A 56,465-nucleotide genomic window follows, 5' to 3' on the forward strand; every position below is an offset into this window, starting at 1 on the left:
TGAACTCCATCGAATCTTGCAAATCCGAAGGAATCATAACCTCTTGAAATCACCCACCTCTTTTTGAGGCAGCTTCTCAAGGTGGGAAGATAGACGTGGCGTATCATGTCATGGCAACCTGGCTCCGGCGTGTTGCCATCTTTTCCTGCCCACAATGTCGGCCTGGCGCCCACACGGCTTGCGTCGAAGCGCAAACCGAACGCGGCGCGGGTAAGGGAGCTGTCCGTAGCCGCTGAAATTAGCCGGCCTTGCTGGCCGGTGGACAGTTCCTCGAAATCTCCGATAATCTCGAAGTCCGGCCGCGTACTTTGAAAGCGGACATCGGTTCCCTCGCAGTAGATCTCGCGACGGCCACTAAGAGGAACCGTCAAAAGCCGCAACGCATCGATTGCGTTACTTTTACCGCCGTTATTTTCTCCGACGAAAACCGTAAGGTCCTTTTGAAGCTCAATTTCGGCGTCATGAAACGAGCGAAAATTCGCGAGTTTGATTTTTCTTAAATACATCGAATCCCCCAGTACGAGGACTATACTCGATCAAAAACCGTTGCTCGACGTCAGACGCTCGCAATCCACGAACGAATTTTCATTGACAACGCTTTGCCTTCAGGTTGCGCTTGCTGATGATAGCGGCTTTGGCGGGGTCTCAACTAGTTCATCGATCACGCCGGCAACAAAGTTGACGCTTGGCGCACGATGATCGGGAGCGTACGCTACTGCTATTCTGGCGATAGCTGCGGGTAAACGGGAGGGGGACCAGCGTGAAGGTTGGCGCTCGCGATGATTCGAAAACGACTATATGGGCAAATTCCGTGCTCTCGCGGCGCCACACGGATTATTTGTCGAGTATGAACGCGACCGCGCCGGCAGAGACATCGGCCTGCAACTGACGCGGACGAACCAAGCTGGCGACGGCAAAATCGTCACCCCTGCCTTGATCTGGTTCCAGATGAAAGGAATCATGGCAGCTACACTGGCTTTCGCCGACTACCAGAAGTCGGAAGAGGTCGTCCTTGACCTTGAGGTCGCCCATTTGAGGTTCTGGTTCCTAAATATCCAGCCGACCTATCTTGCCGTCTATGTGGAAAGCGCCGACCAGTTCCTCGCAGTCGATCTGCAGAAATGGGTGCAGCGAAACTATGGAGAGGAGATTCTTCGTCTTGATCAGAAAACGGTGCGCGTGAAAGTCGACAAGAGGAATGTTCTCGACGGCCATTTTTTCCGAATTGTGTTGGACCGCAACCTGATCCCCGTTCTCAGGAGCACATTGCGACAGGAGGACGATACGGGCATCGCCCGATTCCTTCGCGACTCCTCCGTGGTGCAATGGCTGCACAACTGCCGAGAGGGAGGACGGGATGCCCGTCTGATGGTGATCAAATGGATGTCGAAGATGCGGACCGAGGTGTATTTCCAGAGCAAGACTCCTGAGGGAGAATGGGAATCATTCCGCACCCACTGGCAATTCTCTATGGGCGATTTATCTTCGACTTTCCCCTACTTGGACTTCACGCCGGCCCTCGAGGCAATGCCCGTCCGGTGGTCAGAAACGGACGAATACTTCGACGGAACCCCTTTCGAAGTGTGGCACGAGAGTTTCTCCGTCACCGACACCTCCACCGGCGACGAGCTCGATGACGAAGAGTTCGATGGAGAGTGCCTGCTTGATCTTGGCAACGAAAGGTATTCCTACGGTGACATGGGCGGAGGCGAGATGATCGAACATCGGCTCGCCATCGATTTGAACGAGATCGGAGAGCGATGGGCCGCGACCTTGCAGGTGCTCGTGGGAGCGGAGGTGATGTCAGTGGCAGCCGAACCGCATATGATCAGCGTCGCGCCATGGCACGCGCGCGATGTGTAGACGATAGAGCCGTGCGGCGATAATTCGACTAGCGCGGACGGTAGACCCGAAACCCTCTCAGTAGCTCTCGTCTCCGCATCAATGTCGGGTGAGATCGATAGGCTGACCCCCGAGGGTTCCGGTGAATGTATCGGGTGGCTTCAACCATTGTTCGTATGCAGCGGCTCCGGCTTGAACAAGGCCGAAGAACATCAAGGCGATTGTCAGCCAGAAGATGCCGCGCTGGATCTTGTAGTTGTCACCATGGCGACGCTCCTCCTGGACGAATGCGCTCACCGTATTCAGCGCTCTGGGTGTCAGCTTGTAGCCGTGGTGGTCGGCCGCCTCCAGGTCGCCCGACTCTTTCAGAGCATCCAACATGAACGTGTAGTAGTTCATCAGCTCGTCCTTGTCTGGACGATGCACCCAACGCACCGAATAGAGGTGGGTTAGCAGGTTCGTGGGATGGGTCTGAAATTTCCGATCCTTCATGGTTTCGGTCAGAACATATTCCAGCACCTCCATGCGAGCCTGTCTGGCCAGTTCCTTCTTGTTGAACCTCGACTGCAGAAAGCGGTCGAAGCTTACGCGAATCCAGGGCCAGCGCGACCAGCGATACCGAAGGAACTTCCAGACACCTACGCTGTAGAAGGTCCATGTTTGGTAGTAATGCTGAATGTAGACGGTGAATTCGGGCAGTCGCGAAGTGGGCAGCACTTTCTCTTCGGTGAAGCTCTTGCCGTCGTGCGACCACTTCCCCTGAACCTCAGCCCCTTCCAACTTCTCTACGAGAAACCTTGCTTCGCCAGTTTCATCGAGAAGATAGACCACGTAACAATCGTTAGCCTTGGCGCGGTCTCCAGACGTCGGGATTAGCGAGGGAGCCTTTCTTCTCAATGCGAGGGAGATCACGCGCTTCATCGCGCACTGCAGAATCCAAGACCCTATTCCCATGCCACCCCTCGGATTGATACCTTGCGATCAGCACAATCGCCAGCTCCTTTTCCTGCGGCGATGAGCGCTGATCAATTGCTGTCGCGACGAAAGTCCAGTTTGAGCTTATCCTGGTACACGCCAATGCGTTTTTTGGCGCGGTCGATCACGTCACTGAAATGCAGTATCTCAAAATAGGTCTCGCCAAGCGATTGCCGCGTCTCTGGATCCTTCAACTCGCTTGATTGGAACCAGCCCTTGCCCGTTGGGAACGGCGTCCAGTTCCCGCTCAGACGCAGCGTGTTGACGCTGTCGCCGATAAGATAGCCGTAGAATTTCCTCAATTTACCGCCGGATTTCGCGGCAAGCAGCTGGGCATATTCAGAAAGATCACCGATATGCTCGTCGGTGGAAACACCGGGCGCCTTGAATTCGACGATGATCGCCGAGCCCTCCTTGCTGAAAACCGCGACATCGGGGCGCTTGCCACCATTGTCGCTTGTGCGTTTTGCAAGAACCTTTCGAAGTGCATCGTCGATGTCACTTTCGAATACGTTGGTGTCGTCGTTCCATTTGATGTTTGCGAGCGGCAAGTCCGAGGCGATATAGTCATAATACTGGTACTCCTCGCTCAGCAGCCAGATATCGTGATCCGTCGTTTCAGTGCTGTCCTTACGCATCGGGAAAAAGATGCTGTGGATGATTTGCTCATCCTTGCGTCTGACGCCGTCGGTTGCCGCCTGCATCGCAAGCCGTTGTTCACAGGCGAGATTGAGGATATCGACAATGGCGGCGCGGCGCACGATGAGTTGCGACAGGTTGGCCATATCAAAATTCTTGAGCGATGACGTATATTTCCAGGAAAGCTCATGGATTTTTTGGCGGAACTCGTCGGAGTCCGGCTCCGCCGCCATGATCTCCTCCTTGAGGTTGAAGATCGCGGCTGTCTCGTCGATGACGGCCTTCTGGTATTTGCTCAAAACACGTTCGGCGACTGACTGTGCGGATTCGCCGTAGACAATCCTAGTCTTGGTGTCCTGGAGCATCGCTTCGCTGATGCCGAACTGGTGGGTGGCCTCCTTGAGCACCTCCTCCTTCTTCCAGTCAGCCGGAGTGACCATCTCATCAATAACCGGGTCAAGCGCCTCATGAATGTCGGCGTAGGACAGTTTTTCCGACGAAAACATATCGCCGCTCGGAATCTCATCGGGTATATTGTCGAAATCGTCGCGCTGCTCGTTGACGCGGGCATCCAGATAGTCGGCCTCGATCAGCACAAGATGATGGAAACCGCCCACCGGGTTGTTTTGCTCGGTGCGCGTCCGCAGGTAGTGACCAGTGATGTCCTTCACCGGGGTCGACTTGGCGCAGAAGGCAATAGCATTGCGCGGAAGATCATACTGCTCAGCGTCGAGCTGGTAGTGAGAGAGGTTGAATGTTTGCCAAGTGCCGAGCCGGTCCCCCGACGCGGGATCGCGTTCTTCGACATCGACAGCCCGCTCGGCGGTGACTGCCGGCAGGTCGCCGAGCCGCAGCACTTCGATCTTCGCCTGATCGTCCTTCCAGTGCCGTGTCGTGAATTGGATCTTGAAATTGCCGAGCTGTTCACCCAGTCCGACGAGTCGCTGCAGGAAAGCGACGAGCATCTGCTTTTTTAGCGCCGGCGCCGAGAAGAGGGTGCTTAAGGCGTCGCCATGGGATATGCGCGTGCGAACCGCCTCTTTGAATTGCTCAAGCCGGATGACAGTCCCGATGTCGGTCTCGGAGCCCGGCGCAGCGTTGAAATCATCGGCCTCAATCTGCTTTTGCGGCTCGGAATACTGCAACTCGCGTTTCAAGAAAGTCTCACCGACCCGGTAGGTACTGGTGATCCTCATCGCTGCGAAATGGTGAAAGAATTGAATGCGCCCTGCACCCTTGCACCTTCCGATGCCGGAGATGGAGAGATCGTCCTTGTAGGACGTATCCTTGGTAAGAAAGGCTTTGAGTTGATCGTCGCCAAGGCCGCATCCATTGTCGCCGCATGAAACGTTCATCAGTTCGCGATCGTCGAGCAGGTCAGCACGCAAGAAGTCGACTTCGATCGCGATATTCATATCCGGGGCAGATAGATCGCTCGCTCGCCGGATGAGATACGCGTCGATCGCATTGGCGATAAGCTCTTCGAAAACCACGTATTGGTTTAAGCTCAGCTTGGTGTTCTTGATGCTTCCCCTGATGTCGAGCGTCATCTTTTTCGTGATCCAAACTGAAAGCTAAACCCACCTGTTTCTGTCCGTCCGCCGGTTTCAAGTCAAGAGAGGCAGCAAGAAGCGTTCAATGCAATTCAAAGGCGAACACACAATTGATCATGCCACGTGCGCCAGCCCGTCGGGACAAAGCGTACTTAAGCCGGATAGGATCCCTCCGGGGCATGTCCACATTCGATCTCAATACATCTAGGACGAGAAGGCTCAAATTTTTCAATGATATTTTGGACGGAATAACGGGCCATTGGTTCGAACCGGTTCAAGAGCCTTCACTGTGTCTGCCGATCAGATTCCTGAGACGACCACGGGTATCTCTGCGGCCCACCGTGCCGCTGCTCAGGCGTGCCCGTTCATTTCCGTGAGATCTCTTCGAGCATCTTGATCAAGTGCTGAGTTGCTTGGACCCTGACCTCGTTTGGATAGTTGCGGTTCGCCAGCACGACGATTCCAAGTTTTTCTGACGGCAAAAGGGCGACATAGGAGCCAAAGCCGTTAGTTGAGCCGGTCTTGTTGAGGAATACGGCTTCGGATGCAGGCGCCGCAGGCGGGGACAAACGCTTCACAGGCTGCGTCTTCAAGGCCATGTCACTCGAGTTGCCCGCCTGCAAACGATGGGCGTCGACCGGCCAGGGATACTGCTCCCAGATGAGATCCTGGGTGTAATAGCGGGTCTCGAAAAAGCCGACGTGCGTGCCTGCGAGCGCATCAGCGATCTCCTTTGGCGCTTGCACCGCGCCGAGATTTGCGCCCAGGAACCGGGTCATATCCACCACGGTCGATTTCACGCCATAGGCTTCTGCATCGAGTACGCCGGGGTTTAGCCGGACTGGCCGGTCGTCCTTCTTGGAGTAGCCATAGGCATAGCGGCCAGCGGCTGCATCAGGCACCGACACGTAGGTGCTGGAAAGTCCCAGTCGGCGAAACACCTGGGTCTCAAGAACTTGACCATATGGTTTCTTGAATTTCTCAGCAGTGATCTTGCCCAGGAGACCTATGCTGACATTCGAGTAGGAGCGAAACGTGCTCGGATCGCCCTGAGCCTTGAACGCTCTCAAATAGTCGGTAAGTTCGTCTCCGGCATCGGTAACGCTCTCCGGCGCCTGGAGCGGCAAGCCAGCTGTTGTATGGGTCGCAAGGTTGAGAAGGGTGATGCCGTCAAAAGCAGTTCCTCTTAAGGCGGGAATATGGGCCGAGACGCTGTCGCTCATAGACAGGAGGCCTCGCTGCTCCGCAAGCTCCGCCAATGTGACGTTGAAAAGCTTGCTCACGGAGCCAAGCTCGAAAATCGTGTCTTTGGCGACCGGCTGATGCGTGGCGCGTACGGCTTCGCCATGCGTGAAATAGTACTCATGACCGTCTAGCGTCAGACCGACAGCGACACCTGGGATGCGGTACTCCTTCATGACCGGGATGAAGACCTTTGTGGCGATGGCTTGGAACTCAGCATCCGTCAGCGCGTGAGCGGCGGACGAACCGAAAGCGAGAGCAAGGGTGGAAGCGGCAATAAGGCAGGATCTCAATAGATAACTCCGAGATGAATTGCGAAGCCGCATTCTCTGCGGGTTTATGGCATTGATGCGTCCGCTGTCGGAATTACACCGAAAGACCTGAGGTCTTGGCGGCGCACCAAAAACAGAAAATTTCAGAGCAGCTGTCGAAACCGGCCGTCCTCGGCCGTCACTATCCCGCTGGGGCAGTTCCCAACTGATGGGGAATACCGACAATGAGCCTCAATACGACTGAGGGGCACTGGGACGCGCCGCTACGCGTCATTCAAGCCAGCACAGCCTTCGGGGTGTTATGGGAGTGCATATGGCGTAAAAATTGCTTGCTTCTGACCCAGATGGTTCAGGAGATCTCATTGCTTGCCTATCCGCCTATCCTCAGCATCGTCATCGGATTGTGCTGGACCGACTTCGTTGCAATGTTCTCGGCGCAAGCCGGCGCTTCGCGCGGACATTTGATCCGGATGACGATTGCCTCCAGTCTGCTGCTGACCTCACTGGCGTTGGTGTTTTCCGAGGCGGATTCGGTGTTGAGTCTAGCGCTTTTGCTGGCAATTGCGGCCGCGGCCCTCCTGGCGAGCCGCAGTCTGAGTTCGAATTCGGCGTTGAGCGTCGCGGGTGTCGGCTTCGCGCTCTATTTCTGCGGTGTAACGCCTTGAATGAACCGAAAAACACGGCCGACCTCACCATTCTCGTGATCGACGAGAACGCAATCCGCGCGTCGATCATCGAGGAAGGGTTGAACGAGGCGGGCCACCTCCATGTGAAGGTGATCCACGAGATGCGAGGGGTGGCGCGGCTGATCGAGACGCTCGATCCCGACGTCATCATCATCGACATCGAAAACCCGAACCGCGACATGATGGAGCATATGTTCCAGCTCAGCCGGACAGTCTCGCGCCCCATCGCCATGTTCGTAGACCGGTCCGACACGGCCGCGATCGAGGCTGCGGTCGATGCGGGCGTATCCGCCTACGTGGTCGACGGCCTGAAGAAGGAGCGCATCAAGCCGATCCTCGACATGGCCGTCAGCCGTTTCAACGCCTTCAGCCGGCTGCAGCGGGAACTCACCGAAGCGCGCAATGCGCTGGAGGAGCGCAAGGTTATCGAACGCGCCAAAGGCATTCTGATGAAGATGCGCGGACTGAGCGAAGAACAGGCTTTCGCGCTGTTGAGACAGACCGCCATGAACGAAAAGAAAAAACTGGCGGACATCGCCCAGAGCGTCGTCACGGCAGCGGGACTGCTGCTGTGATGGGAGCGCCGGACGACACAGGCTGGGGAGAACCATGATGGCCACGACAGGAAACGGCGACGCCGTGAAATCTCCAGCGCGAATTGGCGGCAGCGACAGGAAGGTCGTCAGGGCGGGCTTCATCCCCTTGATGGACGCTTCAATTCTCATCGTCGCCGCAGAACTCGGTTTCGCCGAGAAAGAAGGTCTCCGCATCGATCTGGCGCGTGACGTCTCCTGGGCCAATGTGCGGGACCGGCTGGCGTTTCGCCAGTTCGACGTCGCCCATATGCTCTCGCCGATGCCCGTCGCCTCCATGTTGGGGCTGGGATCGAACCCCTCGCCGACCATCGCGCCCTTCTCCTTCGGCCAGGGCGGCAATGCGATCACTCTCTCCGCGCGCATCTTTGAACGCATGAAAGCCGTAACGGGCCTGACCGACGACGCCGGCGCGCTGGCCAACGCCCGGGCGCTCGCATCGCTTCTCGCCCACATGCGGTCTCGGGGGGAACCCGCCCCCACGCTGGGCATGACCTATCCGTTCTCGTCCCACAATTACGAATTCCGCTACTGGCTGGCGGCTGGCGGCATTCATCCCGATCGCGACGTCAAGCTGGTCGTGGTTCCTCCGCCTCTGACCTCGGATGCGCTGGCGGCAGGCGAAATCGACGGTTTCTGCGTCGGCGCGCCCTGGAATATGGTCGCATCCGAACGCGGAGCAGGGCGTATCGTCGCCGCCAAGCAGGACATCTGGCCGCTTGCGCCCGAAAAAGTGCTTGGCATGCGCCCCGATTGGGCCAAGGCCAACATCGACACCGTATGCCGGTTGATCGTCGCGCTTGACCGGGCGGCGCGCTGGTGCGACGACACCGCCCATCATGACGAACTGGCGGAAATTCTTGCGGCTCCCGCCTATATCGCTGCGCCGAAAACAATTATCCGCCGCGTTCTCAGCGGCGAATTCAGTCTGGATGCTCAGGGCACGACCCGCGTCATCCCCGATTATTTTCTGTTTCATCGCGGCGAGGCGAACCATCCGCGCCTAGATCAGGCAAGCTGGATCTACAGCCAGATGATCCGCTGGGGGCAGACGGAGTTCAGCGCCGAAGGCCTGATGCGGGCGCAAAGCGCCTTCCGCCCCGATCTCTACACGTTGGCGCTCGGCGCCGACGCCCTCAAGCCGCATGATGTCGATGAAGGCGAGGCCCATGGCTATGACGGCTTCATGGATGGCCAGCGCTTCGACCCGAACGACATCGAGGACTATGTGCAGCGCTTTTCAGTGCGCTCGAACGCGCCGGCCAAGACTGGAACCCATGAGGACTGATGGAGTGCAATGCACAATCCGAGGGCATTTGCATGGAATGCGAGGCCGTTGAACGTGCAATGTCCTGCCTCTCGCAGCGATTGATGCGAAGGGCGCCATCCTCGAAAACACCTATATCTGGAATGGCTTGATGAGCACGCGTCTGATTTGGCACGGCGCTTGCTTGCAAATATTCGTCCGCGGTCAACGGCGACCAAGGACGGATGAGCGCCTGTGTGGCGCAGATAACCATCAGACATCGACGTCGCAGGCTTTTTTGTCGTCCGGCTCCTCCCGCCCGGACCTGGCAGATCAGCACGCGGCGTTTTTTTGTTTTCCGATTTCCGTCGCACTCCAGAGGGACCGAAGAACCATGACGAAGACCACAGGAATGACCATCAGCCGCCGTCAGATCCTCAAGGCCGGCTCTGCGGCGGCGCTCGCAGGCGCAATCCGCCTCGCCTTCCCGTCTGGCGCTTTTGCCGCCACGTCCGGACCTGAGGTCACGGGCGTCAAGCTCGGGTTCATCGCGCTCACCGACGCAGCCCCGCTGATCATCGCCAAGGAGAAGGGCCTGTTCGAAAAGCACGGCCTGCCCGATGTCGAGGTGTTGAAACAGGCGTCCTGGGGCGCCACCCGCGACAATCTCGTGCTCGGCGGCGAAGCCAACGGCATCGACGGCGCGCATATCCTGACGCCGATGCCCTACCTGATCTCGACCGGCAAGGTGACGCAGAACAAGGTGCCGGTGCCGATGTCGATCATCGCCCGCCTCAATCTCGACAGCCAGGGCATCTCCGTCGCAAAACAATATGCTGACACCGGCGTCCAGCTCGACGCGTCCAAATTGAAGGAGGCTTTCGCCGCCAAGAAGGCTGCCGGCGACGAGATCAAGGTCGCCATGACCTTCCCCGGCGGCACGCACGACCTCTGGATCCGTTACTGGCTCGCCGCCGGCGGCATCGATCCGGACAAGGATGTCTCCACCATCGTCGTGCCGCCGCCGCAGATGGTCGCCAATATGAAGGTCGGCAACATGGACGCCTTCTGCGTCGGCGAGCCCTGGAACGAGCAGCTCGTCAATCAGGGCATCGGCTTTACCGCCTGCACCACAGGCGAACTCTGGAAGGGCCATCCGGAAAAGGCGCTGGCGCTCCGCTCCGACTGGATCGAGAAGCACCCGAACGCGACCAAGGCGCTGATGATGGCCGTGATGGAAGCCCAGATCTGGGCCGACAGCATGGACAACAAGGAAGAACTCTCGACCATCCTCGGCAAACGTCAGTGGTTCAATGTGCCGCCAAAGGATGTCGCCGGACGCCTGAAGGGCACGATCAATTACGGCAATGGCCGCAAGATTGAAAACACCGGCCTCGAGATGAAATTCTGGAAGGATCACGCGTCCTATCCTTTCAAGAGCCATGACGCCTGGTTCCTGACCGAAAATGTCCGCTGGGGCAAATTCGCGCCCGACACCGATATCAAGGCTTTGGTCGACAAGGTGAACCGCGAGGACATCTGGCGCGCCGCCGCCAAAGACCTCGGCGTAGCCGCAGCCGACATTCCAGCCTCCACGTCGCGCGGGCCGGAGACATTCTTCGACGGCAAGGTTTTCGATCCTGAAAATCCAGCAGCCTATCTCGACAGCCTGACCATCAAGGCCAGCGCCTGATGCGCTCTTGTCCCTCGCCCTATGCCAGCGGGGGCGCCATCGCGCCGACCGACATTGCTCGAAAGAGGACCATTTCATGACTGCAACCGCCCGAAAAAGCATTTCCGAGCCAATAGCGGCCATCGCCGCCGCGCAAGGCGGAGGAGCCGTCGTCCAGATGACCCGGCGTCCCGCGCCGCGCCTGAAACTACACGGCCCCATCGGAAGCGTGATGCGCTCCGTCCTGCCGCCGATACTGGTGCTGATCGCCCTTCTCGGACTCTGGCAGATCCTCTGTTCCGGCCCCGGCGCGACGCTTCCGCCGCCATCGCAGGTCTGGATCGACAGCTATGATCTGATCGCCTATCCGTTCTTCGATTATGGATCGCAGGATATCGGCTTGGCCTGGCGAGTTCTCGTCTCGCTGCAGAGGGTTGCAGTCGGTTTCGGGCTCGCGGCCATCGCCGGCGTCTTGCTCGGCGCGGTGGTGGGCCAGTCGGTCTGGGCCATGCGCGGCCTCGATCCAATCTTCCAGATCCTGCGCACCGTGCCGCCGCTCGCCTGGCTGCCTCTGTCGCTCGCCGCCTTTCAGGACAGCAATCCCTCGGCGATCTTCGTGATCTTCATCACCTCGATCTGGCCCGTCATCATCAACACCGCCGTCGGCGTCCGGAACATTCCCGACGACTATCGCAACATCGCACGTGTGCTCCGGCTCAATCCGCTCGAGTTCTTCTACAAGATCATGATTCCGGCCGCAGCCCCCTACATCTTCACCGGCTTGCGGATCGGCGTCGGCCTGTCCTGGCTCGCCATCGTCGCAGCCGAAATGCTGACCGGCGGCGTCGGAATCGGCTTCTTCATCTGGGATGCGTGGAATTCATCCCGCCTCTCCGACATCATCGTGGCGCTCGCTTATATCGGCGTGACCGGCTTCGTCCTCGACAAGCTCGTCGCCCTCGTCGGCAGCGTCGTCACCCGCGGCACCGCCAAGAACTGAGGAGACGAGATTATGACCGCCTATCTCAAGATCGACCATATCGACAAAAGCTTCGAACGCGGCGGCGCCCGCACCGAGGTGCTCAAGGACGTGACGCTGACCATCGAGAAGGGAGAGTTCGTCTCGATCATCGGCCATTCCGGCTGCGGAAAGTCGACCCTTCTCAATCTGATCGCCGGACTGACGCGGGTCACGGCGGGAGCGGTGCTCTTGGAAAACCAGGAGGTCAACGCGCCCGGTCCCGAACGCGCCGTCGTCTTCCAGAACCATTCGCTGCTGCCCTGGCTGACGGTCTATGAGAACGTCAATCTCGCGGTGTCCAAGGTCTTCGCCGGCAAGAAGAGCAAGGCCGAAAGGCATGACTGGGTGATGCGCAATCTCGACCTCGTGCAGATGGCGCATGCGAAAGACAAGCGGCCCGCCGAAATCTCCGGCGGCATGAAGCAGCGCGTCGGCATTGCCCGGGCGCTGGCCATGGAGCCAAAAATCCTGTTGCTCGACGAGCCCTTCGGCGCGCTGGACGCGCTCACCCGCGCCCATCTGCAGGATGCGGTGATGGAGATCCACTCCCGGCTCGGCAATACGATGATCATGATCACCCATGACGTCGACGAGGCCGTGTTGCTCTCCGACCGCATCGTGATGATGACCAATGGCCCGGCCGCCCGCATTGGCGAGGTTCTGGACGTTCCGATCCCGCGCCCGCGCGACCGCATCGCGCTCGCCGCCGACCGAACCTATCTCAAATCCCGCGAAGCCGTGCTGAAGTTCCTCTACGAACGCCACCGCTTCGTCGAAGCTGCGGAGTAATCACCATGGCGCAAAAACTTGTGATCATCGGCAATGGCATGGCCCCCGGCCGCATGCTGGAAGAGCTGTTCGAAAGGGCGCGCGGCCTTTACGACGTGACCATTTTCAACGCAGAGCCGAGGGTCAATTACGACCGTATCATGCTTTCGCCGGTTCTCTCCGGCGAAAAGGCGTATGAGGACATCGTCATCCATGACGACGTCTGGTACGCCGCCCATGGCGTGACCCTCCATAAGGGCGCGAAAGTCACCGAAATCGACCGCCATGCCAAAACGGTCACCGCCGCCAATGGCGTGACGGCGTCTTATGACAGGCTCGTTATCGCCACGGGCTCCCTGCCCTTCATTATCCCGGTTCCCGGTCATCAACTGCCCGGCGTTCTCGCTTATCGCGATCTCGACGACGTCGAGAAGATGCTGGAGATCGCCAAGGGCAAGGGGCGCGCCATCGTCATCGGCGCGGGGCTTCTCGGGCTTGAGGCCGCCTACGGCCTGAAGCGCCAGGGCATGGAAGTCACTGTCATCCATCTGATGCCGACGATCATGGAGCGGCAGCTCGACCCGGCGGCGGCCTATCTGCTCGAAAAGGCGCTCACCGAGCGCGGCATCGAGATCATCACCAAGGCCAACACCAAGCAGATCCTCGGCGCGGAAAAGGTCGAGGGCATCGAGCTGGAGGATGGCCGTGTCATCTCCGGCGACATGGTGGTGATGGCCGTCGGCATTCGTCCGGCGTCGAGCCTCGCCAAGGAGGCAGGTCTCGCCGTTAACCGCGGCATCGTCGTCGATGACGGCATGATGACCTCGGACCCCAATATCTTTGCGCTCGGCGAATGCGCGGAACATCGCGGGACGTGCTATGGCCTGGTTGCGCCGCTTTATGAGGCAGCCCGGGTTCTGGCCGATCGGCTGACCGGCGGCGCAGCCGAATATCATGGCTCGGTGGTCAATACGAAACTCAAGGTCACCGGCATCAACCTGTTCTCCGCCGGCGACTTCGCGGAGGCGCCGGATCGGGAAGAGATCGTGCTGCGCGATGCCTCGGCCGGCGTCTACAAGCGCCTCGTGCTCAAGGACAACAAGATCCTCGGTGCCGTGCTCTATGGCGATACTGCGGATGGCTCCTGGTTCTTCGACCTGATGAAGCGCGGAACCGATGTTTCGGCCATGCGCGAAACCCTGATCTTCGGCCAATCGTTTCAGGGGGGCGCTCCGCTGGACCCTATGGCGGCCGTTGCAGCCTTGCCGGATGATGCGGAAATCTGCGGCTGCAACGGCGTCTGCAAGGGCAAGATCACCTCGGCGATCACAGCCAAGGGCCTGACGACGCTCGACGGCGTCCGCGCCCACACCAAGGCCTCCGCCTCCTGCGGCAATTGCACCGGCCTTGTCGAACAGCTGATGTCGCTGACGATGGGAGACGCCTATAATCCCGCCGCTGTGACGCCGATGTGCGGCTGCACAGAACTGGGTCATGACGACGTCCGCCGCCTGATCAAGACCAAGGGTCTGAAGACCATTCCGGCCGTCATGCAGGAACTGGAGTGGAAAACCTCCTGCGGTTGCGCCAAATGCCGGCCGGCGCTCAACTACTATCTCGTCTGCGATTGGCCTGATGAATATGCCGACGACTACCAGTCGCGTTTCGTCAATGAGCGCGTTCACGCCAATATCCAGAAGGACGGCACCTATTCGGTGGTGCCGCGGATGTGGGGCGGCGTGACCAACGCCGCCGAATTGCGCGCCATCGCCGACGTGGTCGATAAATTCGAGATACCCATGGTGAAGGTCACCGGCGGCCAGCGCATCGATCTCCTGGGCATCGAGAAGGAGGATCTGCCCGCCGTCTGGGCCGATCTCGGCAAGGTCGGCTTCGTCTCGGGTCAGGCCTACGCCAAGGGCTTGCGCACGGTGAAGACCTGTGTCGGCTCCGACTGGTGCCGTTTCGGCACGCAGGATTCAACCGGGCTCGGCATCCGCATCGAAAAGTTCATGTGGGGTTCCTGGACGCCGGCAAAGCTCAAGCTCGCCGTCTCGGGCTGTCCGCGCAATTGCGCCGAGGCGACTTGCAAGGATATCGGCGTCATCTGCGTGGACTCCGGCTTCGAGATCCATTTCGCCGGCGCCGCCGGGCTCGACATCAAGGGCACCGATATTCTCGGCCTCGTGAAGACGGAAGACGAGGCGCTGGAGCATATCGTGGCGCTGACGCAGATGTATCGCGAACAGGCGCGCTATCTCGAACGCATCTACAAATGGGCCAAGCGCATCGGCCATGACGAGATCCGCCGGCAGATCACGGAGGATCACGACAAGCGGCGCGCCTATTTCGACCGCTTCGTCTTCAGCCAGAAGTTCGCCCAGGTCGATCCCTGGTCGGAGCGCGTCTCCGGCAAGGACAAACACGAGTTCAAGCCGATGGCGACCATCGGCTTCCATCATGCGGCGGAGTGAGATCATGGACAGCAATTGGATCGCCATCGGCCATATCGACGACATTCCGCTGCGCGGCGCCCGCTGCGTGAAGACGCCGCAAGGCAAGATCGCCGTCTTCCGCACGGCCGAAAACGAGGTTTTCGCCATCGAGGATCAATGCCCGCACAAAGGCGGGCCGCTCAGCCAGGGCATCGTGCACGGCAAATCCGTGACCTGCCCGCTGCACAACTGGGTGATCTCGCTCGAAAGCGGCGAAGCGCTCGGCGCGGATGACGGCGCAGTCAGGACCATGCCGGTGCGCAACATCGACGGACGTCTGTCGATCCGACTTACGCCCGTGATGATGGCGGCGGAATGATGACGATGGCGGCTGTTGGGATACCCCCCTCTGTCCTGCCGGACATCTCCCCCTCAAGGCAGGAGATCGGATGGCGCCGGCTACCGATTGCCTATCCAGCGTTATTGCATTTTGCTCGGACCGTCGTGACCAAGCGATGCCCTCACTCCGGATCAATCTCCCCCCTTGAGGGGGAGATGCCTGGCAAGGCAGAGGGGGGTACAGCCTCCCGGATTGGGAGCGACAATGCCCACTGAAACTCGCACCACCTGTCCCTATTGCGGCGTCGGCTGCGGCGTCATCGCCCGGGTAGACAATGATGGCCACGTCAGCGTCAAGGGCGATCCCGAACATCCCGCCAATTATGGCCGGCTGTGTTCGAAGGGATCCGCTCTGGCCGAAACGCTCGATCTCGACGGGCGGGCGCTCTATCCGGAAGTCGGACGTGTGAGAAAGAGCTGGGATGAGGCTCTCGATGTCGTCGCCAGCCGCTTCCGCCAGACCATCGCCGAGCATGGCCCGGACGCGGTCGCCTTCTACATCTCGGGTCAGATGCTTACCGAAGACTATTACGTCGCCAACAAGCTGATGAAAGGCTTCATCGGCTCGGCGAATATCGACACCAATTCACGGCTCTGCATGGCGTCTTCCGTCGCCGGCCATCGTCGCGCTTTCGGCTCGGACACCGTGCCCGGTTGCTATGAAGATCTGGAACTCGCGGATCTGGTGGTGCTCGTCGGCTCCAACATGGCCTGGTGCCATCCGGTGCTCTACCAGCGCCTGGCGGCGGCGAAAGCCAGCCGACCCACGATGAAAGTCATCGTCATCGACCCGCGCCGGACCGCCACTTCCGACATTGCCGACATGCATCTCCAGATGCGCCCGGACGGCGACGTCGCCTTGTTCAATGGTCTCCTTGCCTTTCTCGCTGAGAACGGCGGGATCGACGAAACCTTTGTCGGCAAGCACACGTCGGGGATCGGCGAAGCGCTGGTGGCCGCCGCCCGTTTGGACATGGCGGAAATCGCCGAGGCGACCGGGCTTTCCATGCCGGCGCTGCGTCAATTCTACCGGCTTTTCTGCGCCACCGAACGGGTGGTCACCTGCTACAGCCAGGGCGTCAACCAGTCGGCGTCCGGGACGGACAAGGTCAACGCCATCATCAACTGCCACCTGGCGTCCGGCCGCATAGGCCGCCCCGGCATGGGTCCCTTTTCCTTGACCGGCCAGCCCAACGCCATGGGCGGGCGCGAAGTCGGCGGGCTCGCCAATATGCTCGCGGCGCATATGGCCATCGAGAATCCCGCGCATCGGGATCTCGTCACGCGCTTCTGGAAAGCCCCGGCGCCCGCCCACAGGCCCGGACTGAAGGCCGTCGACATGTTCAAGGCGGTCGCCGACGGCCGGATCAAGGCGATCTGGATCATGTCCACCAATCCTGTCGTGTCCATGCCCGAAGCCGATCTCGTACGGGATGCGCTTCGAGCCTGTCCATTTGTCGTCGTGTCCGACATCCAGAAGAATACAGATACTGCCAGGCTTGCTCATGTGCTCTTGCCCGCAGCGGGATGGGGCGAAAAATCGGGCTCCGTGACCAATTCGGAGCGACGGATCTCCAGACAGCGCGCATTCCTGGCATCGCCCGGCGAAGCGCTGCCGGATTGGCGACAAATGGCGGAAGTCGGCAAGCGGATGGGGTTAGCCGCGGCGTTCGATTATGCTTCTCCGGCAAAAATCTTCGCCGAACATGCGGCCTTGTCGGCCTTCGAAAATGACGGCGCGCGCGACTTCGATATCGGGGCCTATGCGGATATCGATGAACAAACCTATGAGCAATTGACGCCTTTCCAGTGGCCTCGCTTCAAGGATGGATCGTCGCGCAAGCGCTTCTTCGAGGATGGTCGCTTCTTCACGGAAGACCGCAAGGCGAGGTTCGTTCCGGTTCACGCCCCGGCGCGGTCTGAAACGGACGAGCTATACGCCTTCACCCTGAACACCGGCCGCATCCGCGATCACTGGCATACGATGACGCGAACCGGAAAGAGCGCGCGACTGTCGGCCCATATCGCTGAACCCTTCTGTGAAATACATCCGCACGACGCGCGTCATCATCGCATCGGGGACGCCGATCTCGTTCGCCTTCGAAGCCCCGAGGGCGCCTCGATCGTCGTGCGGGCGCTGATCACCGATCGCCAGATGCGCGGCTCGGTCTTCGTGCCCATGCATTGGACGGCAGAAACCGCGCCAAGCGCCCGGGTCGATACTCTCGTCCCGTCCCGCGTCGATCCGGTGTCGGGTCAACCCGCCCTCAAGATGGGCCGCGTCTCCGTGAGCCGCTATACGGCGCCGACCCATGGCTTTCTGGTGTCCGCCGGCCGCCCCACCGATTTGCCGTTTTCCTACTGGGCGATCGCCAAGGCGGATGCAGGCTATCGTTTGGAATTTGCAGGCGATCCGCCAGCCGATGGCTGGGAAGCCTGGCTCAGTCGCAATCTGCAGGCCGAAGGTCTAGGAGAACTCACAGGCTATCACGATGCGAATAGTGGCGATCACCGGTTTCTCGCCTTCGACGGTGAGAGGCTCCTCGCCGCCTTGTTCGTTTCAAGCGGTCCCGTCGAAGTGTCGCGCCAATGGGCGGCGGAACAGTTGCAGGTCCGTCATGCAGATTTTCGCGCCCGGACTGCGCTGATCGCGGGGCGCCCCGCCGCGGCCGGCTCGGACAAAGGCGCGATCGTCTGTTCCTGTTTTTCGGTCGGCGTCAACGACATCTTGGCTGCGGCGCAAGGCGGTTGCCGCTCCGTCGACGCCATTGGCGCGGCGTTGAACGCCGGAACCAATTGCGGCTCCTGCCGCTCCGACATCAAGAGGATTCTCGATGCGACCCATATCCTTGCCGCCGAATGAGACTGAGTCCCGCATCGCGCCCCTGGCTAAACTGCCTGTCTTCTGGGATCTCGCGGGAAAACGCGTGGTCATGGCCGGCGGCTCGGACGCCGCGGCGTGGAAAACCGAGCTGCTCCTCGCCTGCGGCGCCGAGGTCGATCTCTATTGCGAGACGACCCAACTCGGCGACGCCATGATCGCCTTGCTCGACCGGGCCTCGTTACGACATCATGCGCGACCCTGGTCTTGCTCGATCTTCACAGGTGCTGCGATGGCGCTCGCGGATTGCGACGACGAGGCCGAAGCGCAGGCGTTCTTCTGCGCCGCTCGCGCGGCGGGCGTTCCGGTCAATGTGATCGACAAGCCTGAATATTGTCAGTTCCAGTTCGGCTCGATCGTCAACCGCTCGCCGGTCATCGTTTCCATCTCGACGGATGGAGCGGCGCCTATCCTCGCCCAGGCCATCCGCCAGCGGATCGAAACATTGCTGCCGCCGGCGCTGAAGCAATGGGCCCAACTTGCCCAGTCGCTCCGGGAAAGCATCAATCGCCGGCTAGCCCCGGGTCTCGCGAGACGGGCGTTCTGGGAGCGCTTCGCTCTCCGAAGCCTGACGACCAATGAGCCACCGCCGGACGACGCGGGCGAAGCGTTGCTTGCGTTGACTGACGAGATCTCCGGGCAAACTGGCTCTGTGACCCTGGTCGGCGCCGGTCCCGGCGACGCGGAACTCCTGACGCTCAAGGCCATGCGCGCCTTGCAATCCGCTGACGTCATTCTGTTCGACGACCTCGTTTCACCGGAGGTTCTGGAACTGGCGCGGCGGGAGGCAAAGCGATTTCTGGTCGGCAAGCGCGGCGGCCGCGAAAGCTGCAAACAGGACGACATCAACGACATGATGGTTCGCTTCGCCAAGGCAGGCAAACGCGTCGTTCGGCTGAAATCCGGCGATCCGATGATCTTCGGTCGCGCGGGGGAAGAAATTGCCCGGCTGGAGAGCGAGGGCATTGCCGTTGACATCGTCCCCGGCATTACAGCCGCCTCGGCCATGGCCGCTTCGTTGAAAACCTCTCTCACGCATCGCGACCACGCCCAGCAAGTGCGTTTCGTGACAGGCCACTCCAGGGACCACGACCTGCCCCGGACGATCGACTGGGCGTCGCTGGCTCAGCCGCATCAGACGAGCATCTTCTATATGGGCGGACGCATGGCCGGGCATATCGAAAAACGCCTGCGTGAGGCGGGGACGCCGTCAGATATGCCGGTTGTGATCCTGTCTTCGGTGAGCAGGACGACAGAGCGGCGCTGGGTTGGCCGGCTCGAGGATCTCGGCGCAGCCATGGACAGGATTGGCGTTGACGAACCGGTCTTGATCGGTGTCGGCCAAGTGTTCGGAGCCGCCGCAGCAAGCCGCATGTCCACTAAAAAAACCGCCGCGCCGACAACAAATTTGAGGACTTTGGTCGGCTGAGCGACGATCAACTCACAAAGAGGGAGGCGTCATTGATGGGGAGGGGAGGTCGATTGGATAGGTGTGGTGGGCTTTCTTATTCTCGAAATTGCCGCCGGCGCGGCTGACATCCATTGCCACCGTCGCGCCATGAAACTGGGTCTCAGATCGCGGGCGATGTCGACGATCTCTTTGGTTTCGGCGTCATGCATGAAGTTCCTACGTCGCCCGATCACTTCAAACTCAACCCGTTGCCATCGCCATTGGATCGACACCGAAGGCCTCCAGATGGCCGCCTCCCAGCAGAAGCGCGACCGCAAACGCGGTAAGCCCCAACGCCAGCCAGACCGGCGCATCCCAGCCAATGCCAAGCGGATTGCGAAAGCCCAGCGATGTCCCCTCGGAAAAAGCCGCCCAGCGTGCGCCGAGACGCTTGCGGCTGCGGCGCTCCTGCATCGCCACGCCGCCCAGCGAAAACAGCGCAAAACCGCCGAACAGCAGAAGCGACCGTAGATCGCCATTGGGCGCGATATGGCCTGTCGCCCAGAGGAAGAAGCCCCAGAGCACCGGGTGACGGGTGAGCCTGACGATCACGCCCATCCTGTCCGTTTGTCGCCTCAACGTAACAGAAAACGGGTTCGGGCTGATCAACCCCGAAAAAACTAGGAAGAGGCCGATCGGCGCCAGCAGGAAGGTAATCCACGCCTGCCAGGGCGCAGGCTCCCAAAGCTCGATATAGTCCGTTTGCAGCGCTTCATAGAACAGCCAGCCGAGCACCAGCGTCGAGACGATGGAATAGGCGACGAGATAGGTCCGGCGGCCCATCCTTTCGATCAGCCGACCGCGCAATGCCGGGATCGCCGGAACAGAATGCAGCGCGATGAAGACGGCGAGCGCGAGGATGAGGCGCGACATGGTAGCCTCCGCCCTATTGCTGGAAGAACAGCCCGCCGGCGATCACAATCGACGCCGTCACCGCGACCGCCGCGCTGTAGCGCTGCAGCACGCCCATTCTGTAGAGCGCGATCGAAAAGCCGATGATCACCGGCGTCGCCACCGCAAGCCCTGTCTGCGCATCCGTCATGGCCAAATCTCCTTTTCCCGATCTATCCGCTCTCCAAGCCTCGTGCTCTTTGTCAAAGAGCAAAGAAGGGAAAATATCGCCGTGCTACTCCAATTTAACGAAATGGAGCGACGGCGATGGCGGCGATCACAGACAGCACTGCAGTGGAGGACGAAGGCGGAGACCTCATTCTCTGGATCCTGGTATGGAGCGAGTTGGCGGCCTTCGGCGTGCTGCTCGGCGGTTTCCTGGTGATGTCGTTCCTTCATCCGGAGGATTTCGGCGTCGCCAAGCTCCATCTCGACACGCGGCTCGCCAGTCTCAACACGTTGGTCTTACTCGCAAGCGGCTGGTGGGCGGCGGCGGCCGTGCGAGCCAATTCCGAGCTGGGCCGCAAGATCGGTCTGTGGTCGGCAGCGTGTCTCGGCGTCGTCTTCGCCGCGATCAAGGCTTGGGAATATCGGGGCGATCTGCATTTCGCAGGCGAAGCGAGCTTCAACGCTTTCTTCGAACTCTATTTCCTGATCACCGGCTTCCATCTCGCCCATGTCGTCTTTCTGAGCTTGATCATGTTGCTGGTGGCGCGGCGGCCTCAGCCTGGCAATGTCGCCCTTGTCGCGACACTCTGGCATGCGGTCGATCTCGTCTGGCTCGTCATTTTTCCCATCGTCTATCTCGGGTGATCTCATGCGCACCATGCAAACGCGCTGGCTGTTCGGCTGCGCCATCTGGCTTTTCCTCATCGCCATCACCGCCTCGCTCATCGTCTCGCAATGGAAACACCAAGCGCTGCCGCTCTGGGCGCTCGCCGCGATCATAGGTCTGACGATCATCAAGGCGCGGATCGTCATTCTCGATTTCATGGGACTGCGCGGGGAGCGGCCGCGACTTGCTGCGGCGCTGATCGCGTGGCCCGCGCTGTTCACGGCGCTCGCGGCCGCGAAAGCCGCCATTCCCTTTTTATTCAGCTGACGCGGAGGCCCTTCGGGGCCTCTCATTTTTAGCGTCAGATTTATTTGCCTTCCGACAAAGAAGGCGCGCGCCTCTTCCGGCATCCCTGACCAGAGGGGCTGGCGCGCCGGCCTCCGCATCATCCGATCCCGCGCCTTGTCCGCGGGAAGCGAGAGGGACAGACATGTCGGACTATTTGACCAAAACAGGAGCGCGGAACGTCTTCTATGGCGGCTCGGCCTTCTTCTTCGCCATCTTCATCGGGCTGACTGCGCACAGCCACTACTACATGCGCACGACCTCCACCGACGAGAGCACGCTCACCCCCGCAGTCGAACGCGGCAAGCGCGTCTGGGAGAAGAACGCCTGCATCAATTGCCACACGCTGCTCGGCGAAGGCGCCTATTTCGCCCCCGAGCTCGGCAATGTCTGGACCCGCATGGGCGGCGACGACGATGTCGAGACAACGCGCGAGACCTTCAAGGCCTGGATGGCGGCGCAGCCCTCAGGCATCCAGGGTCGCCGTCAGATGCCGCAGTTCCACCTCAACGATCAGGAACTCAACGATCTCTCCGAATTCCTGCGCTGGACCAGCAAGATCAAGACCCAGAAATGGCCGCCCAACGAGGCCGGTTGAGAGACGGGAAGGAGCATCATTATGAAATATCAGACCCAGAAGGTCGCCATGCTGTATTTTTACGGCGCGCTCGGCCTCTTCCTCGCCCAGATCCTGTTCGGCGTCCTCGCCGGCACGATCTATGTCCTGCCCAACACGCTGTCGGAGTTTCTGCCCTTCAACATCGTGCGCATGATCCACACCAATGCGCTGATCGTCTGGCTGTTGATGGGCTTCATGGGTTCCACCTATTTCCTGCTGCCTGAAGAGGCGGAGACGGAGCTTTACAGCACCCGCATCGCAGTGGCGCAGTTCTGGCTGTTCTTGGTTGCGGCGGCAGTCGCCGTCGTCGGCTATCTCTTGCACATCCATGAAGGCCGCGAATTCCTCGAACAGCCCTTCGCCATCAAGGTCGGCATTGTCGTCGTGGCGCTGATGTTCCTGTTCAACGTCACCCTGACGGTGCTCAAGGGCCGCAAGACGGTGGTCACCAACATCCTGATCTTCGGGCTTTGGGGCGTGGCGATCTTCTTCCTGTTCGCCTTCTTCAATCCCGCCAATCTCGCGCTCGACAAGATGTATTGGTGGTTCGTCGTCCATCTCTGGGTGGAAGGCGTCTGGGAGCTGATCATGGCCTCTGTCCTGGCCTTCCTGATGATCAAGCTCAACGGCATCGACCGCGAAGTAGTGGAGAAGTGGCTCTATGTCATCGTCGGGCTGGCGCTATTCTCGGGCATTCTCGGCACCGGCCATCACTTCTATTGGATCGGCGCACCGGGCTATTGGCAGTGGATCGGCTCGATCTTCTCGACGCTCGAAGTCGCGCCTTTCTTCACCATGGTCGTCTTCACCTTCGTGATGACCTGGAAGGCCGGCCGCAAGCATCCCAACCGCGCCGCCATTCTCTGGTCGCTCGGCTGCTCGGTCATGGCCTTTTTCGGCGCCGGCGTCTGGGGCTTCCTTCATACGCTGTCCTCGGTCAACTATTACACCCACGGCACACAGGTCACCGCCGCGCATGGTCATCTCGCCTTCTTCGGCGCCTATGTGATGCTCAACCTCGCGATGATGGCCTATGCCGTGCCGGAACTCAGGGGACGGGCGCCCTATAACCAGATGCTGTCGATGATCAGCTTCTGGATCATGTGCTCGGCCATGTCGGTGATGACCTTCGCGCTCACCTTCGCGGGCGTGTTGCAAGTGCATCTGCAACGGGTTCTCGGCGAAAGTTACATGGATGTGCAGGACCAGCTGGCGCTGTTTTACTGGATCCGGCTTGGCTCGGGCGTCTTCGTGCTGTTCTCGGCCGTCATGTTCCTCTGGGCTTTGTTCGTGCCGGGCCGCGAACGCGAGACCCCCGTAGCGAGCCTCCAGGCGGCTGAATGACCGTCCTTCGGCCTCGCCTCGGGCGGGGCCATCTCCTTTCCCCATCTCGGAGTGACGTCATGAATATGCTCTCCACCGCGCGCGAACGCGCACCCATCGATATTCCACCCTACATCCCGAGCGGTCGCGAATGCGAACTCTTCGAAGCCGCCTGGGCTCGTCAATTGCCGCTGCTTCTCAAGGGCCCGACCGGCTGCGGCAAGACCCGGTTCGTGAGCCATATGGCGGCGCGGCTGGGCCTGCCGCTCTCCACCGTGTCCTGCCACGACGATCTCGCCGCCGCCGATCTGACCGGCCGTTATCTGCTCAAGGGCGGCGATACAATCTGGGTCGACGGGCCCCTGACCCGCGCCGTGCGCGACGGCGGGATCTGCTATCTCGACGAGATCGTCGAGGCGCGGAAGGATGTCGCGGTGGTGCTGCATCCCCTGACCGACGACCGCCGCATCCTGCCGCTCGAACGGACCGGCGAAACGCTCGCGGCGCCGGCGGGCTTCATGCTGGTCGTCTCCTACAATCCCGGCTATCAGACGATGCTGAAGGCGCTGAAGCCCTCGACCAAGCAGCGTTTCGTGTCGATCGAGTTCGACTTCCTGCCCAAGAAGCAGGAGATCGCCGTCGTCGCGATCGAAAGCGGCCTTGATGAAGCCCGCGTTGCGCCTCTGGTGGAGCTGGCGGGCCGGCTGCGCAAGCTGAAAGGCGCCGATATCGAAGAGGGCGTCTCGACCCGGCTGCTCGTCTATTGCGCCGCCCTCATCGACAGCGGCATGGACCGGAAGGATGCGATCCGCGCCGCCATCATCGAGCCCCTGAGCGACGACGCCGACGTCAAGGCGGCGCTTTCCGAAGTCGCCGCTGCCATCATCGCCTGAGGCCGCCATGTTCGAATTCCTGGAACTCGAGGAGAGCGTCGGCAAAGTCTGGCACCGGCTGGTGGGCTCTACCTCCAGCATGCCGCGCTATTCGCAGGCCGCCGTCAGCTTCGATGACGTCAAGCCGGTATTGACGACCTGCTTTCGCGGCTTCGGCGGCGAGCCTGCAGCCCAGCTCGGGCCCGCCCATGTCAGAGCCAGCGGCCACCGGCTGCGCCTCCGCCAACTGGTGGGGCTAGGGGAGGAAAAGACCGCGCCGGCGGCGCGCGATCGCGGCGCTGTGCAACTGCCGCCGGTGATCGATCTCTTCCCAGAAGCAGCGCTCAATCGTGATCTCTATATCTGGCTTGCTGCCTATATGGCGCAGATGGAGCTGACCGCCACCGATGCGAAAGACGCGCTGAACGCTGATGTCGCTGCGCTGGACGCGTCCAAGCGCGCGACGCGGCGGACGCTGCAGGCCTTTCCGGGACTGGCGTCGCGCTACGCCGCGCTCTGCCGCGGCATGCTCGCTGGCCGCCGGCGCGGCGTGCTGCCGCCGGTGGAGCAATTGGTGGAGAACGAGGCGCTCGCCATGCTCAAGGCCGGCGCGGGTCTGCCGATCGATTGTCCGCCGTCGATCTTTCCATGCAGCGCGCCGGCAGGCTATCAGCCGCTGATGCCGATACCGCTCTGGCCGCGCTATGAGCCACGCGCCGAGGCGTCTAGCGACTCCGAGGCCGACGAGGACACGGCGACGATTGGCGACGGTCTGGGCTCCGCCGGCCGCTACCGCGCCGATCGCGAAACCGAGCGCGGCGCCAGCGACCGCTCGCCCTTCATCCTCAACCGTTTTGAGAAGATCCTGGCGATGGCCGAGATGGTCAATGTCGACCGTCCCACCGACGACAATGACGAGGCCGATCGCGATGCGGCCCACGACCTCGACGAGATTACACTGGGCCGGCGCAAGGAACGGCCGTCCTCCAAATTCCGCTTCGATCTCGACCTGCCGCCTGAAGCGGTCGATCCCGCAGCCATCGAGGCGGATATCAGCTATCCCGAATGGAACTACCGGACCGGCGCCTATATGCCCTCTTATTGCCGGGTCGTCACCGCTGCCGCGAGCGAAGCGGAGACGAGCGTCTTGTCCACCGAGGAGACGCGCGCCCATACCCGTAAGGTGCGGCGGCAGTTCGAAATGCTCCGGCCCAAAAACGAGACGCTCAAGGCGCAGCTCGATGGAGCCGAACTCGATCTCGACGCGCTGGTGCGTCGGCAGACGGACCTCGCCGCCGGCGGCGAGGGCAGCGACCGCATCCATCTTCTTTCGCGCCCGCAAGGCCAGGATCTGGCGGTGACCATTCTCGTCGATGTGTCCCTCTCGACCGACGCCTGGCATGACGATCACCGCGTGCTGGATGTCGAAAAGGAGGCGCTCGCCGTGCTGGCCCATGGCTTGTCGGCCTGCGGGGTCAACCATTCCGTCCTCACCTTCACCTCGCGCCGGCGCGCCTGGGTGCGCATCGAGACGGTGAAGGCCTTCGGCGAGCCGATGAGCGAACGGGTGGAGCGCCGCATCGCAGGCCTCAGGCCCGGCTATTACACCCGCATGGGCGCAGCGATCCGGCATGCGGCGGCGGAACTCGCAAAGCAGTCCAACCGCCGCAAGCTGCTGCTGGTGCTGACCGACGGCAAGCCCAACGATATCGATCACTATGAAGGCCGTTTCGCGCTGGAGGACTCGCGCAAGGCGGTGGCGGAGGCGCGCCGCAGCGGCGCGGCCGTCTTCGCCGTCACCATCGATAAAGAGGCGCAATCCTATCTGCCGGTGATGTTCGGCCGTCATGGTTTCACTGTGGTCGGCGATATCGGTAAACTGCCGAGGGCGCTGCCGGCGATCTATCGCGGTTTGACCCGCTGACAACAACGAGGACGAAAAAGACCCGGCGGATATGCGCCCGCCGGGTTTTTTCGCGCGCGTAGCAAATGTTCTTCCCGCCCTTACGCCGCCTTGCTGAAGCTGCGCCCGACATCGTTGAGATAGGCGTCGAAAGCGGCGGCCACGGCGCGGATCAGAAACCGCCTGGACGCATCGACCCGAACGACGCCATTGGCGATCGTCGCGATCCCGTCTTCGGCCAGAGCAGTCAGCGCGGCATTGCCGCTCAACAGCATGTCGGGCTCAAAACCGTGAAAGACGGAGATTGCAGCGACATCGGCGGCGAAATCGCACATCAGCCGTTCGATCACATGCGCCCGCAGCCGGTCTTCCTGTGTCAGGCGATAGCCTTTCGCCGTGGGCAGGCGACCGGACATGACTTCTCGGGCATAGACGCCGGGCGGCGTGGCGTTCTGCGCATAGCCCTCGGCGAGACGGCCGATGGATGAGGCGCCGAAACCGATCAGAGCGTCGCAATGGTCCGTCGTATAGCCCTGGAAATTGCGGCGCAGCAGGCCGGCGTCCGCAGCTTTCGCCAAGTTGTCTTCGGGCAGGGCGAAATGGTCGAGGCCGATGCGGCGATAGCCGCCGGCTTCCAGCGTCTTGGCGATGGCTTCAGCCTGTTCGTGGCGGGCGGCGGCGTCCGGGAGCGCAGCTTCATCGATCAGCCGCTGGTGCTTCTTGAAGCTCGGGACATGCGCGTAGCCGAATACCGCGAGCCGCTCCGGCCGCATCGCCACGCAGGCGCGGGCGGTTTCCTCGCAGGAGCGGAGGGTCTGGTGAGGCAGGCCATAGATCAGGTCGAAGTTAATGCTGCCGATTCCATTTGCCCGCAAGCCCTCGGTCGCTTGCGCCGTTTCCTCCTCCGACTGGATGCGGTTTATGGCTCTCTGGACGCGGGGGTCGAAGCTCTGCACGCCCAGGCTCGCACGGGTTACGCCGGCTTCCCCGAGCGCTTGCGTCATCTCCGGGGTCAGCCGGCGCGGGTCGATCTCCACCGACACATTGGCGCGGCTGTGAACGCCAAAGCTGCCGCGCAGCCGCGCCATCAAGCCGATGAATTCGTCGGGCTTGATGATGGTGGGCGTGCCGCCGCCGAAATGGATCTCGCTGACATCGAGATCGCTCTCCGTCAGCCGGGACACCATCTCTATTTCCCGCGTCAACGCATCGAGATAATCGATGATCGGCTGGTCGCGCTCGGTGATGGTGGTGTGGCAGCCGCAATACCAGCACATCGACCGACAGAAAGGGATGTGCAGATAGAGCGATGTCTGGCCGCCCCGCGCGCCCCTCAGCCATTCGGCATAGTCTGCAGGGCCGATCGCATCGGCGAATTTCGGCGCGGTGGGATAACTGGTGTAGCGCGGCAGGCGCGCCTCTCCATAGCGGGCGATGACGGCGTCGGACATGGCGTTTCCTCTGATTTATCTGTCAAGGCCTACGCGTTTCCTGCCCGGCCTTCTTTGCCCCAACGCAAGCCGGCCTGACGAAATGCAAGCAGTTTGTTCCGGAACAAGGTGTGCGAGGCTGCTTCAACCTATCCAATCGTTGCCGGGCGAAAAACCCGGCGCGACAGCAACATTGAAGCGGAGACGATATGTCGAGCGCCATTCCAGAAATCGACGTGCGGGTGATCCCGCCCAGCCAACGCCACCCCTCCATTTTCGGCATGCTCGCCCAGCTCGAGCCGGGACGCGCCATGCAGGTAACCAGCGACCATGATCCGCGGCCGCTGCATCACCAGATCATGACGCGCTTTCCCGACGAATTCGGCTGGGATTATGTCGAGGAGGGTCCCGACGTCTGGAAAGTACTGATCACCCGCGCCGAAGGCGGCGGCTGCGACTGCTGCTGCGGCGGTCACTGAGGGCCGATCATGCCGGGAGCCCCCTTGTCACGCTGGACCATGAGCTATTTCGCCGTCGCTCTCGCCTGCCTGTTGTCAGGGCTTACGCTGATGGGATTCGGCTTCGGCTTTCCGTCCGCCGATGAGGGGGCTCCGGACACGCTTGTTATTGTGCATCTCATCGCGATCGGCTGGCTGGGATTGCTGTTTCTGGGCGCGCTCCTGCAATTTGCGCCAGTGCTGGCGGCAGCCTCGCCGCGATTGCCCTGGATTGCCGCGCCCGCGCTCGTAGCGCTTTCTTTCGGGCTGCTTCTGCTGCTTTTGGGTTTTCTGTCCCTTGGCGGTCGGCTCGAATTCGACATTCTCGTTCTACCGATCGGCGGCATTCTGCTCCTCATCGGATTTGGCGTCCATGTTCTGTCGATCGCGGCCACGCTGATGGCGCGAAAGCAGCATGATCCGCCGGGGTTTTTGGTGCTGCTCGGCCTCTTGGCGCTTGCCGTCACGGCCGGCCTCGGCCTCGCATTTTCCTGTCTACTCGCCGGCGTGGTCATACCCGATTGGGCGGGCGATCTTCTTGCCCATGGCCTTCCCGCTCACGCTTTTTCGGGCCTGGTGGGCTGGATGACGCTCACCGCCATCGGAGTGAGCTACCGTCTGTTTTCGATGTTCATGCTGGCCCCGGAAGAGAGCCGCTTCGGACGCTGGCTCGGGGTTGCGGCTTTTATCGGTCTTATGTCGCTTTGGGCGGGGTCGATGACGGCTTGGGTGCTCCCGGAGTTTCGCGACGTCGCATTTTGGCCCGCCAGCGCCTCCTTCGCGCTCTCGATTGTCTGCTATCTGGCCGATCTCGTCGCCATGTTTCTCGCCCGCCGCCGCAAGGCGCTTGAGCTCAACACGTCTGCAGGCCTGGCCTCCGTGCTGCATCTGCCGACCGGTCTCGTGCTTATCTTTCTGTCGCAAACCGTTGCGACGTCTGCGCCGCTTCTCGAAACCGGCGTCTATTGTCTGGCCATGGGTTGGCTTTCCGGCCTCGGTCTTGCGCAAGTCTACAAGATCGTTCCATTCCTGACCTGGCTCGAAGCCTATGGGCCGGTGATGGGCCGCAGCGCCGTGCCGCGCGTGCAGGATCTCGTCCGGGAGCCGAAGGCGCGGATGCACTTTGCGCTGTATCATGTCGCAGTCATCGCCGGCGGTCTATGCCTGCTCTTGGGGCTCGATTTCTGGTTCCGGCTCGCCGCCTGGGCGCAGTTTGCGACGGTGGCGGGGCTTGGGCTGGAAATCATCCGCGCCCGGCGGCTGAGCTACGCGCCCGAGCGCCTGCGGCTTCCCTCGGGCGCAGTGCGCCCGCATCTCGTCACCGCCAATCCGAATTGAAGGAGATCATCATGGCCGTGGAGTACAAGGACCTCGATGTGAGGCCGATCCTGAAGGCGGGCGTCGAGCCCTTCGCCGAGATCATGGCGAGCGTCAATGCGCTCGGCCCCGACCAGGGGCTGAGGCTGATCGCCCCGTTCAAGCCGCAGCCGCTGTTTTCGGTGATGGCGCGCAAGGGCTTCCGCCACGAGGTGCTGGAACTGGAGGATGGCGATTTCGAAGTTCGCTTTCTGCCCGAGATCATCGCCGTGCGCGCTTCCGACGACGCCGACGGCGCCGATGCCTGGCCGGATCCGGCCGTTGAGCTCGACCTGACCGACCTCGATCCGCCGCAGCCGATGCTGCGCATTCTCCAGACTCTGGAAACGCTGCCCAAGGGCGCAGTTTTGTTCGCAGCGCTCGGCCGCGAGCCGATCCTGCTCTACCCCGAACTGGTCAAGCGCGGCCATCAATGGGTCGGCAATTACGACAAGTCGGGCGAAACCTTCCGGGTCATGATCCGGCGCGGGGAGAAGGCGGCATGACCGCCGATCTCGCCCCCGAACTGGCCGCAGCGCTCTCAAAAGTCATCGATCCCGAGCTCGGCCTGAGCGTCGTCGACATCGGCTTGATCTATGGAGCCGAACTCACGCCGCAGGGCGGGCTCCGCATCGTCATGACCACGACGACGCGCGGCTGTCCTGCGACGGGCCTTCTGGTCGAAGCTGTCAGGGAGAGGGCGCTGGCGTCGGATCTCGCGGCCTCCGTCGAGGTCGAACTGACCTATGATTCGCCCTGGAAGCCCGACCGCATGCGCACCTGAACTGTGAAGAAAGGAAAGCCGGGAGGGGCCAGATCGACCCCTCCCGGCTTTTTTGCATCTCCCGTCAGCCGCCGATCGGCTGCCGGCGGCGGGTAACCAGCATCGGGCCATATTCCAGAATGTAGAGACCGAAACCGCCGATCCACAGCAGTCCCGCTGCCGCATAGATCAGCGCCAACTGATCCGGGAAAAGGCCGGCGAGCGGGCGGATGAGCGCGCAGGCGAGGAGGGCGGCGTAGCTCAGGCAGGTCATCCGTGAGGCGGTCAGCGCCCGGCCGGTATGGCCGCGCGTGGCGCGGGTCATCACCGCCAGCATCATCGTCGCCACGCCGCCGACCGTCAGGACATGCAGGCTCGATACGGGATCAAGAACATCGAAGGCCGCAGCGGCGATGGCAAGGAAACCCAGCGGGATAAAGGCGTAGGCCATATGCAGAACGCTAACCAGCGTCTCCCGGCTTGTCGTCCAGCCCTTCCAGCGAATGAGCCTTACCGCATGAAGCGCCGCTGCCGCCAGCGTCGCCGTGCCGGTGATCCTCTCGTCCGGCTGCGCGATCCAGAGCGCCAGAGCAGGCAGCGAGGCGAGGATTACGGTCGTGTCATAGCGATTATAGGGAACAGGGAAATTCGTCCTGCCGGCTTTGGCCAGCCAGTTGCGGGTGAAGCTCGGCAACATGCGGCCGCCCACCACGATGATCATCATCAGATAGGCCGAGACCCCTAGGCGGGCGGCATGATCAGGACCGCCTTCGGCAATGACTTCGTATTGGAAGCAGAGATTGGCGAGCGGCAAAGCCCCGAGACCGGCCATGACCTTGAGATCCGCCCATTTGCGGCCGGCGATGATTTCGCGGACGCAGACGATGGTCATGACCGGCAGGAAGGCGGCTTCGATCGCAACGGATGGAATGACGCCGAGCGCATCGGGAAACAGAAGCGCGAGCCGGCCTATCGCCCAGAGAAGAAAGAGCAGAATCAAGGGTGGACCCGAAATCGGCAATCTGCCCGTCCAATTGGGCGTTGCCGTCAAGAGAAAGCCAGCGACGATGGCCGAACCAAAGCCGAACAGCATTTCATGTGCATGCCAGGCGCGCGCGCCATAGTCGCCGCCGATTTCCAGGCCTGTTGACAGCGAGGCTATCCAGAGGAGCATGGTCAGGCAGGCCCAAATCGCTCCGCCCAAGAAGAAAGGCCTGAACCCGTATGAAAACAATGTTGGGCCCAGCGCCGAAAAACCGCGCGGGGTCTGTCTTTTATCAATTGCGTCTCGTGTCAGCGTCATAACAATCTCCTGTTTGATCAGGCGATAGTAAAGACGGCCAAACCTGCGCTCTTTGCGAAAACACAAGTTCAGAGAAAGCGCGCAAAGCCTGAGGATATTGTGCTGGCGCAAAGAGACAAGAGCGCTCATCGATTAGGTTCTTCTTCGACAGGACGGAAAGACAACCGTTCAGACCAAGGAGATGTCCGATGAGCAATGAATTCCAGATCACAAGACGCTCGATCCTCGCAGGCGCTGCTTTCGCAGGCGCCATGGCGCCGCTCGTGGCCGCCAGCGTCGCCCAGGCCAACGACAAGCTCGCTGCGAAGCCGGCTCCGGTCGACCTCTCGACCCTCGAACGGGTAAAGCTCGAGCTGGTCAAGCCGCCCTTCGTCCATGCCCATAGCCAGAAGGCTGAAGGTGCCCCGAAAATCTATGAGGTGACGCTGACCATCCAGGAAAAGAAGATCGTCGTCGACGACGAAGGGACGGAAGTCCACGCGATGACCTTCGACGGCTCCGTTCCCGGACCGATGATCGTTGTTCATCAGGACGATTATGTCGAGTTGACGCTGATCAACCCCGAAACCAATGAGTTGCAGCACAATATCGATTTCCATTCGGCCACCGGGGCGCTGGGCGGCGGCGCTCTCACGATCGTCAATCCCGGCGAAAAGGCCGTGATGCGCTTCAAGGCCACGAAGGCGGGCGTGTTCGTCTATCACTGCGCCCCTCCCGGAATGGTGCCCTGGCATGTCGCCTCGGGCATGAATGGCGCGATCATGGTGCTGCCGCGTGATGGTCTCAAGGATCACAAGGGCCATGATCTCGTTTACGACCGCGTTTATTATGTCGGCGAGCAGGATTTCTACGTGCCGCGCGACGAGACCGGCGCCTACAAGAAATATGAAAGCCATGGCGACGCTTATGCCGACACGCTGGAGGTGATGAAAACGCTCACTCCCAGCCATATCGTGTTCAACGGCGCCGTCGGCGCGCTCACCGGTGCCAATGCGCTCAAGGCCAAGGTCGGCGAAAACGTGCTGATCCTGCATTCGCAAGCCAACCGCGACACCCGCCCGCATCTGATCGGCGGTCACGGCGATTATGTCTGGGCGACCGGCAAATTCGCCAATCCGCCGGAACTCGACCAGGAGACCTGGTTCATTCCCGGCGGCGCGGCAGGGGCTGCGTTCTACACATTCCACCAGCCCGGCATCTACGCCTATGTGAACCACAATCTGATCGAGGCCTTCGAGAAGGGCGCAGCCGCCCATTTCAAGGTCGAGGGCGATTGGGACAACGACCTGATGACGGCGATCGTGTCGCCGAACAGCCACTAACCGGGCGGAGAAACCGAGGAGATCGCCATGACGGGCCAGACTTTCATACCCAAGACCGTCTCGTTCTTCTCGGTCGCCGCGCCGGCTGCGCTTCTCCTCGCCTTCTCGCTCGGCGTCGCCCATCAACTGGGCGTCGGCCAGGGCCAGACGGGCGCCGATCCGGCGCTCGCGCCCGAGACGGTGATCATTCCCGATCACGCCTTCCGCTATCGGGCGGACGGCGAATTTTATCGGAATGGGTTCGCCGTCGACGCGCCGATGGTTCAGAAAGAGGGGCTGGGCGGGCTGACGGTCATGAAGTACCAGGTCTCGGAAGCCGACTATCGCCGTTGCGTCGACGCCCATGCCTGCGCCGCGACTTCGCAGGCTGACCGCCATGGAGACGATCGTCCCGTAACCGGCGTCAGCTTCGACGACGCCAGCGCCTATGCCCGCTGGTTGAGCCGCATGACCGGCGAGGTCTGGCGGCTGCCGAGCCATGAGGAAATCGCCTATGCGGCTGCCGACCGCTTTCCCGACGATGCGCTCGGCGTCGATGAGGATAGCGACAATCCCGCTCTGCGTTGGCTGGCGGATTACGATCGCGAGACCGCGCGCAAGGCGGCCAGCGATCCCGAGCCACGGGAACGCGGCCATTTCGGCGAGAACGCCTATGGCCTCGCCGATTTCGCCGGCAATGTCTGGGAGTGGACCACCACCTGCCATCGCCGCGTCGATCTCGCAACTGACCGGACCGCGTCCGCCGTCTCGGCCTGCGGCGTCTATGTCACCGTGGGCCAACACCGGTCGCCGATGAGCGATTTTGTTCGCGATCCAAAAACCGGCGGCTGCTCAGTCGGCGCGCCGCCCGCCAATCTCGGATTTCGCCTGATCCACGACGATCGCTGGTACGCCAGGGCTTTGATGCGGCTTAGGGAGAGCGGGCTTATTTCGTGACGCTTGCTCTATGTCAATTGCGGAGGTTCTCCATCGGTTATCGTAGCGCCAAAGACCGGGGAGAATTCCGTGAAGATCGATAGAACCGTCCTGCGCCGTTTTTCCATGTTCGAACGCATGCCGGACGGCGATCTCGACGCGCTGATCGCGCAGGCCATTCCCAAGCGGGCGGATGCCGGCGAAGCCTTTTTCGAGCAAGGCGCGCCGGCGACGCATTTTTTTCTCCTCATCAATGGCCGGCTGAAGGTGACGCAGGTCACCCAGGACGGCCAGCAGATCATCGTTCGCGTCGTCCATCCCGGCGACCTTTTCGGCTTCGCGCGGGCGCTGCGGCGCAACGACTATCCCGGCACCGCGCTGACGGTGACGGAAAGCTTGGCCATGTCCTGGCCGACCGATGCCTGGCCGCAATTCATCGACCGCAGCCCGCATCTGGCCGTCAGCGCGCTCAATACGATCGGCCAAAGGCTGGAAGAGGCGCATACGCGCATTCGGGAAATGTCCACCGAAGAGGTGGAGCGCCGGGTCGCCCATACGGTCCTGCGGCTCAGCCAGCAGGCGGGCAAGCCGGCCGAAAACGGCGTGCGCATCGATTTCCCGATCACCCGCCAGGACATCGCCGAGATGACCGGCACCACGCTTCACACTGTTTCGCGCATTCTCAGCGCCTGGGAATCCAAGGGGCTGGTCGAGGGCGGACGGCAGAAACTTCTGGTGCGCGACGTCAAGGGGCTGCAGGCCCTCGCCGACGCCTCAAACCGCTAAGTCTGTCTTTCCTCCAGATCTTTGACGAACCGCAAAGAGCGCCTCGGCGAAACGATTATGGTCTTCTCAACAGAGCCGAATGCGCTCTCAAACCGGAGCTAGACCGATTACCAAGACCCTCCTCTCCCTCGCTGCTACAGCCGTAATTTCTTTGGCGTTGCCCCTTGGCGCTCAGGCGGCCGACCATGAAATCCACATGCTCAACAAGGGCAAAGACGGTGCGATGGTGTTCGAACCCGGTGGCCTGAAGGTCGCCCCTGGCGACACGGTCACCTTCGTTCCAACCGACAAAAGCCACAACGCTGAAAGCGTCAAGGATCTCATCCCGGCCGGCGCCGAAGCCTTCAAGGGCAAGATGAACGAGGCGATCAAGATCACCTTCACCGTGCCAGGTGCCTATCTCGTAAAATGCGCGCCGCATTTCGGCATGGGCATGGCCGCCGTCGTGGTCGTAGGCGATGCGCCGGCCAATCTCGACGCAGTCAAATCCGCAAAACTGCCGAAAAAGGCCCGCGAGCGTGTCGAAAATGATATCAGCGCGCTGGGCCTCTGACATCCACAGAAGTCATGCGTATCAAAGCGGCCGACGGCGAAAGTCTTGGCCGCCTTCTGCGTCGGGGAGCTGAGTATATGCTCCGCTATCTTTTCGTCACTAACGGCGACTGCAGGGAAGATCGCTGGATTGTTCTACAACCCCTGCATTATGTAGGAAGTGCCACAAAACGGGTACGCATTGCTACAGCCTCTTTGATGAGGGCTATCCTCCCAAATTGGAGGTTGACGATAGGGTGCTATGATCTCGTAGTACTATGGGGGCTTTGAAGTTCTGGTCCGCGCCTTTGATGAAAAAATGATCAGGCTGACTGAATTGATGGGGTGGATGCCCCCTCCGGCCGGCATGGGAGTATGATGCCTGTCCAGCGCCATGGTGGCGCTCACGGAGGAAAGGCAGATGACACAGGTGCATATCCTTGCGATCGACCTTGCAAAGCGGAGCTTCCAGGTCTGTGGGACGGATCGCGGCGGGGCGGTTCTATTCAACCGGCTACTGTCCCGGGCTCGATTGCAGCAGTTTCTAAGTGAGCAGGCGCCGTGCATCGTGGCAATGGAAGCGTGTGCCACAAGTCACTTCTGGGGACGGTTCGCGCGTAGTCACGGCCACGACGTACGGCTGATACCACCAATCTATGTGAAGCCGTTCGTCAAACGCCAGAAGAATGACGCCGCCGATGCAGCCGCGATTGCGGAGGCCGCGCTACGTCCGAACATGCACTACGTCGCGGTCAAGAGTGCCGAGCATCAGGCGCGCGCAGTAGCATTCCGCACCCACCAGTGCTTTGTGCGCCAGCGCACCCAGCTCATCAATGCCCTGCGCGGCCATCTGGCAGAGTTCGGAATAGTCGTTGCCCAAGGCCCTGCCAATCTCGGTGCGGTCCCAGGCATACTGGCTGATGAGGCTGCTGATCTGCCGGATAGCGTTCGCGTGATCGGCCAGCTCTACCTGGATCAGATCGAGCTGCTCAGCGAAAAGATCGACGAACTGAGCCTGAAGCTTCGCGAGACCACGAAGTCGAATGAAGACATGCGACGTCTCTGCACTGTTCCTGGCGTGGGCCCTGTGACCGCCGGCGCGATCCTTACTTTCGCACCCGATCTTCGTGCTTTCAAGAGCGGTCGAAACTTTGCCGCCTGGCTCGGCCTCGTTCCAAGACAGCACTCGACGGGTGGAAAGACCCGTCTGGGCGGTGTCAGCAAAATGGGACAAACCGATATTCGCAGATTACTGATCGTTGAGGCCATGAGTCTTATTCGATGGATCGTCCGCAAGGGCGTGCTTCCAGATAATTGGCTCGGCCACATTCTCGGCCGGAAACCGAGAATGGTCGCCGCCGTCGCACTCGCCAACAAGATGGCGCGCATTATATGGGCGATGATGACAAGGGAGCAGAAATACAGGATGGCATGATCCGCTGCCTCCCTTGGGCGGCAATGCGGAATGCCTGGGGTGATGAGCTCCGGTGAGAAGATCGACTGACGGAACGATGCGGAAAGGACTTCAATGTTCAGGACGGGGTAAGCCAGTCCCGGGGCTCGAGCCAACCAAGCTCTCTGAACCGATGTGGACCCTGTTCTTCGAACTGCATCCCGGCCCGTGGCTACTTCAGGCCACATTATGAGGCCTGACACACGACCGATAGAATTCCTCGTCCGCAGACAGTCGTTAGAAAATTTTTCTTGCCAAACCGGGGGGCATCCACCCATGCCCCGCCGCGATCCGTCCCACAAACCTGGAAGCTCCGCTTTGCAAGGTCGATCGCAAGGATATGCACCTGTGTCATCTGCCTTTCCTCCGTTAGCGCCACCATGGCGCTGGACAGGCATCATACTCCGATGCCGGCCGGAGGGGGCATCCACCCCATCAGTTCAGATGATCGACCGGCCCTCCTTCACACAGTTCATCAGCAGCTTTCGCCGTCCGCTCGGGGGAGTGGGTTAAGACAACCTTCAACGAAGGTTTGAGGCCTTTGGCTTCTGAGGACAGCTCGAAGCCCGATTTGCCATGCAGCTATAGGTCGCTAATCAGCACATCAACGTCTACAGTTGTCATGGCGGTCAAAGCTTCATTCTCATCTGTGGCCTCGATGACGCGATAGCCGCAGTCCCGCAGATAACGCGCAACGAGTGACCTTTGCAAAGGGTCCGGATTGTTGATTATGGGATGGCCCGCCCTTCCGAGGACATCGAGTATGATGATCGCTCATTGAAGGAAGAAGAGCCGATCCATGACGATTTCAATTTTAGGTATCAATATAGGCAAAATAGCTGCAGTGTTGCCGGCGCATGGCACCCCTGCTCCAGTTGGAAAGCATAGAGAAAAATGGCGTCTTAATCCTGAAGAAGCCTAGCGTCTGTCGCTAAACGGTAGTCAACGCTCACGGTTGCGGCGGAAGTACCTCTTAGGTGTGATAGTGTCCGGGAGTATATTGTCAAGCTAGGTCACATCTCCTCCGGCTCGTGATCTGAGATAGGGGGGCAGCTTGCAATGTCTCGGTCAAAGATGCGGGTCTTCATCGATGATGCGGGCGCCGCGCTGGCGGGTGATGTAGCGCCAGATCCACTGTATCGACACGAGCAGCCGCTTTTCGAAGCTGATCAGCAGGAAGACATGGACGATTGCCCAGAGCAGCCAGGCCAGTCGACCCTTCAGCCTCCAGCTGCCGAAATCGAAGATCGCCGCATTGCGGCCGATCACAGCCGTGTTGCCCCTGTTGCGGAATATGAAGGGCGCTGCAACGGCACCGTCGAGGATCCTTTTATTCAAGGCCTTGCCGAGATAGTGACCCTGCTGTTTGGCGACCTGCGCCAGAGCGGGATAGGGCTTGCCATCCGCGCCAAGCGCGAGCGCGGTGTCGCCGAGGGCGTAGATGTCTTGGAAGCCTTCGACGGCGAGCCTGGAATCGACCGGCACGCGGCCATCGCCTGATAGCCCCAGCCAGCGGGCAGCCGCCGAGGGCTTGACGCCGGCGCCCCAGATGATCGCGCCGACCGCCATTTCCGCCCCGTTTATGGCGATGCGTCCGGGACCGACATCGGTGACGCGCTGGCCCAGCAGGATATCAACGCCCATCTTTCGCAGATAATCGGCGGCGTAATCGGTCAATTCTTCCGGGAAAGCAGCCAGGATGCGCGGTCCCGCCTCCACCAGCAGAACCCGGAGATCCTCGGGGCGGATATTGCGGAAGTCGCGGCCGACCATGAAACGGCCGAGTTCGGAAATCGCGCCGGCCATCTCCACGCCGGTCGGGCCGCCGCCAATGACGACGCTGGTGAGCAGCGCCCGCGCCTCTTCCGGATCAGACGTCGCTTCGGCGCGTTCGAACGCCGAAAGCAGGCGCTGACGGATCTGCCGGGCCTCGCGGATGGTCTTGAGGCCGGGCGCCGCCTCCTGCCACTCGTCATGGCCGAAATAATTGTATTTCGACCCGGTGGCGAGCACGAGGCAATCATAGGCGACCGTCTGGCCGTCAGCCAGCAGCACCCGCTTCGCAGTGGTGTCGACGCCGACGACCTCGGCCATCAGAACCCGCACATTCCTGCATTTGCCGAGGGATTTGCGGATCGGTTCGGCGATGTCGGCGGGCGACAGCGCCGCCGTCGCCACCTGATAGAGCAGCGGCTGGAAGAGATTGTGATTGCGGCGATCGATCATCACCACGTCGAGCGCCGCCCGGCCCATGGCGCGGGCGCAGGCGAGGCCGCCGAAGCCGCCCCCGACGATCACCACCCGCCGGCCATCCGCCGACGGGGTCGTCAGATCGGAGTGGTCGGAGGCGAGGCGGGCGTCGGGAGCGGAGGTCTGCAGCATGGGGTCTATGGGCCTCAGATCTGTTCGGCCTGGGCGCCGCTATTCGGCTTCGCCGGACCAAGGCTCGGAATGCCGCCGAGCGGCTTCATGACCTTGGTGGTGAATTCGCCCTTGCCGTCCATGGACTGGCCTTCGCTCCAGCGGCCCGGCGCAGGCTCGGAGCCATCCTGTTGGAAGCCGAGATAGGCATAGCTGAATTCGCGCAGTTCCTGATCCTGCGGGTGGCTGTTGGGAATCGGGAAGGCGCTGGCGCCGCCGAGTTCCTCGAGCGCGGCCATCCACTGGTTCTGGTGCATGGTGTCGCGGGCGATGAGGAAGGACAGCATTTCCTTCATACCGGGATCATTGGTCAGGTTATAGAGGCGGACGGCCAGGACGCGACCGGTGGATTCGGCCGTCACATTGGCGGTCATGTCGGCGGCGATATTGCCGCTGGCATAGATATGCGACATGTCGAAGGACACGCCGTCGCTGTCGACAGGCATGGCCGAGAGGCCTGCAGACAGGAAGTTCTTTAGATTGATGCCGTTGAGGAACGCGCCGCCCACGGGATCGGCGGACACTTCTTCCTTCATCCCGACGGAAGCGCCTTCGAGATTGAGCGCGACTGCGGTGGCCAACATCTCGATATGGCCAAGCTCCTCGGCGGCGGTGTTCATCAGGAGATCGCGGAATTTGGGATTGCCGCGGGCGCCGCAGGCCTGGAAGAAATACTGCATTGCCACGCGGATCTCGCCTTCGACGCCGCCGATCGCCTGCTGAAGCGCGCGGGCGAATTGCGGATCCGGCGTTTCGACGCGAACGGGAAACTGGAGCTGGTTGTCGGTGTAGAACATAGGGCTCTCCTTGGTTGGAGGCCGCCCAACAAGGGTTTCGCCCAGAGGTTCCCGGAATGTTGGCCGATCAACTCCGGTTATCCGGCGGTTCGCGCCAATCGCGATCGATCCGGCCCATTTCAGCCTTGTGGAAATACTGCGAACAAACCAGCCAGCCCTTGAGGGGCCGCAGCAGGACGAGACACAGAAGCAGCGTCAAAGGCAGCGTGACCACAAGATGAATATAGAGCGGCGGGTCATACGCCGTCTGCAGCCAGAGCGCGAAGGCCATGGCGGGAACGGCGGCGATCGACATGGCGAAGAAAGCCGGCCCATCGGCGGGATCTGCGAAGCCATAATCCAGCTCGCAGATCTCGCAGCGCGGCTGAAGCGTGAGGAATCCCCGAAAAAGATGTCCGAGCTGACAACGAGGACAACGGCCGAGCGCGCCTGTCAGCGCGGGATTGGTGGTGGGGTGGTAGAGATCCTGATTGTCCATGGTGTCGCCTTTCGGTTCGACAACCGGCCAAGGACCCCACCGTTCCCGAAAGAGGATCAGCCGCCGAAATCAGGCAGGTAGATGCGGTCGAGAACCTCAGCGACGGCGATGAGCTTTTCCGCCTCGGGATCGAAGCGTTTTTCCGCGGCGAGATCGCGGGCCCAGGCCGCCGCTGCGAGCCCGCCCCATTCCTCTGGTGGCGCGTGACGCTCATGCCGCGTCGTGCCGTGAAATTCCTCGGTGACGAAATCATAGAAGGAGCCGCCGACATTTCGCATCTCGGCGCCGCCGTTCACGCCATGGAAGGCGGCGCGGATCTCCGCGTCCTGTCCGGCATGCAGGCCCCAGGAGCAGGCGATGCGGACGGTTGCGCCGGTCGAGAGCTCGATCCGGGCCTCGGCATAGTCCTCGACCTCGGGGCTTGCGCCGGTGATCGGCCGCCCCTTGGCGTAAAGGCGGCCCGAGGTCGACACGGTTTTGGGGAAATCGAGCGTCCAGAGCGCGAGATCGACGAGGTGGACCCCGAGATCGATCAGCGCGCCGCCGCCGGACTGGCGCTTGTCGTAGAACCACGGCTTGTCAGGGCCGTAGGCATTGTGGAAGACGAGGTCGCCGGCGAAGATCTCACCGAGCGATCCCGATCGTATGAGATCACGGATCGCCTGCATGCCCCTGGTCTGACGGTAAGAGAGATCGACGCGGAGAAGGCGGTCGGCGCGGCGTGCGGCGGCGACGACGTCGGCAACCTCATGCGCATCGCGACCGAGCGGCTTCTGGCAGAACACCGCAAGCCCGCGGTCGAGCGCGCGGATGGACTGCTCCGCATGCAGCGCGCTCGGCGTGGCGATCACCAGGCCGTCGAGATCCTGATCGAGCAGATCCTCGACACTGGCGCAGCGCTTCGCCTCGGGGGCCAGCGCCAGCGCCGCATCCATCATATCCTCGGAGGGATCGGCCAGGGCGACCGGCTGAACCAAGCCGGTCTTCAAGATCGCGTCCAAACGGTGGCGACCGATCCAGCCGGTTCCGAGAAAGCCGAGGCGCGGCAGGCGGGCAGCGCCCTGAACGGAGAGGAGGCGTTCGTTCATGGGGTCACCAGCGCTTTCATGAAACCATCGGGACGGTCGCGGGTCATGTCGAGCGCCTGGTCGAGTTTGTCGAGCGGAAAGACATGGGTGTAGAGCGAGGCCGGCGTCAGGTGTCCCTCGACGACCGCCTGAACGGCTTCGCGGATGCCGTCGATATAGACGGCGGTGTCGCGCTCATGGGCGTTGATCACGTCGAGCCCGCGCCAGTTCCACAGCTGCATATTGATCTGGCGCGGCCCGTCCTGATGATAGCCGGCGATGACCAGGCGGCCGCGCTCGCGCGTCAATTCGGCGGCGAGATCGAGCGGCCAGGACTTGCCCACCGCCTCGATGACCACGTCACAGAACACGCCGTCCGTCAGCCGCTTGACCTCCTCGATCAGCCGCCAGTGATCGTCCATCACCAGCGTCTCTGCCGCGCCCATGTTGCGGGCGATATCGAGCGCAAAGGGACGCCTGGCGATGGCGATGACGCGCGCGCCGGCCCCGGCGGCGAGCTCGGTCAGGAGCGCGCCGAGAAAGCCGATGCCGATGATCGCCACCGTCTGGCCAGGCTTGATCTCGGCGCGGCGGAAGATGTTCATGGCGCAGCCGAGCGGCTCGCCGGGAAAAGGCTGATCGGCGAGCGCTTCAGGCAGTTTGACCAGATTGGCGACGGGGGCGACATCATGGCTGGCATAGGCGTGGAAAGAGAGCGCAGCCACCCTGTCGCCGACCGAGAAGCCTTGGACATCGGCGCCCAGTTCCTCGATGACGCCCCAGCCTTCATGGCCGAGACCGCCCGGCTCCGTGGGGAACTGCATCCAGTCGGGCCCCGACCAGGGCGTGAGATTGGAGGCGCAGACGCCCGAGCCTTCGAGGCAAATCAGCGCCTCTCCGGGCCCCGGCTTCGGCTTCGGCCGCGTCGCGACCTCGATTGCTCCCGGTCCCGTGATGATGACCGCCTCGCTGAGGGCGTCCGTCCGTTGATCCATGCTCAAAATCCCTTCCGTCAGACCATGTCTTTTCGCGCCGAACCGGAGAGGAGCCGGCATGTTCCGGAAGAAGATGAAGATGTTGAAGAAGAAGCTTCAGCCCTGCGTCTTCTCGATTTCGGACAGGACCTGCTCCGGCGGAACATTCTTCTTGAGATCCTGGAGTTCGCGGTCCTCCACCGTCACCGGCGCCTGCAGATGCTTTGAAATCGCTTCGACCATGCTGATCAGCCGCGTCGTTTCATGCTCGGCGAGCAGCGAGATCTGCAGGCTGAGCTCGGCGCGCTTGTCCTCCAGCGCCGCCATGCGGTTCTGGTTGATCATCACGAAGGTGGAAATGAAGATCGCTTCCACCGAGGCAACCATGGCCAGCGCCACGAAAGTGGGATCGAAGGCGGGTATGAAGGGCAGCCAGCCGAGATTGATCACGATCCACAGAACGAAAATCATGATGTGCAGATAGACGAAGGTCATGCTGCCGGCGAAGGCGCTGATGCCCGCGGCGATGCGGGTCTGGCGCGACTGTTTGCGGTCGTCCTCCGCCTTCTTCTGCGTCAGCGCTTCGATGTTGCGGGCGAGGATCGTGGACATGTCCTCGCGCGGCGCAGGGCCAGTCTGAGCGGCGTCCTGGGTCATAAGCGGGTTTTCCGGTTGGTTGCGCTCGCACAACGCCTTGGGCGGAAAGCCGTTCCACAGAGGGCGTCCGGCACTCGCGCGCGAGGGAAGTCATATAAGAAGACAAAGATGACATTGTCATAGAAGATGAAGGAACATTTGCCGGACGCCATGGTTCGGGGGGCCATGTGGTTCCCTCGATCGGATGTGGATAGGCTATGGCGAAAGTTCTTGTTACCGGCGGCGCAGGCTTCATTGGGCGTCACGTCGCCGAGGAGTTGCTTTCTCACGGGTATGATGTCCGAATTCTCGACGCCCTGATCGACCAGGTGCATGGCGACGCCGAGGCGGCCCCGCCGGAAGCGGCGGAAATCCATCGAGGCGACATCCGCGACAAGACGAGTGTGGTCAAGGCGCTTCATGGCGTCGACTATGTCATTCATCTCGCGGCCGAAGTCGGCGTCGGCCAATCCATGTATGAAATCGCCCGCTATGTCGGCGTCAACGATCTCGGCACGGCGGTGCTCCTGGAATCGATCATCGAAAAGCCGGTCCGCCGCATCGTCGTCGCCTCCTCCATGAGCGTCTATGGCGAAGGTCTCTACGAAAACGAAGCCGGTAAGCGCATGGGCTTCATCCGCCGCAGGATGGACCGCATCAAGGCCGGCGAATGGGATCCGCGCGGTCCAGACGGCGAAAGGTTGATGCCGGTGGCGACCGACGAGCAGAAGCCTGTCGATCTCGCCTCGATTTATGCGCTCACCAAATACGCCCAGGAAAAGCAGGTGCTGATCTTCGGCGAAGCCTATGGCGTCGAAGCCGCCGCACTCCGGCTGTTCAACGTGTTCGGCGCCGGCCAGGCGCTTTCCAATCCCTATACCGGCGTGCTCGCCAATTTCGCCGCCCGCATCGCCAATGGCCAGCGACCGATGATCTTCGAGGACGGAGAACAGCGTCGCGACTTCGTGCATGTCGGCGATGTCGCCCGCGCTTTCGGGCTCGCCATGGAGCAGCCGCGCGCCGCCGGCCACGTGTTCAACATCGGCAGCGGCCAGAGCTACAGCATCGCCGAGGTGGCGCGTCTTTTGGCCGAGGCCATGGACCGGCCGGATCTCGCGCCTGAGATCCTGCAGAAAGCGCGGCTCGGCGACATCCGCAACTGCTTCTCCGATATTTCCAAGGCCCGCGAACTCCTGGGCTTCGAGCCGCAGCTCAAGCTCGAACATTCGCTCGATCCTTTCGTCGCCTGGGTCCGGAACAGCCAGGCGGTGGATCGCGGCGCCGAAATGAAGCGACAGCTCGAAGAACGGGGGCTCGTCGCATGATCGCGCCGGCCAAGAACTACGGCTTCGTCGAATGGTTCCGGCCGGGCGAGCATGAAAGAACGGAAGCCGCGATCGAAGATATGCGCCGCGCCGGCGCGCGCTATCTTCGGACCCATTTGTCCTGGGCGGAATATCTCGCCCCCGGCGGCGAGGAATGGTTCGACTGGCTGATGCCGCGGCTGGGCCAGAGCATCGATCTCCTGCCCTGCATTCACTATACCCCGCCATCACTGTCGTCGACCGGCAAGTCGTCGGGACCGCCTGTCGATCTCAAGGCCTATGCCGATTTTGTCGATCACGTTCTGACGCGCTACGGCCGGCATTTCACGCATGTCGAACTGTGGAACGAGCCCAACAATCTCCTCGACTGGGATTGGCGGCAGGATTCTGATTTCCTGAAATTCTGCGAAATGGCCGGCGGCGCGGCCTATTGGGCCGAGCATCGCGGCTGGAAGGCCGTGCTCGGCGGCCCCTGCCCCTTCGACCCCTATTGGCTCGACCTGATGGGCAAACGCGGCTTGCTGCTGGTGGTCTCCGCCGTCGGCTTCCACGGCTTTCCCGGCACCTGGGACAGTGAAGAAGAGACCTGGAACGGCTGGAGCGCCCATCTCGGCGAAATGCGCGAGATCCTCGACCGGTATAATCCCACGGCGGAAATCTGGATCACCGAAACCGGCTATTCGACCTGGCGGCAGGACGAAATGCAGCAGGCGCGCCGCTTTCTCGAGGCGCTGGATGCGCCTGCGGAGCGGATCTACTGGTACGGCTGGCGCGACGTGCCGGCCGATGTGCCGGTACAGGAGGGATTGTGGTTTGACCCCCGCCATTACCATTTGGGCGCCGTCGACGCCGACAACCGGCCGAAGCTTCTCGCCCGTCTCTTAAGCGAAGGCGGGGCGGAGCGGGTTCGGGAAGTCGCGTCGCTCGCGACGCCTTTTGTCGCGCCGCGCGCCGAGCCGATTGTGGTGGCCGGCGGCGCGGGCTTTATCGGCTCCAATCTCGCCGATTCCTTCCTGTCGGAAGGCCGCGACGTGATCGTTATCGACAATCTCAGCCGGCCGGGCGTGGATGAAAACCTGCGCTGGCTCAAGGAGCGGCATGGCGACCGCGTGCACCCGGCGCTGGCCGACATCCGCGATCCCCACGGCATAGAGGCTGTTTTCGCTGACGCCTCGGCGGTGTTTCATTTTGCGGCGCAGACGGCGGTGACGACCAGCCTGGTCCATCCCATCGAGGATTTCGACGTGAATGCGCGCGGCGCGCTGAACGTGCTCGAAGCGGTGCGCAAGGCCGGCCGCAACGCGGCCGTGATCTTCGCCAGCACCAACAAGGTTTATGGCAATCTCGCCGATCTCGAGATGGTCGAACTGGCCGAGAAATATATCCCCGGTGACGAAAAGATCCGCGCGCTCGGCATCGACGAGGCGCGGCCGCTCGATTTCTGCACGCCCTATGGCTGCTCCAAGGGCGTGGCGGATCAATATGTGCTGGATTACGCCAAATCCTATGGTCTGCCGACCGCGGTGCTCAGGATGAGCTGCATCTATGGCCCGCGCCAATTCGGCACCGAGGATCAGGGCTGGGTCGCGCATTTCCTCATCAGCGCGCTCGAAGGCAAACCGATCTCGGTCTATGGCGACGGCAAGCAGGTGCGCGACATCCTGCATGTGCAGGACGCGGTCGCGGCCTACAGGGCGCTGCTGACCAATATCGACGCCGTCAAGGGACGCGCCTTCAATCTCGGCGGCGGGCCGCACAATTCGGTCAGCGTGCAGATCGCGCTGCGCGAAATCGAGCGACTGACCGGGACGACCCTGGAGATAACCCATGGCGACTGGCGCTCGGGCGACCAGCTCTATTTCGTCGCCGACACAGGCCGCTTGCGCCGTGACGTGGGCTGGAAGCCGGCGATCTCCTGGCGGGACGGCATTCGCGATCTCCGGGACTGGCTCATCGACAACCGTTACGCCGGGCTCGCGCCGCAGGTCGAAAGGGCGCGGGCATGACAGGCCCCGCCTCAACGGCCCGGCTGATCATGACCGTCGACGCCGTCGGCGGCGTCTGGCGTTACGCGATGGACCTGACGCGTGAATTGACCCGCGCGGGCTTCTCTATCGCCTTTGCCGGGCTAGGGCCCAAGCCGTCGCTGGCGCTGCTCGAAGAGGCCGCATCCATCGGAACGCTGCATTGGCTGGATACGCCGCTCGACTGGATGGCGACAGGCCCCGACGATCTCTCCCGCCTTCCGGATGAGCTCGGTCGTCTCATCGAGGAGGAAAAGGCGGATCTCCTGCATCTCAACCTGCCGTCGCAGGCAGCAGGGCTGCGCATCGACCTGCCTGTTGTCACCGTCTCGCATTCCTGCCCGGTGACCTGGTTCAAGGCTGTGCGCGGCGAGATCCCTGATGACTGGCGCTGGCATGAGGAGATAAACCGCGCCGGTCTCCAGCAATCCGACGCCGTGGTCTCGCCGAGCGCTTCCCATGCCAATGCGTTGATTTCAGCTTACGGAGAGCGGAAGATTTCGGTGGTTCCAAACGCCTCCGCCCTGCCGCCCCGGCGCTATGGCAAGCGCGACATGGTCTTCGCCGCCGGGCGCTGGTGGGACGACGGCAAAAACGGCGCCGTGCTCGACGCCGCCGCCGCCGCCTCGCTTTGGCCCGTGACCATGGTTGGCCCGACCGAGGGTCCGAACGGTGAAAGCGTCGCCTTTGCGCATGCCGAGACGCGCGGCTCGCTCTCGCATCAGGAGACGATGGCGCTGATGCAGGAAGCAGGCGTCTTCGTCTCGCCCTCGCTCTACGAACCTTTCGGCCTGGTTGCGCTGGAAGCGGCCCGTTCGGGCGCGGCGATGATTCTCTCGGACATTCCGACCTATCGCGAGCTCTGGAACGATGCGGCGCTGTTTTTCGATCCGCGCGATCCGGAGGCGCTGGCGCGGGCGATCAACCGACTGACGGTGGATCCGGCGCTGCGCGAGACGCTGGGCGCAGAAGCGCTCGAACGGTCGCGCGCCTTCACCGTGGAACGGCAGGCGGCGGCGATGATGGTGATTTACGGCCAGGCGCTGGCGCGCGCCGGCCGGAGACAAGCTGCGGAGTAAGCGATGCGTTTTCTGTTCTACACCCATTCCCTCGTTTCGGACTGGAACCATGGCAATGCGCATTTCCTGCGCGGCGTGATGCGCGAACTGGTCAAGCGCGGCCATGACGCCCGCGCGCTGGAGCCGGAGGGCGCCTGGAGCCGAGACAATCTGGTGCGCGATCAGGGTCTGGCGGCGATCGCCGCCTTCGATGTCCGTTTTCACGATCTGAAATCTACGGCTTACGGAGAGGATTTCGATCACGCGGCTGCGCTCGACGCCGCCGACGTGGTCATCGTGCATGAATGGACCGACCCAGTGCTAATCGCCCGCATCGGCCGCGCAAAACGCGCCGGCGGTCGCTTCACGCTGATCTTCCACGACACCCATCACCGCGCCGTCTCGGCGGAGGGGGATATCGCCGGTCTCGATCTTTCCGATTACGACGGCGTGCTGGCGTTTGGAGAGACGCTGCGGGAACGCTATCTCTCCGCCGGCTGGGGCCGCAACGTCTTCACCTGGCACGAGGCGGCGGATACGAGCCTCTTCCACCCCATGCCCGAGGTCGAGAAAACCGGCGACCTGATCTGGATCGGCAATTGGGGCGATGACGAGCGCAGCGCCGAGATCGCCTCCTTCCTGGTCGAACCTGTGAGAAAACTCGGGCTGAAGGCCATGGTGCGCGGGGTGCGTTACCCAGACCATGCCCTTCAGGCGCTCCGCGAGGCCGGGATCGCCTATGGCGGCTGGATCGCCAATGCCGAGGCGCCGCGCGCCTTCGCCGAACATCGCGTCACCATGCATATTCCCCGCCGTCCCTATGTCGAGGCGCTGCCGGGCATTCCCACCATCCGCATGTTCGAGGCGCTGGCTTCAGGCATACCCTTGATCTCCGCGCCCTGGGACGACGCCGAGGGACTGTTCCGCCTGGGTCAGGATTTCCTGTTTGTCCGCGACGGCGAGGAGATGACCGAACGCCTGCGCGACGTGCTGTCGGACGAAGATCTCCGGACCTCGCTGATCCGCTCCGGCCTCGAGACGATCGAGAGCCGCCACACCTGCGCGCATCGGGTGGATGAACTCCTGAACGTGCTCGGCAAGCTTGGACGCACAGAGACCGGCAACAAGGAGGCCGCCGAATGAACATCGCCTTTTACGGCTCCAGCCTCGTCTCCGCCTATTGGAACGGCGCCGCCACCTATTACCGCGGCCTGATCCGGGCGCTGTCGGCGCGGGGCTATTCCGTGACCTTCTACGAGCCCGATGTCTACGACCGGCAGAAGAACCGCGACATCGATCCGCCGGACTGGTGCGAGGTCGTGGTCTATGACGGCACGATCGAGGCGCTGAAGCGCGTCGCCGCCGAGGCCGCCAAGGCCGATATCGTGGTGAAGGCGAGCGGCGTGGGCTTCGAGGATGAACTCCTGCTCACCGAAGTCATGGCCGCCGTCCGGCCCGGCGCGCTCAGGATCTTCTGGGATGTCGATGCGCCGGCGACGCTGGCGGAACTGCAGGCCGCGCCCGACCATCCGTTGCGGCGCATGCTGCCCAAGCTTGACGCGGTGCTGACCTATGGCGGCGGCGATCCCGTCGTCTCCGCCTATCGCGCGCTCGGCGCGTCCCGCAGTATCCCGATCTATAACGGTCTCGACCCGGAGACGCATTTTCCGGTCCCAGCCGAGCCGCGTTTTTGCGGCGATCTCGGCTTCCTCGGCAATCGCCTGCCGGATCGCGAGGCGAGGGTGGAAGATTTCTTCCTCAGCGCCGCCGCGCGATTGCCTGAGAAACGCTTCCTGCTCGGCGGGTCCGGATGGGGCGACAAGCCGATGTCGGACAATGTCGTCAGGATCGGCCATGTGCCGACCGCCGATCACAATGCCTTCAATGTCAGCCCGCGGGCGGTTCTCAACATATCGCGCGCCAGCATGGCGGAATACGGCTTTTCTCCCGCCACGCGCGTGTTCGAAGCGGCCGGCGCCGGAGCCTGCCTGATCACCGATTATTGGCAGGGGATCGACCTATTCTTCAAGCCGGGAGAGGAGATCCTCGTCGCGCGCGACGGACAGGAGGTCGCCGACATCATGGCGTCGCTGACGTCGGAACAGGCAGCAGAGATCGGTCGGCGCGCGCTGATCCGCGTGCTCGCCGAGCACACTTATGACCGCCGCGCCGAGGAAGCCGACCGCGTCTTTCGCTCGCTGCTCGTCCGGGAGGCCGCCGAATGACCCAGCCGCTCGATATCGTTATAGTCGGCCTCACGCTCTCCTCTTCCTGGGGCAACGGCCACGCCACTACCTTCCGCGCCCTGTTGCGCGGGCTGAAGGCAGAGGGACATCGCGTCACCTTCCTGGAGCGCGAAACGCCCTGGTATTCGCTGCATCGCGACTTGCCCGACCCCGATTTTTGCGAGCTTCTTTATTACGACACGGTTGACGAACTGATCGAGACCCATCGCGAACGACTGTCGGCGGCCGACGCCGTCATTGTCGGCTCCTATGTGCCTGAAGGCGTCGAGGTAATCGACCGGCTGGCGGAACTCCAGCTCAGGAAGCTCTGCTTCTATGATATCGACACGCCCGTGACGCTGGCCAAGCTGGACAGAGGCGACGAGGAATATCTCGCCAAGCGCCAGATCCCGGTGTTCGACATCTATTTCTCCTTTTCCGGCGGCGAGGTGCTGACCCGGCTGGAGCGCAAATATGGCGCGCGCCGGGCCGAAGCGCTGTATTGCTCGGTGGATGAAGGTCGCTATGCGCACACAGGCGAGGCGCCGCGCTGGGATCTCGGCTATCTCGGCACCTACAGTCCCGATCGCCAGCCGACGCTTGAAAAGCTTCTGATCGAGCCGGCCCGCCGACTGCCCGAGATGCGCTTCGTGGTGGCGGGGCCGCAATATCCCGATGACATCGACTGGCCCGCCAATGTCGAGCGGATCGAGCATTTGCCACCGGCGGAGCATGCCGCCTTCTATAGCCGCCAGCGCTTCACGCTCAATGTCACCCGCGCCGACATGATCGCCGCCGGCTGGTCGCCGAGCGTGCGGCTGTTCGAGGCGGCGGCCTGCCGCACGCCCATCATCAGCGATCACTGGCGCGGTCTCGACGAACTCCTGCCGCATGGCGAAGCGGTGGTGATCGCTCTGCATGCGCTGACGGTGGTTCGCACCTTGACCGAGATGGACGAGGAGGCGCGCCGGCATCTCGCCGACGAAGCCTATGGCCGGGTGCTGTCGGGCCATACGGGTTTGGCCCGCGCCCGCGAGCTCGCTGCGGCGCTCGCCGCCGACAGTGACGGACGCGAAAGCGTCCTTCGCAAGATTTCTGCCTGATGTTCAGAGGAGACGGCAACATGCTGGAACGACGCGACGGAAAGAAGACCATTCTCGTGGCGGGCGGCGCGGGCTTCGTGGGATCGCATCTCTGCGACACCCTGCTCGCCGCCGGCCATCGGGTGATCGCGGTGGACAGCTTTCTCACCAGCTCCCGCGTCAATGTGCAGCCGCTCGAAAATCATCCCGACTTCCAGCTGATTGAGCATGACATCTGCGGCGCGCTCGACATTGAGACGCCTATAGACCAGATCTACAACCTCGCCTGCCCGGCCTCGCCGCCGCAATATCGGGCCGATCCCATGCATACGATGATGACGAGCGTCGTCGGCACGGCGAACCTGCTGGCGCTTGCGGAAAAGCACGGCGCGAGCTTCCTGCAGGCGTCGACCTCGGAAGTCTATGGCGATCCAGAGCAGCATCCGCAGCGCGAGGATTATTGGGGTCACGTCAATTGCACCGGCCCCCGCGCCTGTTATGACGAGGGCAAGCGGGCCGCCGAAGCCATGTGCTTCGACATGCTGCGGCTCGGCCGCGTCGACGCCCGCATCGTGCGCATCTTCAACACCTATGGGCCGCGCATGCAGCCCAATGACGGGCGCATCATTTCAAATCTGGTCGTGCAGGCGCTGCGTCACCAGCCGCTGACCATTTACGGCAATGGCGAACAGACCCGCTCCTTCTGCTTCGTCTCCGACCTCGTGCGCGGCCTGATCGCGCTGATGACCGTCGATCCCAATCCCGGCGTTCCCGTCAATATCGGCAATCCCGGCGAATTCACCATTCTGGAGCTGGCGGACATGGTGCTGTCGATGACGCCGACCCGTTCGCAGATCGTTCATCGCCCGCTGCCGAAGGACGATCCGCAGCGCCGCCGGCCCGATATCAGCCGCGCCAAGGAATTGCTCGGCTGGGAGCCGACCGTGCCGCTGTCGGAGGGTCTCGCCGAGATGATCGACTATTTCGCCCGGACGCTGTCGGAACGTCCCTCGACCGCCCCGCGCCGTGCGAAGACGCCGGCGGAAGCAGCGCGGCTGGCTTTGGAGCTGGGCGCATGAAAGCGGCGCAGCGGACAGGGCAGGACCTCGCGGGCGAGATCGCGGCGCTCGGACCCTGGTTTCACAATCTCCGCATCGGCGGGATCCAGACGGCGCCCGACCATTTCCTCGGCGATTACCCCGCCTTTAAATGGCAGGGCTTCAAGCATGTGCTGCCCGAGGACATGTCGGGCATGTCGGTGCTCGATATCGGCTGCAATGCCGGCTTCTATTCGCTGGAGATGAAGCGGCGGGGCGCGACCCGCGTGCTCGGGCTCGACGCCGACCCGCATTACCTCCGCCAGGCGCAGTTTGCAGCCGAGCAGGAAGACCTCAACATCGAATTCCGGCAGATGTCGGTCTATGACGTCGCCGCCCTGGGCGAGCGTTTCGATCTCGTGATCTTCATGGGCGTGCTCTATCATCTCCGCCATCCGCTTCTGGCGCTCGATCTAATCTACGAGCATGTGCTGGGCCGGGAGATGCTGTTTCAATGCCTACAGCGCGGCGATGAGCGGCCGTTCCGGCCCGAGGAAAATACGCCGTTTTCCGAATGGGCGATGTTCGACCGGCCCGATTATCCCAAGTTGTTCTTCGTCGAGGAACGCTATGCGGATGATCCCACCAACTGGTTCATCCCCAATGGGGCTGCGATGCAGGCCATGTTGCGAAGCGCGGGTTTCGAAATCACCGCCCAGCCGGAGCGCGAGGTGTTTCTCTGCAAGCGCGGGCAGAGGCACTACGCGGTCGAGCCGCCACCCTCGATCCTGACCCGGCGATAAACGAAAACGGGCGCCCATAAGCGCCCGTTCGACATTTAAGTCTGCCGATCGGCAGACGCTTCCATTACACTTTGGCGGTTTCGCCGGCTTCCTTCAGCGAAGCGAACTGGATGGTGACGGCGCGGAGATTGTCGTCCAGCCAGGCCGCCATATCGTATTCTTCCTTGAGATTGGCCTGCAACGGCATGACGGCCGCCTGGAAGCCGCCGAGCTCGGCGATGGTGATCAGCGACTTATAGGCGGCGATCTCGAAATTCTCGAAGGCGAAATTGGCCATGGAGTTCTTGAGGATCTCGTCTCCAGCCATGGAATGGCCCATGGCCGCCATGGCACCGGTGAAGGACAGGGCGGCATCCTTCAGCGAGGAGTGCGACTCGTCGAGCGTGCCAAGGATCTCTTCGAGCCGGCGCATCTGGTTTTCGGTCTCGGTATAGTGCTGTTCGAGCCGGCGCGCCAGCTGGGGATAGTGCTCGATCCTGGAGATCTGCGGCTTCATGATCGACAAAGCCTGGTTCTCCATCGCATGCGCATTGCGCAGGCCGGTGATGAAGATGGAGCGTGTTTCGCTGTCATTGGCCATGGGAGTTCCTTCCGGTTGCCGCGACGATCTCAGCCGTCGCGTTTCAAAGACAGCCTAGAACCAGAAGACCTGAAGAACGTTCCCCGAGCCTCGATCAGACGGCGGGTGCGGACACGAACAGGCGGATCAGCGCGAAGAGACAGGCGAGCCCCACGCCCCAGGCGAAGACGGCGTTCAGAATGACCAGCGCGGTCTTGAGACGCGAGGCATGCACATAGTCGACGATGATCTCATTCATGCCGAGCCGCATATGTTCGAACGTCAGCGCGAGAAAGGCGAAGACGACCGGCGCCACCCAAAAGCTCTGCAAAGCGAGGCGCGTTTCTGCATAGGATTTCCCGACCATGGAGATCACGATCCAGATCATGAAGGGCGTCAGCACAGCCAGCAGGAAGCCGGTGAATTGCTTGATCAGATAGGGCGTCGTGCCCGATTTCGCGGAGCCGAGCCCCCGCACTTTGCCCAGTTGCGTCGCCATTTATTATCCCTCTTTGTTCGCAGGAGGAAACTTGCTTCTTAAACAGGTGTTCCTGTGCTCGTCCGAATGGTCCTCGAGCTTCACCAAGGTTCTCTGAATGATGGACTCGAAACCGCCAGCCGTCGAAGGCGTTTACCGTCTGTATCCATCATAATCAGGAGCGAGCCCATGGCCGACGACAGCACGAGGACGATCCGAGCCGCATTCAGAACCCGTGAAGCGGCCGATATCGCGGTCGAGCATCTGGTGCAGCAATATGGGGTGTCGCGGCCGAATGTTTTCATCCTACCGGTGTCCGAGCAGAACAGCGCGGGCGCGGCGCCGTCTGGCGGAGACGCGTCTCATGACGATGGCGCCCGCCGTGACGCGCCGCTCGGGGGCGGGCTCGAAGTGTCGGTCGATATCGCGCAAGACCGACTTTCCGCCGTTAGGCGCAGCTTCGAGGATGTGGGCGCCATGGGCATTTCGGGCGTCTGACCATGACCGACGCCCTGTCGCCTTACCGCGCCAAGCGCGACTTCGAGAAGACCAGCGAACCGAGCGGCGGGGCCGAGGTCAAACCATCGAAGCGGCTGCGCTTCGTCATTCAGAAACACGACGCGACGCGCCTCCATTACGATTTGAGGCTGGAGCTCGATGGCGTGTTCAAGAGTTGGGCGGTCACCCGCGGCCCCTCTCTCGATCCCCATGACAAGCGCCTGGCCGTCGGGGTCGAGGACCACCCTTTGGATTACGGCGATTTCGAAGGCACGATCGGCAAGGGGCAATATGGCGGCGGAACGGTGATGCTGTGGGATCGCGGCTATTGGGAGCCGGAGGGCAACCAATCGCCGGAAGACGCGCTGAAGAAAGGGGATCTCAAATTCACGCTGGAGGGCAAGCGGCTGCACGGGAGTTTCGTGCTGGTGCGGATGCGCGAGGGGCGAGAGCGCAGCAAAAGGATCAATTGGCTTTTGATCAAGCATCGCGACGAGCATTCGGTCGACAGCGACGGCGCGACCATTCTGGACGACAACATGACCTCCGTCGCCTCCGGCCGCAGCATGGAGGAGATCGCGGAGGGCAGGGGCCGCAAGCCTCGTCCCTTTATGGCGGCCAAAGCCGCTGTCGAGGCGGATGCGACATGGGACAGCAAACATGGGCTCGCCGCCGAACAACGCAAGCGCGCGTCGGGCAAGAGCCGTAAGACGACAGACGCCGCGGCCATGCCGGATTTCATCGAACCGCAGCTCTGCGGCAAGCTCACCCGTCCTCCCGCCGCCAGCAACTGGCTGCATGAGATCAAATTCGACGGCTATCGGGTCCAGATACGGGCAGCGAATGGCGAAGTGACCCTGAAGACCCGCAAGGGTCTCGACTGGACGGCGAAATTTTCAGAGATCGCGCGTCTGGCTGGAGCGTTCCCCGATTGCATCATCGACGGGGAGATCTGCGCGCTCGATGACAACGGCGCGCCGGATTTTGGCGCGCTCCAGGCGGCGCTGTCTGACGGCGACACGAGCGACCTCGTCTATTTCGCCTTCGATTTTCTCTTCGATGGGGAAGAGGATCTCCGGTCCCTGCCTCTTGTCGAGCGCAAGGAGAGGCTGGAAAAGCACATCGCCGACACGGTCGACAATCCCCGCATCCGCTATGTCGAGCATTTCGAAACAGGCGGGGACGCTGTGCTGCGGTCGGCCTGCAAGCTCAATCTCGAAGGCGTCATCTCCAAGCAGATGGACGCGCCCTATCAATCGGGCCGCAGCGATCTCTGGGTGAAATCTAAATGCCGCGCGGGCCACGAGGTGGTGATCGGCGCCTATGCGAAGACGAATGGCAAGTTCCGGTCTCTTCTGGTGGGTCTGCCGCGCGGCGACCAGTTCATCTATGTCGGTCGCGTGGGAACGGGCTATGGCGCGCGCAAGATCGAGATGCTGTTGCCGAAACTGAAAGCGCTCGAAACCGGCAAGTCTCCGTTCACCGGCATCGGCGCGCCAAAGAAGCAGGCGGAGGTGGTGTGGCTGAAGCCCGAACTGGTGGCTGAGATCGAGTTCGAGGGCTGGACGACCGATGGGCTGGTGCGCCAGGCGGCCTTCAAGGGTCTCCGTGAGGACAAGCCGGCCCATGATGTGCGAGCGGACGAACCGGCGCCGCCGGCGGATACGGAAACGGCCGAGCCAGCAAAAACCAAGCCCGTCCGTCGCAAAGGCGCCAAGGCCGAGGTCATGGGCGTCTTGATCTCCAATCCCGACAAAGCTTTGTGGCCGGATGCCGGGGATGGCGAGCCCGTCACGAAAGAAGAGCTGGCCCGCTATCATGAAGCCGTCGGCTCCTGGCTCATCGAGCATATCCGCGGGCGCCCCTGCTCCATCATTCGCGCTCCTGACGGCATCGATGGCGAGACGTTCTTCCAGCGTCACGCCATGCTAGGAACGTCCAATCTCGTCGAACTCGTCAAGGTTGCTGGCGACAAGAAGCCCTATCTGGAGATCGATCAGATCGAGGGGCTGGCGGCGATCGCCCAGATCGGCGGTCTTGAACTCCATCCCTGGAATTGTCGGCCCGGCGAGCCGGAAGTTCCCGGACGTCTGGTGTTCGACCTCGATCCGGGGCCCGGTGTGGCGTTCTCGACGGTGGTGGCCGCCGCCCGGGAGATGCGCGATCGTCTCGAAGACCTCGGTCTGGTCGGCTTCTGCAAGACGACCGGAGGCAAGGGGCTGCACGTCGTCGTTGCGCTCGCTAA

General features: G+C 62.0%; 53 protein-coding genes (1 of these 53 running past the window's edge). 37 read left to right on the top strand and 16 right to left on the bottom strand.

Going from position 1 to position 56,465, the window contains the following annotated elements; translation table 11 throughout:
* On the bottom strand, nt 1-506 hold a 506-nt coding region (locus tag OCK01_RS25500), incomplete at its 3' end, for an ATP-dependent nuclease (RefSeq protein WP_263826401.1).
* 292 nt (nt 507-798) lie between these two features.
* Between OCK01_RS25500 and OCK01_RS25505 the strand changes: the two genes are divergently transcribed.
* Nucleotides 799-1,863: a DUF4365 domain-containing protein gene (locus tag OCK01_RS25505; RefSeq protein ID WP_263826402.1), complete on the top strand. Its 1,065-nt coding sequence runs from the start codon at nt 799-801 to the stop codon at nt 1,861-1,863.
* A gap of 78 nt (nt 1,864-1,941) precedes the next feature.
* Here the strand turns inward: OCK01_RS25505 and OCK01_RS25510 are convergent, their stop codons facing one another.
* The 3 genes from OCK01_RS25510 to ampC all read right to left on the bottom strand — a co-directional run bounded on the left by OCK01_RS25510 (nt 1,942) and on the right by ampC (nt 6,544).
* Nucleotides 1,942-2,763, bottom strand: coding sequence for a hypothetical protein (locus OCK01_RS25510; RefSeq protein WP_263826403.1), 822 nt, complete (start codon nt 2,761-2,763; stop codon nt 1,942-1,944).
* Between the two features lie 104 nt (nt 2,764-2,867).
* Complete coding sequence (locus OCK01_RS25515; RefSeq protein ID WP_263826404.1) at nt 2,868-5,006, bottom strand: type I restriction enzyme HsdR N-terminal domain-containing protein; 2,139 nt, start codon at nt 5,004-5,006, stop codon at nt 2,868-2,870.
* Between the two features lie 368 nt (nt 5,007-5,374).
* Entirely contained in the window at nt 5,375-6,544 is a 1,170-nt protein-coding gene (gene ampC / locus OCK01_RS25520) for a class C beta-lactamase (protein ID WP_263826405.1), read from the bottom strand.
* Between the two features lie 203 nt (nt 6,545-6,747).
* Here ampC and OCK01_RS25525 point away from each other — a divergent pair, with 203 nt between their 5' ends.
* The 10 genes from OCK01_RS25525 to cysG all read left to right on the top strand — a co-directional run bounded on the left by OCK01_RS25525 (nt 6,748) and on the right by cysG (nt 19,653).
* Nucleotides 6,748-7,188 carry a hypothetical protein gene (locus tag OCK01_RS25525; RefSeq protein ID WP_263826406.1) on the top strand — a complete coding sequence of 147 codons (441 nt, stop codon included), beginning with the start codon at nt 6,748-6,750 and terminating at the stop codon, nt 7,186-7,188.
* A complete protein-coding gene (locus OCK01_RS25530) occupies nt 7,185-7,784 on the top strand; it encodes an ANTAR domain-containing response regulator (protein ID WP_263826407.1) in 600 nt (199 codons plus the stop codon). Before OCK01_RS25525 ends, OCK01_RS25530 begins: the two co-directional genes overlap by 4 nt.
* A 34-nt stretch (nt 7,785-7,818) precedes the next feature.
* The gene (locus OCK01_RS25535) at nt 7,819-9,090 is read left to right on the top strand and encodes a CmpA/NrtA family ABC transporter substrate-binding protein (RefSeq protein WP_263826408.1); all 1,272 of its coding nucleotides are present in this window, start codon (nt 7,819-7,821) and stop codon (nt 9,088-9,090) included.
* 352 nt (nt 9,091-9,442) lie between these two features.
* A complete protein-coding gene (locus OCK01_RS25540) occupies nt 9,443-10,741 on the top strand; it encodes a CmpA/NrtA family ABC transporter substrate-binding protein (RefSeq protein WP_263826409.1) in 1,299 nt (432 codons plus the stop codon).
* Nucleotides 10,742-10,817: 76 nt separating this feature from the next.
* The gene (gene ntrB, locus OCK01_RS25545) at nt 10,818-11,720 is read left to right on the top strand and encodes a nitrate ABC transporter permease (protein WP_263826410.1); all 903 of its coding nucleotides are present in this window, start codon (nt 10,818-10,820) and stop codon (nt 11,718-11,720) included.
* A gap of 12 nt (nt 11,721-11,732) precedes the next feature.
* The gene (locus tag OCK01_RS25550) at nt 11,733-12,530 is read left to right on the top strand and encodes an ABC transporter ATP-binding protein (protein WP_263826411.1); all 798 of its coding nucleotides are present in this window, start codon (nt 11,733-11,735) and stop codon (nt 12,528-12,530) included.
* A 5-nt stretch (nt 12,531-12,535) separates the two neighbouring features.
* Nucleotides 12,536-14,983: a nitrite reductase large subunit NirB gene (nirB, locus tag OCK01_RS25555; protein ID WP_263826412.1), complete on the top strand. Its 2,448-nt coding sequence runs from the start codon at nt 12,536-12,538 to the stop codon at nt 14,981-14,983.
* Nucleotides 14,984-14,987: 4 nt separating this feature from the next.
* Nucleotides 14,988-15,323, top strand: a complete 336-nt coding sequence (gene nirD / locus OCK01_RS25560; protein WP_263826413.1) for a nitrite reductase small subunit NirD — start codon at nt 14,988-14,990, stop codon at nt 15,321-15,323.
* Nucleotides 15,324-15,548: 225 nt separating this feature from the next.
* Entirely contained in the window at nt 15,549-18,206 is a 2,658-nt protein-coding gene (locus tag OCK01_RS25565) for a nitrate reductase (protein ID WP_263826414.1), read from the top strand.
* Nucleotides 18,178-19,653: a siroheme synthase CysG gene (gene cysG, locus OCK01_RS25570; RefSeq protein ID WP_263826415.1), complete on the top strand. Its 1,476-nt coding sequence runs from the start codon at nt 18,178-18,180 to the stop codon at nt 19,651-19,653. Before OCK01_RS25565 ends, cysG begins: the two co-directional genes overlap by 29 nt.
* Nucleotides 19,654-19,875: 222 nt before the next feature.
* Here the strand turns inward: cysG and OCK01_RS25575 are convergent, their stop codons facing one another.
* Nucleotides 19,876-20,547: an NnrU family protein gene (locus OCK01_RS25575; RefSeq protein ID WP_263826416.1), complete on the bottom strand. Its 672-nt coding sequence runs from the start codon at nt 20,545-20,547 to the stop codon at nt 19,876-19,878.
* A gap of 13 nt (nt 20,548-20,560) precedes the next feature.
* Nucleotides 20,561-20,716, bottom strand: a complete 156-nt coding sequence (locus tag OCK01_RS25580; RefSeq protein WP_263826417.1) for a hypothetical protein — start codon at nt 20,714-20,716, stop codon at nt 20,561-20,563.
* A 116-nt stretch (nt 20,717-20,832) separates the two neighbouring features.
* On the opposite strand from OCK01_RS25580, the gene OCK01_RS25585 reads away from it, so the two are divergent.
* The 6 genes from OCK01_RS25585 to OCK01_RS25610 all read left to right on the top strand — a co-directional run bounded on the left by OCK01_RS25585 (nt 20,833) and on the right by OCK01_RS25610 (nt 26,423).
* On the top strand, nt 20,833-21,378 hold the full coding sequence (locus OCK01_RS25585) for a cytochrome c oxidase subunit 3 (RefSeq protein WP_263826418.1): 546 nt from the start codon (nt 20,833-20,835) through the stop codon (nt 21,376-21,378).
* A 4-nt stretch (nt 21,379-21,382) separates the two neighbouring features.
* Nucleotides 21,383-21,667 (top strand): cytochrome C oxidase subunit IV family protein, encoded by a 285-nt coding sequence (locus OCK01_RS25590; RefSeq protein WP_263826419.1) that lies wholly within the window; start codon nt 21,383-21,385, stop codon nt 21,665-21,667.
* Between the two features lie 163 nt (nt 21,668-21,830).
* Nucleotides 21,831-22,283, top strand: a complete 453-nt coding sequence (locus OCK01_RS25595) for a c-type cytochrome (RefSeq protein ID WP_263826420.1) — start codon at nt 21,831-21,833, stop codon at nt 22,281-22,283.
* A 21-nt stretch (nt 22,284-22,304) separates the two neighbouring features.
* Nucleotides 22,305-23,648 carry a cbb3-type cytochrome c oxidase subunit I gene (locus tag OCK01_RS25600; RefSeq protein WP_263826421.1) on the top strand — a complete coding sequence of 448 codons (1,344 nt, stop codon included), beginning with the start codon at nt 22,305-22,307 and terminating at the stop codon, nt 23,646-23,648.
* A 59-nt stretch (nt 23,649-23,707) separates the two neighbouring features.
* Complete coding sequence (locus OCK01_RS25605) at nt 23,708-24,520, top strand: CbbQ/NirQ/NorQ/GpvN family protein (RefSeq protein ID WP_263826422.1); 813 nt, start codon at nt 23,708-23,710, stop codon at nt 24,518-24,520.
* A gap of 7 nt (nt 24,521-24,527) precedes the next feature.
* A complete protein-coding gene (locus OCK01_RS25610) occupies nt 24,528-26,423 on the top strand; it encodes a nitric oxide reductase activation protein NorD (protein WP_263826423.1) in 1,896 nt (631 codons plus the stop codon).
* An 80-nt stretch (nt 26,424-26,503) separates the two neighbouring features.
* Here OCK01_RS25610 and hemN read toward each other — a convergent pair whose 3' ends face one another.
* Nucleotides 26,504-27,853, bottom strand: coding sequence for an oxygen-independent coproporphyrinogen III oxidase (gene hemN / locus OCK01_RS25615; RefSeq protein ID WP_263826424.1), 1,350 nt, complete (start codon nt 27,851-27,853; stop codon nt 26,504-26,506).
* Between the two features lie 188 nt (nt 27,854-28,041).
* Here hemN and OCK01_RS25620 point away from each other — a divergent pair, with 188 nt between their 5' ends.
* From OCK01_RS25620 to OCK01_RS25635, 4 genes are read left to right on the top strand one after another with little or no spacing between them, the layout of a single operon-like run.
* Nucleotides 28,042-28,311 (top strand): DUF2249 domain-containing protein, encoded by a 270-nt coding sequence (locus tag OCK01_RS25620; protein ID WP_263826148.1) that lies wholly within the window; start codon nt 28,042-28,044, stop codon nt 28,309-28,311.
* 24 nt (nt 28,312-28,335) lie between these two features.
* Nucleotides 28,336-29,667 (top strand): hypothetical protein, encoded by a 1,332-nt coding sequence (locus tag OCK01_RS25625; protein WP_263826425.1) that lies wholly within the window; start codon nt 28,336-28,338, stop codon nt 29,665-29,667.
* An 11-nt stretch (nt 29,668-29,678) separates the two neighbouring features.
* Nucleotides 29,679-30,191, top strand: coding sequence for a DUF2249 domain-containing protein (locus OCK01_RS25630; RefSeq protein ID WP_263826426.1), 513 nt, complete (start codon nt 29,679-29,681; stop codon nt 30,189-30,191).
* Nucleotides 30,188-30,469 carry a metal-sulfur cluster assembly factor gene (locus tag OCK01_RS25635; RefSeq protein WP_263826427.1) on the top strand — a complete coding sequence of 94 codons (282 nt, stop codon included), beginning with the start codon at nt 30,188-30,190 and terminating at the stop codon, nt 30,467-30,469. The genes OCK01_RS25630 and OCK01_RS25635 overlap by 4 nt, the downstream gene beginning before the upstream one ends.
* 64 nt (nt 30,470-30,533) lie before the next feature.
* On the opposite strand, the gene OCK01_RS25640 is transcribed toward OCK01_RS25635, so the two are convergent.
* A complete protein-coding gene (locus tag OCK01_RS25640; protein WP_263826428.1) occupies nt 30,534-31,751 on the bottom strand; it encodes an NnrS family protein in 1,218 nt (405 codons plus the stop codon).
* 188 nt (nt 31,752-31,939) lie between these two features.
* On the opposite strand from OCK01_RS25640, the gene nirK reads away from it, so the two are divergent.
* The 6 genes from nirK to OCK01_RS25670 all read left to right on the top strand — a co-directional run bounded on the left by nirK (nt 31,940) and on the right by OCK01_RS25670 (nt 37,680).
* Nucleotides 31,940-33,073 carry a copper-containing nitrite reductase gene (nirK, locus tag OCK01_RS25645; RefSeq protein ID WP_263826429.1) on the top strand — a complete coding sequence of 378 codons (1,134 nt, stop codon included), beginning with the start codon at nt 31,940-31,942 and terminating at the stop codon, nt 33,071-33,073.
* 27 nt (nt 33,074-33,100) lie between these two features.
* A complete protein-coding gene (locus OCK01_RS25650; protein ID WP_263826430.1) occupies nt 33,101-34,009 on the top strand; it encodes a formylglycine-generating enzyme family protein in 909 nt (302 codons plus the stop codon).
* A gap of 69 nt (nt 34,010-34,078) precedes the next feature.
* A complete protein-coding gene (locus tag OCK01_RS25655; RefSeq protein WP_263826431.1) occupies nt 34,079-34,774 on the top strand; it encodes a Crp/Fnr family transcriptional regulator in 696 nt (231 codons plus the stop codon).
* Nucleotides 34,775-34,853: 79 nt separating this feature from the next.
* Nucleotides 34,854-35,327 carry a pseudoazurin gene (locus tag OCK01_RS25660; protein WP_263826432.1) on the top strand — a complete coding sequence of 158 codons (474 nt, stop codon included), beginning with the start codon at nt 34,854-34,856 and terminating at the stop codon, nt 35,325-35,327.
* Nucleotides 35,328-35,726: 399 nt separating this feature from the next.
* A complete protein-coding gene (locus OCK01_RS25665; protein ID WP_263826433.1) occupies nt 35,727-36,740 on the top strand; it encodes an IS110 family transposase in 1,014 nt (337 codons plus the stop codon).
* An 817-nt stretch (nt 36,741-37,557) separates the two neighbouring features.
* Entirely contained in the window at nt 37,558-37,680 is a 123-nt protein-coding gene (locus OCK01_RS25670) for a hypothetical protein (RefSeq protein ID WP_263826434.1), read from the top strand.
* 146 nt (nt 37,681-37,826) lie between these two features.
* Here the strand turns inward: OCK01_RS25670 and OCK01_RS25675 are convergent, their stop codons facing one another.
* The 6 genes from OCK01_RS25675 to OCK01_RS25700 form a co-directional block, all read right to left on the bottom strand.
* The gene (locus OCK01_RS25675; protein ID WP_263826435.1) at nt 37,827-39,140 is read right to left on the bottom strand and encodes an NAD(P)/FAD-dependent oxidoreductase; all 1,314 of its coding nucleotides are present in this window, start codon (nt 39,138-39,140) and stop codon (nt 37,827-37,829) included.
* A gap of 14 nt (nt 39,141-39,154) precedes the next feature.
* Nucleotides 39,155-39,976: a manganese catalase family protein gene (locus OCK01_RS25680; protein ID WP_263826436.1), complete on the bottom strand. Its 822-nt coding sequence runs from the start codon at nt 39,974-39,976 to the stop codon at nt 39,155-39,157.
* A gap of 67 nt (nt 39,977-40,043) precedes the next feature.
* Complete coding sequence (locus OCK01_RS25685) at nt 40,044-40,454, bottom strand: DUF983 domain-containing protein (protein ID WP_263826437.1); 411 nt, start codon at nt 40,452-40,454, stop codon at nt 40,044-40,046.
* Between the two features lie 56 nt (nt 40,455-40,510).
* The gene (locus OCK01_RS25690) at nt 40,511-41,542 is read right to left on the bottom strand and encodes a Gfo/Idh/MocA family protein (RefSeq protein ID WP_263826438.1); all 1,032 of its coding nucleotides are present in this window, start codon (nt 41,540-41,542) and stop codon (nt 40,511-40,513) included.
* Nucleotides 41,539-42,516 (bottom strand): MDR/zinc-dependent alcohol dehydrogenase-like family protein, encoded by a 978-nt coding sequence (locus tag OCK01_RS25695; protein WP_263826439.1) that lies wholly within the window; start codon nt 42,514-42,516, stop codon nt 41,539-41,541. The genes OCK01_RS25690 and OCK01_RS25695 overlap by 4 nt, the downstream gene beginning before the upstream one ends.
* A gap of 96 nt (nt 42,517-42,612) precedes the next feature.
* Nucleotides 42,613-43,152 carry a DUF1003 domain-containing protein gene (locus tag OCK01_RS25700; protein ID WP_263826440.1) on the bottom strand — a complete coding sequence of 180 codons (540 nt, stop codon included), beginning with the start codon at nt 43,150-43,152 and terminating at the stop codon, nt 42,613-42,615.
* Nucleotides 43,153-43,349: 197 nt separating this feature from the next.
* Between OCK01_RS25700 and OCK01_RS25705 the strand changes: the two genes are divergently transcribed.
* Genes OCK01_RS25705 through OCK01_RS25740 form a run of 8 tightly spaced genes read left to right on the top strand, consistent with a single transcriptional unit; the run spans nt 43,350 to nt 52,685 of the window.
* The gene (locus OCK01_RS25705; RefSeq protein WP_263826441.1) at nt 43,350-44,456 is read left to right on the top strand and encodes an NAD-dependent epimerase/dehydratase family protein; all 1,107 of its coding nucleotides are present in this window, start codon (nt 43,350-43,352) and stop codon (nt 44,454-44,456) included.
* Nucleotides 44,453-46,462, top strand: coding sequence for an NAD-dependent epimerase/dehydratase family protein (locus OCK01_RS25710; protein ID WP_263826442.1), 2,010 nt, complete (start codon nt 44,453-44,455; stop codon nt 46,460-46,462). Before OCK01_RS25705 ends, OCK01_RS25710 begins: the two co-directional genes overlap by 4 nt.
* Entirely contained in the window at nt 46,459-47,559 is a 1,101-nt protein-coding gene (locus OCK01_RS25715; protein ID WP_263826443.1) for a glycosyltransferase family 4 protein, read from the top strand. Before OCK01_RS25710 ends, OCK01_RS25715 begins: the two co-directional genes overlap by 4 nt.
* Before the next feature lie 3 nt (nt 47,560-47,562).
* A complete protein-coding gene (locus tag OCK01_RS25720) occupies nt 47,563-48,681 on the top strand; it encodes a glycosyltransferase (protein ID WP_263826444.1) in 1,119 nt (372 codons plus the stop codon).
* Entirely contained in the window at nt 48,678-49,763 is a 1,086-nt protein-coding gene (locus tag OCK01_RS25725; protein WP_263826445.1) for a glycosyltransferase, read from the top strand. Before OCK01_RS25720 ends, OCK01_RS25725 begins: the two co-directional genes overlap by 4 nt.
* Nucleotides 49,760-50,866, top strand: coding sequence for a glycosyltransferase (locus tag OCK01_RS25730; RefSeq protein ID WP_263826446.1), 1,107 nt, complete (start codon nt 49,760-49,762; stop codon nt 50,864-50,866). Before OCK01_RS25725 ends, OCK01_RS25730 begins: the two co-directional genes overlap by 4 nt.
* A gap of 20 nt (nt 50,867-50,886) precedes the next feature.
* A complete protein-coding gene (locus OCK01_RS25735; RefSeq protein ID WP_263826447.1) occupies nt 50,887-51,924 on the top strand; it encodes a UDP-glucuronic acid decarboxylase family protein in 1,038 nt (345 codons plus the stop codon).
* Nucleotides 51,921-52,685, top strand: a complete 765-nt coding sequence (locus OCK01_RS25740) for a TIGR04290 family methyltransferase (RefSeq protein WP_263826448.1) — start codon at nt 51,921-51,923, stop codon at nt 52,683-52,685. Before OCK01_RS25735 ends, OCK01_RS25740 begins: the two co-directional genes overlap by 4 nt.
* A gap of 64 nt (nt 52,686-52,749) precedes the next feature.
* Here OCK01_RS25740 and OCK01_RS25745 read toward each other — a convergent pair whose 3' ends face one another.
* A complete protein-coding gene (locus OCK01_RS25745) occupies nt 52,750-53,265 on the bottom strand; it encodes a ferritin-like domain-containing protein (protein ID WP_263826449.1) in 516 nt (171 codons plus the stop codon).
* Between the two features lie 94 nt (nt 53,266-53,359).
* Nucleotides 53,360-53,743, bottom strand: coding sequence for a succinate dehydrogenase, hydrophobic membrane anchor protein (sdhD, locus tag OCK01_RS25750; RefSeq protein ID WP_263826450.1), 384 nt, complete (start codon nt 53,741-53,743; stop codon nt 53,360-53,362).
* Between the two features lie 168 nt (nt 53,744-53,911).
* Here sdhD and OCK01_RS25755 point away from each other — a divergent pair, with 168 nt between their 5' ends.
* Both OCK01_RS25755 and ligD read left to right on the top strand, forming a co-directional pair.
* Nucleotides 53,912-54,220 (top strand): hypothetical protein, encoded by a 309-nt coding sequence (locus OCK01_RS25755; protein WP_263826451.1) that lies wholly within the window; start codon nt 53,912-53,914, stop codon nt 54,218-54,220.
* A 2-nt stretch (nt 54,221-54,222) separates the two neighbouring features.
* Nucleotides 54,223-56,465, top strand: partial view of a DNA ligase D gene (gene ligD, locus OCK01_RS25760; protein WP_263826452.1) — the 5' portion only. 376 nt of this gene lie beyond the right edge of the window; the window shows 2,243 of its 2,619 coding nt (coding positions 1-2,243); it begins with the start codon at nt 54,223-54,225; its stop codon lies off the right edge, out of view.

It is taken from the genome of Rhizobium sp. TRM95796 (assembly GCF_025779995.1).
Classification (GTDB): domain Bacteria; phylum Pseudomonadota; class Alphaproteobacteria; order Rhizobiales; family Rhizobiaceae; genus Rhizobium_E.

What these genes read in the sequence shown, in the direction of transcription:
- OCK01_RS25505 (WP_263826402.1), top strand. Translation starts at nt 799, where the DNA reads ATGGGCAAATTCCGTGCTCTCGCGGCGCCACACGGATTATTTGTCGAG.
- OCK01_RS25510 (WP_263826403.1), bottom strand. Translation starts at nt 2,763, where the DNA reads ATGAAGCGCGTGATCTCCCTCGCATTGAGAAGAAAGGCTCCCTCGCTA.
- OCK01_RS25515 (WP_263826404.1), bottom strand. Translation starts at nt 5,006, where the DNA reads ATGACGCTCGACATCAGGGGAAGCATCAAGAACACCAAGCTGAGCTTA.
- OCK01_RS25525 (WP_263826406.1), top strand. Translation starts at nt 6,748, where the DNA reads ATGAGCCTCAATACGACTGAGGGGCACTGGGACGCGCCGCTACGCGTC.
- OCK01_RS25535 (WP_263826408.1), top strand. Translation starts at nt 7,819, where the DNA reads ATGATGGCCACGACAGGAAACGGCGACGCCGTGAAATCTCCAGCGCGA.
- OCK01_RS25540 (WP_263826409.1), top strand. Translation starts at nt 9,443, where the DNA reads ATGACGAAGACCACAGGAATGACCATCAGCCGCCGTCAGATCCTCAAG.
- ntrB (WP_263826410.1), top strand. Translation starts at nt 10,818, where the DNA reads ATGACTGCAACCGCCCGAAAAAGCATTTCCGAGCCAATAGCGGCCATC.
- OCK01_RS25550 (WP_263826411.1), top strand. Translation starts at nt 11,733, where the DNA reads ATGACCGCCTATCTCAAGATCGACCATATCGACAAAAGCTTCGAACGC.
- nirB (WP_263826412.1), top strand. Translation starts at nt 12,536, where the DNA reads ATGGCGCAAAAACTTGTGATCATCGGCAATGGCATGGCCCCCGGCCGC.
- nirD (WP_263826413.1), top strand. Translation starts at nt 14,988, where the DNA reads ATGGACAGCAATTGGATCGCCATCGGCCATATCGACGACATTCCGCTG.
- OCK01_RS25565 (WP_263826414.1), top strand. Translation starts at nt 15,549, where the DNA reads ATGCCCACTGAAACTCGCACCACCTGTCCCTATTGCGGCGTCGGCTGC.
- cysG (WP_263826415.1), top strand. Translation starts at nt 18,178, where the DNA reads ATGCGACCCATATCCTTGCCGCCGAATGAGACTGAGTCCCGCATCGCG.
- OCK01_RS25575 (WP_263826416.1), bottom strand. Translation starts at nt 20,547, where the DNA reads ATGTCGCGCCTCATCCTCGCGCTCGCCGTCTTCATCGCGCTGCATTCT.
- OCK01_RS25580 (WP_263826417.1), bottom strand. Translation starts at nt 20,716, where the DNA reads ATGACGGATGCGCAGACAGGGCTTGCGGTGGCGACGCCGGTGATCATC.
- OCK01_RS25585 (WP_263826418.1), top strand. Translation starts at nt 20,833, where the DNA reads ATGGCGGCGATCACAGACAGCACTGCAGTGGAGGACGAAGGCGGAGAC.
- OCK01_RS25590 (WP_263826419.1), top strand. Translation starts at nt 21,383, where the DNA reads ATGCGCACCATGCAAACGCGCTGGCTGTTCGGCTGCGCCATCTGGCTT.
- OCK01_RS25595 (WP_263826420.1), top strand. Translation starts at nt 21,831, where the DNA reads ATGTCGGACTATTTGACCAAAACAGGAGCGCGGAACGTCTTCTATGGC.
- OCK01_RS25600 (WP_263826421.1), top strand. Translation starts at nt 22,305, where the DNA reads ATGAAATATCAGACCCAGAAGGTCGCCATGCTGTATTTTTACGGCGCG.
- OCK01_RS25605 (WP_263826422.1), top strand. Translation starts at nt 23,708, where the DNA reads ATGAATATGCTCTCCACCGCGCGCGAACGCGCACCCATCGATATTCCA.
- OCK01_RS25610 (WP_263826423.1), top strand. Translation starts at nt 24,528, where the DNA reads ATGTTCGAATTCCTGGAACTCGAGGAGAGCGTCGGCAAAGTCTGGCAC.
- hemN (WP_263826424.1), bottom strand. Translation starts at nt 27,853, where the DNA reads ATGTCCGACGCCGTCATCGCCCGCTATGGAGAGGCGCGCCTGCCGCGC.
- OCK01_RS25620 (WP_263826148.1), top strand. Translation starts at nt 28,042, where the DNA reads ATGTCGAGCGCCATTCCAGAAATCGACGTGCGGGTGATCCCGCCCAGC.
- OCK01_RS25630 (WP_263826426.1), top strand. Translation starts at nt 29,679, where the DNA reads ATGGCCGTGGAGTACAAGGACCTCGATGTGAGGCCGATCCTGAAGGCG.
- OCK01_RS25635 (WP_263826427.1), top strand. Translation starts at nt 30,188, where the DNA reads ATGACCGCCGATCTCGCCCCCGAACTGGCCGCAGCGCTCTCAAAAGTC.
- OCK01_RS25640 (WP_263826428.1), bottom strand. Translation starts at nt 31,751, where the DNA reads ATGACGCTGACACGAGACGCAATTGATAAAAGACAGACCCCGCGCGGT.
- nirK (WP_263826429.1), top strand. Translation starts at nt 31,940, where the DNA reads ATGAGCAATGAATTCCAGATCACAAGACGCTCGATCCTCGCAGGCGCT.
- OCK01_RS25650 (WP_263826430.1), top strand. Translation starts at nt 33,101, where the DNA reads ATGACGGGCCAGACTTTCATACCCAAGACCGTCTCGTTCTTCTCGGTC.
- OCK01_RS25660 (WP_263826432.1), top strand. Translation starts at nt 34,854, where the DNA reads ATGCGCTCTCAAACCGGAGCTAGACCGATTACCAAGACCCTCCTCTCC.
- OCK01_RS25665 (WP_263826433.1), top strand. Translation starts at nt 35,727, where the DNA reads ATGACACAGGTGCATATCCTTGCGATCGACCTTGCAAAGCGGAGCTTC.
- OCK01_RS25670 (WP_263826434.1), top strand. Translation starts at nt 37,558, where the DNA reads ATGACGATTTCAATTTTAGGTATCAATATAGGCAAAATAGCTGCAGTG.
- OCK01_RS25675 (WP_263826435.1), bottom strand. Translation starts at nt 39,140, where the DNA reads ATGCTGCAGACCTCCGCTCCCGACGCCCGCCTCGCCTCCGACCACTCC.
- OCK01_RS25680 (WP_263826436.1), bottom strand. Translation starts at nt 39,976, where the DNA reads ATGTTCTACACCGACAACCAGCTCCAGTTTCCCGTTCGCGTCGAAACG.
- OCK01_RS25685 (WP_263826437.1), bottom strand. Translation starts at nt 40,454, where the DNA reads ATGGACAATCAGGATCTCTACCACCCCACCACCAATCCCGCGCTGACA.
- OCK01_RS25690 (WP_263826438.1), bottom strand. Translation starts at nt 41,542, where the DNA reads ATGAACGAACGCCTCCTCTCCGTTCAGGGCGCTGCCCGCCTGCCGCGC.
- OCK01_RS25695 (WP_263826439.1), bottom strand. Translation starts at nt 42,516, where the DNA reads ATGGATCAACGGACGGACGCCCTCAGCGAGGCGGTCATCATCACGGGA.
- OCK01_RS25700 (WP_263826440.1), bottom strand. Translation starts at nt 43,152, where the DNA reads ATGACCCAGGACGCCGCTCAGACTGGCCCTGCGCCGCGCGAGGACATG.
- OCK01_RS25705 (WP_263826441.1), top strand. Translation starts at nt 43,350, where the DNA reads ATGGCGAAAGTTCTTGTTACCGGCGGCGCAGGCTTCATTGGGCGTCAC.
- OCK01_RS25710 (WP_263826442.1), top strand. Translation starts at nt 44,453, where the DNA reads ATGATCGCGCCGGCCAAGAACTACGGCTTCGTCGAATGGTTCCGGCCG.
- OCK01_RS25715 (WP_263826443.1), top strand. Translation starts at nt 46,459, where the DNA reads ATGACAGGCCCCGCCTCAACGGCCCGGCTGATCATGACCGTCGACGCC.
- OCK01_RS25720 (WP_263826444.1), top strand. Translation starts at nt 47,563, where the DNA reads ATGCGTTTTCTGTTCTACACCCATTCCCTCGTTTCGGACTGGAACCAT.
- OCK01_RS25725 (WP_263826445.1), top strand. Translation starts at nt 48,678, where the DNA reads ATGAACATCGCCTTTTACGGCTCCAGCCTCGTCTCCGCCTATTGGAAC.
- OCK01_RS25730 (WP_263826446.1), top strand. Translation starts at nt 49,760, where the DNA reads ATGACCCAGCCGCTCGATATCGTTATAGTCGGCCTCACGCTCTCCTCT.
- OCK01_RS25735 (WP_263826447.1), top strand. Translation starts at nt 50,887, where the DNA reads ATGCTGGAACGACGCGACGGAAAGAAGACCATTCTCGTGGCGGGCGGC.
- OCK01_RS25740 (WP_263826448.1), top strand. Translation starts at nt 51,921, where the DNA reads ATGAAAGCGGCGCAGCGGACAGGGCAGGACCTCGCGGGCGAGATCGCG.
- OCK01_RS25745 (WP_263826449.1), bottom strand. Translation starts at nt 53,265, where the DNA reads ATGGCCAATGACAGCGAAACACGCTCCATCTTCATCACCGGCCTGCGC.
- sdhD (WP_263826450.1), bottom strand. Translation starts at nt 53,743, where the DNA reads ATGGCGACGCAACTGGGCAAAGTGCGGGGGCTCGGCTCCGCGAAATCG.
- OCK01_RS25755 (WP_263826451.1), top strand. Translation starts at nt 53,912, where the DNA reads ATGGCCGACGACAGCACGAGGACGATCCGAGCCGCATTCAGAACCCGT.